52 protein-coding genes, 1 tRNA gene and 2 pseudogenes (2 of these 55 cut by a window edge) are annotated in these 57247 nt (G+C 68.3%); 26 read left to right on the forward strand and 29 right to left on the reverse strand.

All coding sequences use genetic code 11. From position 1 onward, the window contains the following. Positions 1–488, forward strand: the 3' end of a protein-coding gene (locus MTAB308_RS21870; RefSeq protein WP_077102096.1) for an FAD-dependent oxidoreductase. The gene continues 1210 nt to the left of window position 1, outside the view; 488 of the gene's 1698 nt are visible here — the last part of the coding sequence; its start codon lies beyond the left edge, outside the window; the stop codon is at positions 486–488. Here the strand turns inward: MTAB308_RS21870 and MTAB308_RS21875 are convergent. Continuing rightward, positions 485–943, reverse strand: coding sequence for a VOC family protein (locus tag MTAB308_RS21875; RefSeq protein ID WP_077104639.1), 459 nt, complete (start codon positions 941–943; stop codon positions 485–487). The two genes, MTAB308_RS21870 and MTAB308_RS21875, sit on opposite strands and share 4 nt — an antisense overlap. Positions 944–1149: 206 nt before the next feature. Beyond that, positions 1150–2268, reverse strand: coding sequence for a citrate synthase 2 (locus MTAB308_RS21880; RefSeq protein ID WP_077102098.1), 1119 nt, complete (start codon positions 2266–2268; stop codon positions 1150–1152). Positions 2269–2339: 71 nt separating this feature from the next. On the opposite strand from MTAB308_RS21880, the gene pdxH reads away from it, so the two are divergent. Both pdxH and MTAB308_RS21890 read left to right on the forward strand, forming a co-directional pair. Then, positions 2340–3011, forward strand: coding sequence for a pyridoxamine 5'-phosphate oxidase (gene pdxH / locus MTAB308_RS21885; protein ID WP_077102100.1), 672 nt, complete (start codon positions 2340–2342; stop codon positions 3009–3011). Between the two features lie 199 nt (positions 3012–3210). Next, positions 3211–4506 carry a citrate synthase gene (locus tag MTAB308_RS21890; protein WP_077102102.1) on the forward strand — a complete coding sequence of 432 codons (1296 nt, stop codon included), beginning with the start codon at positions 3211–3213 and terminating at the stop codon, positions 4504–4506. Here the strand turns inward: MTAB308_RS21890 and MTAB308_RS21895 are convergent. Together MTAB308_RS21895 and MTAB308_RS21900 are read right to left on the reverse strand one after the other, a co-directional pair. After that, complete coding sequence (locus MTAB308_RS21895; protein WP_281253145.1) at positions 4503–6089, reverse strand: phytoene desaturase family protein; 1587 nt, start codon at positions 6087–6089, stop codon at positions 4503–4505. The genes MTAB308_RS21890 and MTAB308_RS21895 overlap by 4 nt on opposite strands. Next, positions 6086–6349 (reverse strand): DUF2630 family protein, encoded by a 264-nt coding sequence (locus MTAB308_RS21900; RefSeq protein WP_077102106.1) that lies wholly within the window; start codon positions 6347–6349, stop codon positions 6086–6088. The genes MTAB308_RS21895 and MTAB308_RS21900 overlap by 4 nt, the downstream gene beginning before the upstream one ends. 104 nt (positions 6350–6453) lie before the next feature. On the opposite strand from MTAB308_RS21900, the gene arfA reads away from it, so the two are divergent. The 4 genes and pseudogenes from arfA (at position 6454) to arfC (MTAB308_RS30720) (ending at position 9205) form a co-directional block, all read left to right on the forward strand. After that, complete coding sequence (gene arfA, locus MTAB308_RS21905) at positions 6454–7425, forward strand: channel-forming protein ArfA/OmpATb (protein WP_425436297.1); 972 nt, start codon at positions 6454–6456, stop codon at positions 7423–7425. A gap of 11 nt (positions 7426–7436) precedes the next feature. Next, positions 7437–7589: a channel accessory protein ArfB gene (gene arfB, locus MTAB308_RS29365; RefSeq protein WP_173842215.1), complete on the forward strand. Its 153-nt coding sequence runs from the start codon at positions 7437–7439 to the stop codon at positions 7587–7589. Then, positions 7586–7675: pseudogene (gene arfC, locus MTAB308_RS30715) on the forward strand (channel accessory protein ArfC); the annotation flags it as partial. The gene arfB and the pseudogene arfC (MTAB308_RS30715), both read left to right, overlap by 4 nt. Before the next feature lie 351 nt (positions 7676–8026). Continuing rightward, the gene (arfC, locus tag MTAB308_RS30720) at positions 8027–9205 is read left to right on the forward strand and encodes a channel accessory protein ArfC, sunset domain variant (protein ID WP_483869906.1); all 1179 of its coding nucleotides are present in this window, start codon (positions 8027–8029) and stop codon (positions 9203–9205) included. A gap of 30 nt (positions 9206–9235) precedes the next feature. Here arfC (MTAB308_RS30720) and MTAB308_RS21915 read toward each other — a convergent pair whose 3' ends face one another. The 3 genes from MTAB308_RS21915 to MTAB308_RS21925 form a co-directional block, all read right to left on the reverse strand. Next, a complete protein-coding gene (locus MTAB308_RS21915; protein WP_077102112.1) occupies positions 9236–10576 on the reverse strand; it encodes a HAMP domain-containing sensor histidine kinase in 1341 nt (446 codons plus the stop codon). A gap of 26 nt (positions 10577–10602) precedes the next feature. After that, entirely contained in the window at positions 10603–11313 is a 711-nt protein-coding gene (gene prrA, locus MTAB308_RS21920; protein ID WP_096866189.1) for a two-component system response regulator PrrA, read from the reverse strand. A 109-nt stretch (positions 11314–11422) separates the two neighbouring features. Next, complete coding sequence (locus MTAB308_RS21925; protein WP_077102114.1) at positions 11423–12562, reverse strand: FAD-dependent monooxygenase; 1140 nt, start codon at positions 12560–12562, stop codon at positions 11423–11425. Between the two features lie 98 nt (positions 12563–12660). On the opposite strand from MTAB308_RS21925, the gene MTAB308_RS21930 reads away from it, so the two are divergent. Continuing rightward, on the forward strand, positions 12661–13233 hold the full coding sequence (locus tag MTAB308_RS21930) for a TetR/AcrR family transcriptional regulator (protein WP_077102116.1): 573 nt from the start codon (positions 12661–12663) through the stop codon (positions 13231–13233). A gap of 62 nt (positions 13234–13295) precedes the next feature. On the opposite strand, the gene MTAB308_RS21935 is transcribed toward MTAB308_RS21930, so the two are convergent. After that, positions 13296–14780, reverse strand: coding sequence for an acetyl-coenzyme A carboxylase carboxyl transferase subunits beta/alpha (locus MTAB308_RS21935; RefSeq protein ID WP_077102118.1), 1485 nt, complete (start codon positions 14778–14780; stop codon positions 13296–13298). A 26-nt stretch (positions 14781–14806) separates the two neighbouring features. On the opposite strand from MTAB308_RS21935, the gene MTAB308_RS21940 reads away from it, so the two are divergent. From MTAB308_RS21940 to MTAB308_RS21975, 8 genes are all read left to right on the forward strand, one after another. Then, positions 14807–15541: an enoyl-CoA hydratase gene (locus MTAB308_RS21940; protein WP_077102120.1), complete on the forward strand. Its 735-nt coding sequence runs from the start codon at positions 14807–14809 to the stop codon at positions 15539–15541. Positions 15542–15546: 5 nt separating this feature from the next. Beyond that, the gene (locus MTAB308_RS21945) at positions 15547–16665 is read left to right on the forward strand and encodes an MBL fold metallo-hydrolase (protein ID WP_077102122.1); all 1119 of its coding nucleotides are present in this window, start codon (positions 15547–15549) and stop codon (positions 16663–16665) included. Between the two features lie 19 nt (positions 16666–16684). Then, positions 16685–18277: a serine hydrolase gene (locus MTAB308_RS21950; RefSeq protein ID WP_077102124.1), complete on the forward strand. Its 1593-nt coding sequence runs from the start codon at positions 16685–16687 to the stop codon at positions 18275–18277. Further along, positions 18274–20667: a cation-translocating P-type ATPase gene (locus tag MTAB308_RS21955; protein WP_077102126.1), complete on the forward strand. Its 2394-nt coding sequence runs from the start codon at positions 18274–18276 to the stop codon at positions 20665–20667. Before MTAB308_RS21950 ends, MTAB308_RS21955 begins: the two co-directional genes overlap by 4 nt. A gap of 34 nt (positions 20668–20701) precedes the next feature. Further along, on the forward strand, positions 20702–20890 hold the full coding sequence (locus MTAB308_RS21960; protein ID WP_077102128.1) for an antitoxin: 189 nt from the start codon (positions 20702–20704) through the stop codon (positions 20888–20890). A gap of 4 nt (positions 20891–20894) precedes the next feature. Further along, positions 20895–21368 (forward strand): type II toxin-antitoxin system Rv0910 family toxin, encoded by a 474-nt coding sequence (locus MTAB308_RS21965; protein WP_077102130.1) that lies wholly within the window; start codon positions 20895–20897, stop codon positions 21366–21368. Positions 21369–21462: 94 nt separating this feature from the next. After that, on the forward strand, positions 21463–22236 hold the full coding sequence (locus MTAB308_RS21970; protein ID WP_077102132.1) for a VOC family protein: 774 nt from the start codon (positions 21463–21465) through the stop codon (positions 22234–22236). Positions 22237–22288: 52 nt separating this feature from the next. Further along, positions 22289–22723 (forward strand): hypothetical protein, encoded by a 435-nt coding sequence (locus tag MTAB308_RS21975; protein WP_077102134.1) that lies wholly within the window; start codon positions 22289–22291, stop codon positions 22721–22723. 4 nt (positions 22724–22727) lie between these two features. Here MTAB308_RS21975 and MTAB308_RS21980 read toward each other — a convergent pair whose 3' ends face one another. The 4 genes from MTAB308_RS21980 to MTAB308_RS21995 all read right to left on the reverse strand — a co-directional run bounded on the left by MTAB308_RS21980 (position 22728) and on the right by MTAB308_RS21995 (position 27608). After that, a complete protein-coding gene (locus MTAB308_RS21980) occupies positions 22728–23210 on the reverse strand; it encodes a VOC family protein (RefSeq protein WP_077102136.1) in 483 nt (160 codons plus the stop codon). A gap of 2 nt (positions 23211–23212) precedes the next feature. Further along, a complete protein-coding gene (locus MTAB308_RS21985) occupies positions 23213–24727 on the reverse strand; it encodes a carotenoid oxygenase family protein (RefSeq protein WP_077102138.1) in 1515 nt (504 codons plus the stop codon). Between the two features lie 2 nt (positions 24728–24729). Continuing rightward, positions 24730–25956 (reverse strand): acetyl-CoA acetyltransferase, encoded by a 1227-nt coding sequence (locus MTAB308_RS21990; protein ID WP_077102140.1) that lies wholly within the window; start codon positions 25954–25956, stop codon positions 24730–24732. 230 nt (positions 25957–26186) lie between these two features. Then, positions 26187–27608 (reverse strand): MFS transporter, encoded by a 1422-nt coding sequence (locus tag MTAB308_RS21995; RefSeq protein WP_077102142.1) that lies wholly within the window; start codon positions 27606–27608, stop codon positions 26187–26189. Positions 27609–27984: 376 nt separating this feature from the next. On the opposite strand from MTAB308_RS21995, the gene MTAB308_RS22000 reads away from it, so the two are divergent. Continuing rightward, positions 27985–29427: a glycoside hydrolase family 183 protein gene (locus tag MTAB308_RS22000; protein ID WP_245831469.1), complete on the forward strand. Its 1443-nt coding sequence runs from the start codon at positions 27985–27987 to the stop codon at positions 29425–29427. Positions 29428–29525: 98 nt separating this feature from the next. After that, positions 29526–29813, forward strand: coding sequence for a hypothetical protein (locus tag MTAB308_RS22005; protein WP_077102144.1), 288 nt, complete (start codon positions 29526–29528; stop codon positions 29811–29813). A gap of 68 nt (positions 29814–29881) precedes the next feature. Here MTAB308_RS22005 and MTAB308_RS22010 read toward each other — a convergent pair whose 3' ends face one another. The 9 genes from MTAB308_RS22010 to MTAB308_RS22055 form a co-directional block, all read right to left on the reverse strand. Next, positions 29882–30649: a GAF and ANTAR domain-containing protein gene (locus tag MTAB308_RS22010; protein ID WP_077102146.1), complete on the reverse strand. Its 768-nt coding sequence runs from the start codon at positions 30647–30649 to the stop codon at positions 29882–29884. A 352-nt stretch (positions 30650–31001) separates the two neighbouring features. Beyond that, positions 31002–31074, reverse strand: a tRNA-Arg gene (locus tag MTAB308_RS22015). 126 nt (positions 31075–31200) lie between these two features. After that, complete coding sequence (locus tag MTAB308_RS22020) at positions 31201–31515, reverse strand: hypothetical protein (RefSeq protein WP_245831470.1); 315 nt, start codon at positions 31513–31515, stop codon at positions 31201–31203. A 78-nt stretch (positions 31516–31593) separates the two neighbouring features. Next, on the reverse strand, positions 31594–32418 hold the full coding sequence (locus tag MTAB308_RS22025) for an LLM class F420-dependent oxidoreductase (RefSeq protein WP_083746722.1): 825 nt from the start codon (positions 32416–32418) through the stop codon (positions 31594–31596). 21 nt (positions 32419–32439) lie between these two features. Then, positions 32440–33495 (reverse strand): poly-gamma-glutamate hydrolase family protein, encoded by a 1056-nt coding sequence (locus tag MTAB308_RS22030; RefSeq protein WP_077102150.1) that lies wholly within the window; start codon positions 33493–33495, stop codon positions 32440–32442. A gap of 189 nt (positions 33496–33684) precedes the next feature. Then, positions 33685–34935: an RNA polymerase sigma factor gene (locus tag MTAB308_RS29450; protein WP_077102152.1), complete on the reverse strand. Its 1251-nt coding sequence runs from the start codon at positions 34933–34935 to the stop codon at positions 33685–33687. A gap of 1334 nt (positions 34936–36269) precedes the next feature. Further along, a complete protein-coding gene (locus MTAB308_RS22045) occupies positions 36270–37526 on the reverse strand; it encodes an Nramp family divalent metal transporter (RefSeq protein ID WP_245831541.1) in 1257 nt (418 codons plus the stop codon). Between the two features lie 66 nt (positions 37527–37592). Then, complete coding sequence (locus MTAB308_RS22050; RefSeq protein ID WP_077102156.1) at positions 37593–38669, reverse strand: NAD(P)H-dependent amine dehydrogenase family protein; 1077 nt, start codon at positions 38667–38669, stop codon at positions 37593–37595. 25 nt (positions 38670–38694) lie between these two features. Beyond that, positions 38695–39486, reverse strand: a complete 792-nt coding sequence (locus MTAB308_RS22055) for an SDR family oxidoreductase (protein WP_077104645.1) — start codon at positions 39484–39486, stop codon at positions 38695–38697. Positions 39487–39767: 281 nt separating this feature from the next. Here MTAB308_RS22055 and pstS point away from each other — a divergent pair, with 281 nt between their 5' ends. The 4 genes and pseudogenes from pstS (at position 39768) to pstA (ending at position 42893) form a co-directional block, all read left to right on the forward strand. Next, on the forward strand, positions 39768–40892 hold the full coding sequence (pstS, locus tag MTAB308_RS22060; protein ID WP_077102158.1) for a phosphate ABC transporter substrate-binding protein PstS: 1125 nt from the start codon (positions 39768–39770) through the stop codon (positions 40890–40892). An 11-nt stretch (positions 40893–40903) separates the two neighbouring features. Then, positions 40904–41896 (forward strand): phosphate ABC transporter permease subunit PstC, encoded by a 993-nt coding sequence (gene pstC, locus MTAB308_RS22065; protein ID WP_077104648.1) that lies wholly within the window; start codon positions 40904–40906, stop codon positions 41894–41896. Next, positions 41893–41967 (forward strand): annotated as a pseudogene (locus MTAB308_RS30635) (hypothetical protein); the annotation flags it as partial. The gene pstC and the pseudogene MTAB308_RS30635, both read left to right, overlap by 4 nt. A 23-nt stretch (positions 41968–41990) precedes the next feature. After that, positions 41991–42893 (forward strand): phosphate ABC transporter permease PstA, encoded by a 903-nt coding sequence (gene pstA / locus MTAB308_RS22070; RefSeq protein ID WP_077102160.1) that lies wholly within the window; start codon positions 41991–41993, stop codon positions 42891–42893. Positions 42894–42900: 7 nt separating this feature from the next. Here pstA and ku read toward each other — a convergent pair whose 3' ends face one another. The 3 genes from ku to MTAB308_RS22085 form a co-directional block, all read right to left on the reverse strand. Beyond that, the gene (ku, locus tag MTAB308_RS22075; protein ID WP_077102162.1) at positions 42901–43809 is read right to left on the reverse strand and encodes a non-homologous end joining protein Ku; all 909 of its coding nucleotides are present in this window, start codon (positions 43807–43809) and stop codon (positions 42901–42903) included. A 71-nt stretch (positions 43810–43880) separates the two neighbouring features. Then, a complete protein-coding gene (locus tag MTAB308_RS22080) occupies positions 43881–44792 on the reverse strand; it encodes a carbohydrate kinase family protein (RefSeq protein WP_077102164.1) in 912 nt (303 codons plus the stop codon). Beyond that, positions 44789–46204, reverse strand: a complete 1416-nt coding sequence (locus MTAB308_RS22085; RefSeq protein WP_077104649.1) for a mannitol dehydrogenase family protein — start codon at positions 46202–46204, stop codon at positions 44789–44791. The genes MTAB308_RS22080 and MTAB308_RS22085 overlap by 4 nt, the downstream gene beginning before the upstream one ends. Before the next feature lie 148 nt (positions 46205–46352). Between MTAB308_RS22085 and MTAB308_RS22090 the strand changes: the two genes are divergently transcribed. Together MTAB308_RS22090 and MTAB308_RS22095 are read left to right on the forward strand one after the other, a co-directional pair. After that, on the forward strand, positions 46353–48635 hold the full coding sequence (locus MTAB308_RS22090; RefSeq protein ID WP_077102166.1) for an ATP-dependent DNA ligase: 2283 nt from the start codon (positions 46353–46355) through the stop codon (positions 48633–48635). After that, entirely contained in the window at positions 48632–50572 is a 1941-nt protein-coding gene (locus MTAB308_RS22095) for a fumarylacetoacetate hydrolase family protein (protein ID WP_077102168.1), read from the forward strand. The genes MTAB308_RS22090 and MTAB308_RS22095 overlap by 4 nt, the downstream gene beginning before the upstream one ends. A 63-nt stretch (positions 50573–50635) precedes the next feature. Here MTAB308_RS22095 and MTAB308_RS22100 read toward each other — a convergent pair whose 3' ends face one another. Next, entirely contained in the window at positions 50636–51553 is a 918-nt protein-coding gene (locus MTAB308_RS22100) for a class I SAM-dependent methyltransferase (protein ID WP_077102170.1), read from the reverse strand. Positions 51554–51636: 83 nt separating this feature from the next. On the opposite strand from MTAB308_RS22100, the gene MTAB308_RS22105 reads away from it, so the two are divergent. Then, positions 51637–52434, forward strand: a complete 798-nt coding sequence (locus tag MTAB308_RS22105) for an enoyl-CoA hydratase/isomerase family protein (RefSeq protein WP_173842265.1) — start codon at positions 51637–51639, stop codon at positions 52432–52434. Positions 52435–52492: 58 nt separating this feature from the next. Here the strand turns inward: MTAB308_RS22105 and MTAB308_RS22110 are convergent, their stop codons facing one another. The 4 genes from MTAB308_RS22110 to MTAB308_RS22125 form a co-directional block, all read right to left on the reverse strand. Then, complete coding sequence (locus MTAB308_RS22110; protein WP_077102174.1) at positions 52493–53359, reverse strand: LLM class flavin-dependent oxidoreductase; 867 nt, start codon at positions 53357–53359, stop codon at positions 52493–52495. Positions 53360–53433: 74 nt separating this feature from the next. Continuing rightward, entirely contained in the window at positions 53434–54207 is a 774-nt protein-coding gene (locus tag MTAB308_RS22115; protein WP_425436299.1) for an STAS domain-containing protein, read from the reverse strand. 358 nt (positions 54208–54565) lie between these two features. Further along, positions 54566–55534 carry a DUF4873 domain-containing protein gene (locus tag MTAB308_RS22120; protein ID WP_425436352.1) on the reverse strand — a complete coding sequence of 323 codons (969 nt, stop codon included), beginning with the start codon at positions 55532–55534 and terminating at the stop codon, positions 54566–54568. 221 nt (positions 55535–55755) lie between these two features. Then, positions 55756–56661, reverse strand: a complete 906-nt coding sequence (locus MTAB308_RS22125; RefSeq protein ID WP_077102176.1) for an AurF N-oxygenase family protein — start codon at positions 56659–56661, stop codon at positions 55756–55758. Between the two features lie 121 nt (positions 56662–56782). Here MTAB308_RS22125 and cobF point away from each other — a divergent pair, with 121 nt between their 5' ends. Continuing rightward, positions 56783–57247, forward strand: partial view of a precorrin-6A synthase (deacetylating) gene (cobF, locus tag MTAB308_RS22130; protein ID WP_077102178.1) — the 5' portion only. 279 nt of this gene lie beyond the right edge of the window; only the first 465 of its 744 coding nucleotides appear in the window; the start codon lies at positions 56783–56785; the stop codon falls past the right edge of the window.

The raw sequence follows: 57247 nt of genomic DNA on the forward strand, positions 1-57247 counted from the left end.
GCCTGGTGCTGACGTCGATCGGCTATCGCGGCAAGGCGATCCGTGGGCTGCCATTCGACGAATCGGCGGCCGTCGTGCCCAACGACAGCGGCCGCGTTACGGACCCCGGCTCCGGCCGCCCGGTGCCCGGCGCCTACGTCGCGGGATGGATCAAGCGCGGACCGACGGGGTTCATCGGCACGAACAAGTCCTGCTCCCTGCAAACCGTCCATGCGCTGGTGGCCGATTTCAACGCCGGTAGCCTGACCGACCCCGCCGCCCCGCCGGGCGCGCTGGACGACCTGGTGCGCGCGCGCCAGCCCGACGTCGTCGGCTCCGCGGGGTGGCGGGCGATCGACGCCGCGGAGATCGAGCGGGGGAGCCGCGACGGGCGGCCGCGCAACAAATTCACCGACGTCGCCGACATGCTCGCCGTCGCCGTCGCCGTTGCCGCGCCGGCGCCGCCGCGGCGACGCCGGCTGCTGGCCCGGCTGTCTGGTGAGAGCTAGCCGGCCCCCTGCCCGGACATCGCCGCGGTGACCTCTTCCATGCTGACTTCCCGCACCGGCTGACCCATCGACCAGTGGTGGCCGAACGGGTCGGCGACCACGCCATAACGGTCACCCCAGAACTGGTCGTCCAACGGGGCCACCACGGCGGCCCCCGCGTCCAGCGCCCGCTGGAACTTGGCGTCGACGTCGGTGACCGTCAGGTGGATGGTGACCGGGGTGCCGCCCAGGGACGTGGGCGTCATCGACTTGCCGCCACACATCTCCGGAAAGTCGTCGTTGAGCATCACGGTGAAGCCATTGATGCGCAGCGCCGCGTGCACCAGCTTGCCGTCGGGGCGGGGCACCCGGCCCAGCTCCTCGGCGCCAAAGGCCTTGACGTAGAAGTCGATTGCCGCCGCGGCGTCGTCGACGACGAGGTGCGGGGACAGTGCGGGTTCGATGTTGATCGCCATCGTGGTCTCCTTGTTGTCGGTCTCCCGTGCCCACCCGGCGTGGGCCGGCACACGGTTATTGACTCGTCCCGCGACGCAAATTCATCGGAGCCTCGCGGCACGCGCCCATTCAACCGTCGGGCACCGACAACCAACGGACGCGAGCGTGACCACCGCGCGAAATGTTGGGCCGAAATTCGCGGTGTGGTTACCTCGCTCGCCCGATCTCAGGCGTGGGTGAGAACCCGGTCCCAGCCCTCGACGGCTTCCGGGCTGCGCGGTGCCGGGCCCACGTAGATCGCCGACGGGCGGACCAGCTTGCCGAGCCGTTTCTGCTCGAGGATGTGGGCGCACCATCCCGCGGTGCGTCCGCAGGTGAACATGGCCGGCATCATGTTGGCCGGCACCCGGGCGAAGTCCAGGATGACCGCGGCCCAGAACTCGACGTTGGTCTCGATGGCCCGGTCCGGGCGGCGCTCGCGCAGTTCTGCCAGCGCGGCCTGCTCCAGCGCGACGGCGACCTCGTGGCGCGGGGCGCCCAGCCGTTCGGCGGCCGCCCGCAGCACGCGTGCCCGCGGGTCCTCGGCGCGGTAAACGCGGTGGCCGAATCCCATCAGCTTGTCGCCGCGGTCCAGGATCGATTTGACCAGGCCGCGGGCGTCGCCGGTGCGCTCGACCTCTTCGAGCATTGGCAGCACCCGGGCCGGCGCGCCACCGTGCAGCGGGCCGCTCATCGCCCCGATCGCCCCCGACAGCGAGGCGGCGACGTCCGCTCCGGTCGAGGCGATCACCCGCGCGGTGAACGTCGAGGCGTTCATGCCGTGCTCGGCGGCCGACACCCAGTAGGCATCGATGGCCTCGACGTGCCGGGGGTCGGGTTCGCCCTGCCAGCGGGTCATGAACCGCGCTGTGACGGTTTGGCATTCGTCGATGACGCGCTGGGGCACGGCCGGCTGGTAGATGCCGCGGGCCGACTGTGCGACATAGGACAGGGCCATCACCGAGGCCCGGGCCAGCTGGTCGCGGGCGGTGGCGTCGTCGGTGTCCAGCAGCGGCTTGTAGCCCCAGATCGGTGCCAGCATCGCCAGGCCCGCCTGCACGTCGACCCGCACATCGCCGGTGTGGATCGGCAGCGGGAAGGGCTCGGCGGGCGGCAGCCCGTGACCGAACTTGCCGTCGACCAGCAGCGCCCACACGTCGCCGAACGTGACCTGCTGAGCCACCAGGTCCTCGATATCCACGCCGCGGTAGCGCAGCGCGCCGCCGTCTTTATCCGGTTCGGCGATTTCGGTGGTGAATGCCACCACGCCCTCCAGGCCGGGGACAAAGTTTTCCGGGACAGTCATGCGGAAATTCTCGCACCCCCCGGGCGGGCGGATGCTACCGGCCGGTAGCAACCCCCGGTAGCGTGGGCGTAATGGCAGGACCGGGCCCCGGAGCAGGCAAAGAACACCTCGAGAGAATGCGCGTGGAGTACGGATCGGTCGAAAAGGACGGCAGCCCAGACCTGGACGCGGACTGGCTGGCCGACGGGTGGCTCGCGTTGTTCCGCAGGTGGCTCGACGACGCCGAGCGCGCCGGGGTGGCCGAGCCGAACGCCATGGTGCTGGCAACCGTCGCCGGCGGCCGGCCGGTCAGCCGGGCGGTGTTGTGCAAGAGCGCCGATGAGACCGGAATCACTTTCTTCACCAACTACGACTCCGACAAGGGCGCCGAGCTGGCCGCGACGCCGTACGCGTCGGCCACTTTCCCGTGGTTCCTGTTGGGCCGGCAAATCCACGTCCGCGGCCCGGTGAGCAAGGTGGACCCCCAGGTGACGCGGGACTACTGGTCCATGCGGCCGCGCGGCTCCCAACTGGGCGCCTGGGCGTCACACCAATCGCGGCCGATCGCGTCGCGCGCGGCGCTGCTGGACCAGCTCGCCGAGGTCACCACGCGCTTCGCCGACTCCGAATCCGTCCCGGTGCCGCCCAACTGGGGCGGATACCTCCTCGCGCCCGAGGTGGTCGAATTCTGGCAGGGCCGGGAAAACCGGGTGCACAACCGGATTCGGGTGATCGGCGCTCGGGTCGAGCGCCTGCAACCCTGACCCGCGCGGTTCGTCGACGGCCGCGTGTCGACTCGGTATGACACCCGTCACGTCGCAAATTCAGCGCGGCTTAACCGTCCGATGGCCGCGAGACCCGCGGACCCGACCCCGGGCAGGCGCGTCGTGCCGATAACGACTACCTTCAGCTATAAGCACCGAGTCAGGGCAGCCAGACCAGCCAGAGCGCAAAGGGGTTCTCGTGGCCGACACCGACGACACCGCAACTCTGAAGTACCCAGGGGGCGAGATCGACCTTGAGGTCGTGCAAGCCACCGAAGGAGCCGACGGGATTGCGCTCGGCCCCCTGCTCTCCAAGACCGGCTACACGACGTTCGACAACGGCTTCGTCAACACCGCCTCATGCAAGAGCTCCATCACCTACATCGACGGCGACGCCGGCATTCTGCGCTATCGCGGCTACCCGATCGAGCAGCTCGCCGAGAAGTCGACCTTCATCGAGGTGAGCTACCTGCTTATCTACGGCGAGCTGCCGACCAAGGAGCAGCTGGATGAGTTCACCAACCGGATCCAGCGGCACACCATGCTGCACGAGGACCTGAAGAGGTTCTTCGACGGCTTCCCGCCCAACGCCCACCCCATGCCGGTGTTGTCCAGTGTGGTGAATGCGCTGAGCTCCTACTACCCGGACGCGCTCGACCCGATGGACAACGGTCAGGTCGAGCTGTCGACCACCCGCCTGCTGGCGAAGCTGCCCACCATCGCCGCCTACGCCTACAAGAAGTCGATCGGACAGCCCTTCCTCTACCCGGACAACTCGCTGAGCCTGGTGGAGAACTTCCTGCGGATGACCTTCGGGCTCCCGGCCGAGCCGTACCACGCCGACCCCGAAATCGTGCGGGCGCTGGACATGCTGTTCATCCTGCACGCCGACCACGAGCAGAACTGCTCGACGTCGACGGTGCGGTTGGTGGGCTCGTCGCGGGCCAACTTGTTCACGTCCATCTCCGGCGGAATCAACGCGCTGTGGGGACCGCTGCACGGCGGCGCCAACCAGGCGGTGCTGGAGATGCTCGAGCAGATTCGCGAGAGCGGCGACGACGTCGGCGAATTTGTCCGCAAGGTGAAGAACCGCGAAGCCGGCGTCAAGCTGATGGGCTTCGGCCACCGCGTCTACAAGAACTACGACCCGCGGGCGCGCATCGTCAAGGAACAGGCCGACAAGATCCTGGGCAAGCTGGGCGGCGACGACTCGCTGCTGGACATCGCGAAGGAACTCGAAGAGGCGGCGCTTACCGACGACTACTTCGTCGAGCGCAAGCTCTACCCGAACGTCGACTTCTACACCGGCCTGATCTACCGGGCGCTCGGTTTCCCGACCCGGATGTTCACGGTGCTCTTCGCGCTGGGGCGGCTGCCCGGCTGGATCGCGCACTGGCGTGAGATGCACGACGAGGGCGACAGCAAGATCGGCCGCCCGCGCCAGATCTACACCGGGTACACCGAGCGCGACTACGCCACCATCAACGACCGCTAGGGTCTGTTCGCCAGGGAAGCCAGCACCGCCATCGCGGCGTTGTGCCCGCCGATGCCCGACACCGCTCCGCCACGGCGGGCGCCCGCGCCGCACAACAGGATTCGATCGTGCGCGGTGGCGACCCCCCATTGCCGGGCCGGCGTGTCCAGCGGGTCGTCGTCGTCGGCGAAAGGCCACGTCAGGCCGCCGTGGAAGATGTTGCCCGCGGTCATCCCCAGCGTGCGGTGCAAGTCCAGGGTGGTCGTCGTCTCGAGGCACGGTCGGCCCTGCGCATCGCTCATCAGGACATCCTGGACCGGCTCGGCCAGAACGGAATTCAGCGACGCCAGTACCGATTCGGTCAGTCGCTCGCGCAGGGCGCCGGAGCGGTTTTCGTCGAACAGCGAGTGCGGGGTGTGCAGGCCGAACACCGTCATCGTGTGGGCACCCGACCGGGCCAGCTCGGCCGACAAGATGCTCGGGTCGGTCAGCGAATGGCAATAGGCTTCGCAGGGCAGCGGATTCGGAATGTGCCCGTCGGCCGCGCGCGAATACGCGCTGCCCAATTGGGTCCAGGTTTCATTCGCGTGGAACGTCCCGGCGAACGCCTGCTCGGATGTGACGGCGGCGTCACGCAACCGGGGCAGGCGGCGCAGCACCATGTTCACCTTGACCTGCGCGCCCTGGGCCGGGGCGGGGGGCCGCTCGCCGAGCAGGCCGGCCAGGACCGTCGGCGTCACGCCGGCCAGCACGAACCGGCCCCGCACCGCGTGCTCGTTCTCGCCGCAGCGGTAGCGCACCCGGCCGTCGGGATCGACCGCGAAGACGTCTGCACCGGTGATGATTTCGGCGCCATGGCCGGAGGCCGCCGACGCGAGGGCCGCGGTCAGCGAGCCCATCCCGCCGACGGGGACGTCCCAGTCCCCGGTGCCGCCGCCGAGCACGTGGTAGAGGAAGCAGACGTTCTGCCGCAGCGAAGGGTCGTCCAGGGCGGCGAACGTGCCGATCAGCGCGTCGGTCGCGATGACGCCGCGGACCAGGTCGTTGCCCACCGCGTCGGCGATCGCGCGGCCGATGGGCTCGTCGACCATGGCCCGCCATGCGGCCGCCGCGTGGGCATCGCCCCCATCGATGACGTGCCGGCGGGCCTGCTCGCGGGTGCGCATCGGCTCGAGCAGCGTGGGCCAGAGCCGCTCGGTCACCACCCGGCAGCGTTGGTAGAAGGCGGCGAAACGACGCTCGTCGTCGGCGGCGCCGATGGCGCCGAACGTCCCGGGGCGCCCGACCAGCAGCCCGCTGCGGCCCCCGGTGCTGGGATCCGGCGTGTACGACGAGTACGGCCGGCGGACCAGTCGCACCGCGGCGCCCAGATCGTCGACGATGCGGGCCGGCAGCAGGCTGACCAGGTAGGAGTAGCGCGACAACCGAACCCCGACCCCGTCGAAGGCCTGCGCCGAAACCGCGGCCCCGCCGAGGCGGTCCAGCCGCTCCAGCAACCGCACCCGAAGGCCCGCCCGGGCCAGATAGGCCGCCGCGACCAGCCCGTTGTGGCCGCCGCCGACGACGATGACATCTAAGGCATCGGGGGCGTCGACCTCGCTCAGTTCAGGTAGCCCTCGACCTCGTCGGGCGGGCGCACCTGCGCCTCGCGCGGGTCACCACCGGTTTCGCGTAGCGCGCGGCGTTGCCGCAACAGGTCCCAGCACTGGTCGAGCTCCACTTCGACTCGGCGCAGGCGATCCTGCTCCTCCGACGTGCTGATCTCGCCGTGCTGCAACTGCGACCGCAGCGTTTTCTCCTCGTCGACGAGGCTGCGGATGTAAGCCAGGGTCTCGCTGTCGGTCGGTTTTCTGCCGTTTCCCATCGCTCCAGTGTGCCCGACCTGGCAGGCGTCCCCGCGTCGAATCGGTAGGCTGCATATCGCCTGCAAAACGAAAGCGCGGGTGACGAATGACGGAGGGGGCAATAGTGGGGTTAGGGGTGGATTTGCGGCAAGCGCCCGCAGATACCGACTTGGGACCGGATCCGGAATTGCACGGGCGGTCGCTCGGCCTTCCGTGGATGATTGGTGTCGTGGTTATTCCGTTGCTGATTGCGGCAATCGGTTACGGCGCGTTCGAGCGACCCCGATCCGCTCATGGGCCGGCCGTTGCGGCGCCGACGAGCAGGCCCGCCGCGTCGAAGCTGGCCCTGGCGCCGCTCTCAATTACCCGAAACGGCAATAGCTTTACCCTCAGCGGGGATTTTCCCGACGACTCCGCCAAAGCCGCGTTGCTGAGGGCGCTTAATGGGGCGCTGCCGCCGGGCGTCAACATCGTCGACCAAATACGCATCAATCCCAATATCGACGCGCTCGACTTCGCAAAGGCCGGGGCATTTTTCAAAGACATCGCCTCGATTCCCGATTTCAGCCTCACGGTGAGCGGGGACACCATCACTTTCGCCGGCACCGCCGCATCTCAGGACCAGAACAACACCGCCCACCTAGAGGCGGTGCGCATCTGGTCCAATCTCAACGTCGTTGACAAGCTCGTGATCAACGGGCAGGCCCCGCCGCCCGCGGCGCCGGCCGCCGCGCAGTGCAACGACCTGCAGGTGGCGATCACCGCTGAGACGGGCGGGCCGATTGCGTTCGCGACCGACGGGTTCAGCCTGACCCCGGCCGATGAGCCGGTACTGACCCAGGTGTCGGAAAAGCTCAAGGCGTGCCCGACCGCGCACGTGGCGCTCAACGGCTACGCCGACAATTCGGGCGTCGAGGCGATCAACATTCCTTTGAGCACCCAACGGGCCCAGAAAGTCGCCGATTTTCTTGTTGCCCGTGGCGTCGCCGCCCCCCAGCTGGTCGTCAAGGGTCTCGGTTCGGCAAACCCCATCGCGCCGAACGACACGGCGGAGGGCCGCGCCAAGAACCGTCGCGTCGAAATCGTTGTCAGTTAAGGAGATCCGGCATGGATTTCGTGATCCAGTGGTTGTGGTACCTCCTCGCTTTCGTGGCGGGCTCGGCCGTTGCCCGGGTGGTCGCCAACATCATGAACAAACGTGTCGACGTTGACGACGTCCCTGCCGCGCCGGCGGGTGGCGGGATAGGCGGAGAGCGATGAGCCACGTGCACTGGTTGCTCCTCGGGCTCTCTTTTGTGATGGGTTTGGTGTTGACGCTCGCGCTCGCGGTCCGCCCCGTCAAACGTCCGCTGCCAGCGGCGGCGCCGGCGGATGCGTTGGCCGCCGCCGCGGACGTCGAGCCTGAGCCGGCCACGACCAGGATTCCGGCCCCGTACGAGTTCTTCGCGATCGACGTCCCGGCCGACGACGACGCGCTGACTACCACACTCCCCGTCGAGAAGGAGTCGCCGACAAGTGTGATTCCCTTCGAGGAAGAACCGCCGACCACAAAGATTCCGGTCGAGGAACAGATTCCGGTCGAGGAACACCCGACGATCGCGATTCCGGTGGAGCAAGAGTCGCCGGCGCCGGAGCTTGCCGTCGCGGACGAGTCACCGGCGACGGCGACTCCCATCGAGCAAGAACAACCCACGACGATGATCCCGGTCGAGGAACACCCGACGATCGCGATTCCGGTGGAGCAAGAGTCGCCGGCGCCGGCACTTGCCGTCGCGGACGAGTCGCCGGCGACGGAGATTCCCGCCGCCGCAGAGTCGCCGGTTATGGACCTCCTCGCAGAGCGAAAGCCAGCGACGACAATCATTCCCGTCGCGGAGGAGCCACCGGCCACGGAGCTTTCCGTCGCGGAAGAGGCGGCGCCCGTGGAGCTTCCCGTCGCGGAGGAGTCGCCGCCCGTGGAGCTTTCCGTCGCGGAGGAGCCACCGCCCGTGGAGCTTTCCGTCGCGGAGGAGTCGCCGCCCGTGGAGCTTTCCGTCGCGGAAGAGGCGGCGCCCGTGGAGCTTCCCGTCGCGGAGGAGCCACCGCCCGTGGAGCTTTCCGTCGCGGAAGAGGCGGCGCCCGTGGAGCTTCCCGTCGCGGAAGAGGCGGCGCCCGTGGAGCTTTCCGTCGCGGAGGAGTCGCCGCCCGTGGAGCTTTCCGTCGCGGAAGAGGCGGCGCCCGTGGAGCTTCCCGTCGCGGAGGAGTCGCCGGCCGTGGAGCTTCCCGTCGCGGAGGAGTCGCCGGCCGTGGAGCTTCCCGTCGCGGACGAGCCTACGACGGCTCCGGAGGCGAAAAAGACTCCCAAGCTTAGGTTTTCGTTCATCAAGCGGTTCCTGGCCAAGAGGGCCGCGGCTGCCAAAGAGCCCAAGGCCGAGCGCCCCGCACCGAAGAAGGCCCCGGCGAAGAAGGCTCGCCCGCCCGCCAAAGGGGCACCGGCGAAGAGAGTTCCGGGCGCGCGCAAGTCGCCGCCGCGGAAGGTGCCACCCGGCAAGAAGATTCCGCCCGGCAAAAGGCCACCGGGCGCCAAGGGGCGCCCGGTGAAAAAGGCGCCGGCCGGCAAGCAGCCGCCGCCGAGGAAGCCGCCGGTCGCCGCGGAGTCGCCCACCTCGTGGACGCCCGTCCTGCCGTATGAGCCCTACGGCCCCGGCTCGGCCCGCGCCACCCCCGACGGCGGCGGGCCCGCGGGTTGGCTGGTGAAGGGCCGTTCGGACACCCGGCTTTACTACACGCCCGATGACGAGACCTACGATCCGACCGTCGCCCAGGTCTGGTTCAAGGACGAAGAGTGCGCGGCGCGGGCCTGTTTCACGCCGTGGCGCAAGAGTTCGAGGAAGTAACGCCGCAACGGCTCGACGTTCGGTGCAGCGTCAGCTCGGCGCGGGGATGCGCAGCAGCAGCCGGGCGCCGCCCAGGGGGCTGTCCTCCAGCGACGCCGTCCCGCCGTGCAGGTGGGCCTGCTGGGCCACCAAGGCCAGCCCCAGGCCCGAGCCCGAATGCGAGGCGGTCGAACCCCGCGAGAACCGCTCGAACACCACCTGGCGCTCGGACTCCGGAACGCCGCTGCCGTTGTCGTCGACGGCGATTTCCACCCCCGCCCGCGAGCTGACCGCCGACAGCTGAACCCGGGTCGCGCCACCGTGTTTGACGGCGTTGGCGATCGCGTTGTCGACGGCCAGCCGCAACCCGGCCGGCAGCCCCACGATGATGCAGGTTGGCGAAGGCACCAGCGACACTTCGAGTTCCGGGTAGACCCGCATCGCGTCGTGTGCGGCGCGGTCGAGCAACTCGGTGATGTCGACCGGCACCTGATCGTCCGACGTCGACAGCTGGCCCTGGGCCAACCGCTCCAGCGCGCTCAGGGTGGCCTCGATCCGCGACTGGGTGCGGATGACGTCGTTGAGCACTTCTTTGCGCTGGTCGTCGGCCAGGTCCAGGGTGGACAGCACCTCGAGATTGGTGCGCATCGCGGTGAGCGGGGTGCGCAGCTCGTGGGAGGACACCGCCGCGAAGTCACGCGCCGATTCGAGCGCCTCCTTGGTCCGGATCTGCTCGTCCCAGATGCGCTGCAGCATGCCCCGCATCGCCTCGGCGATCTCGACGGCCTCGCTGGCGCCGTGCACTTCGACGCGCGGCGCCTCGTCCCCGGCGTCGATCAATCGGGTCTGCTGGGCGAGCTGCTTGAACGGGCGCACCGCGAACACGGCCAGCAGCCACGCGAACACCGCGGCCGCGCCGATGGCGAATCCGCAGATCAGCATCACCCGGCGATGCAGGTTGTTGGTCTCGGCGACGGTGGCGTCATACGTCGCGCCGACGGCGAGCGAACTGGGCCCGGGCCCGGGAATCTCCACCGTCCGGACCCGGTAACGCACGCCGTTGACGTAGGCGTCGCCATAGTCGACGTCCAGCTTGGGCAGCGTGACATCGGAATTCGACTTCACCAGGTTGCCGCGCCGGATCGTCATGATGGCGTCGCGGTCGTTGGGCGAACGCGGGATTTCGTCGAGGCCGCGCGGCAGGAAGGGGATCGCGAAACCGGCCGCCTCGTCGAGCCGGCGGTCGAGCCGCTCCTTGCGGTCGTTGGTGATTCCGACCCAGACCACGGCGCCGACGATGAGCACCGGGATCGCGGCGCCGATGGCCGTCGCGAGCACCACCCGGGTCCGCAGCGAGGGCGTACGGGCAAAGATCCGGGACAGAAGGTTCATGGCCGCGTCATCTGGTCACTGCATGGCTACTGCATTCGCAGCACGAACCCGACCCCGCGGACGGTGTGCAGCAGCCGGGGTCCGCCGTTGGCCTCCAGCTTGCGGCGCAGGTAGCCGATGAACACGTCGACGACGTTGGTGTCGGCGGCGAAGTCATACCCCCACACCAGCTCCAGCAGCTGGGCGCGGGACAGCACCGCGGTCTTGTGCTCGGCCAGCACCGCGAGCAGGTCGAATTCCCGCTTGGTCAGGTCGACGTCGACGCCGTTCACCCGAGCGCGGCGGCCGGGGATATCCACCTCCAGCGGTCCGACCGTGATGGTTTCGGAGGAAGAGGTCGCGGTGGAGCCGCGGCGGCGCAGCAGCGCCTTCACCCGCGCTACCAGCTCGGCCAGCACGAACGGCTTGACCAGGTAATCGTCGGCGCCGGCCTCCAGCCCCGCCACCCGGTCGTCGACGGAGCTGCGCGCGGACAGAACGCAGACCGGCACGTCGTTGTCCATGGCCCGCAGCGCCGTGACGACACTGACGCCGTCCAGGACGGGCATGTTGATGTCGAGCACGATCGCGTCCGGTCGCGTCTCGGTGGCGCTGCGCAGGGCCTCGGCGCCGTCGACCGCCGTCGATACCTCGAACCCGGACAGGCGCAGGCCGCGTTCCAGCGAGGCGAGCACGTCGGAGTCGTCGTCGACGACCAAGACCCGAGGCGAGGTGGCACCAGTGTCCATGCGGCCCATTGTGCCGGATCGCCGCTTTCGGCGGTGGGAGGCGCGACCTGGCGCGAGCAGACGCAAAAGGCCCCTAAAGAGGTCACGATTAGGGACTTTTGCGTTTCGCCCACCGTCGTCAACGGCGCCCCAGGCCGCTCAGCTGCACCGCCAGCTGTCGGCGCACGGCGGGGACCCGCGCGGCCAGGCGCATTCCCGAATTGCGGATCGGGCGCAGCGGGCGCGGCAGGGTGGAGACGCGGGTCAGCCGCCCGGTCAGTTTCAGCACCTGCTCGGCCCGCCCGCGCTGGGCGGCGGCGTAGGCGTCCAGGGCGGCGTCGGACCCCCCGCGCACGACGTCCGTGAGCGCGCCGCTCAATGAGATCGCGTCGGCGATACCGAGGTTCATGCCCTGACCACCGGCGGGGCTGTGCACGTGGGCGGCGTCGCCGGCAAGCAGCAGCCGGCCGGTCCGGTAGCTGTCGGCGACGCGGTGATGGATGTGGAACCGCGTCCCCCACAGCAACTCGGTGACCTTCAATTCGCCGGGCCCGAAGCCCCGGGTGTCCAGCAACTCCTGGACGAATTCCACCGACGGCTCCTTCGGTGCGTTCGCGACCGGTGCGACGATGCGGAAGGTGTCGCCAGGCAGCGGCGCGAGCACGTTCAGGCCGTCCCGGGCATAGAACAGGATCACCTCGGCGCGGGGCGCCTCGCCGGCCAGCCGGACGTCGGCGAGCGCGAACGATTCGGCGAATTCGCCTCCGGTGAAACCGATTCCGGCGTGTTCGCGGACCGTGCTGTGCATGCCGTCGGCCCCGACGACATAGCCGGCCCGGATGGTCTCGCCGTCGTCGAAGGTCGCGGTGACGCCATCGCGGTCCTGGGCGACGCGGCTCAAGGTCTTCGGCCGAATCACCTCGCCGCCGAGTTCGTGCAGGCGCTCCAACAGCAGCCGTTCGGTGTCGGCCTGCGACAGCATCAAGGTGTACGGATGCTTTGCCGGCAGCGCGCTGAAGTCGACGGGCATGAGGATGCGCCGGCCCTGCCGGATCGTGAATCGCGGCGCGATCAGGCCCGCTTTGACCATTCGCCGGGCCACGTCGAGATCCTCCAGCACCTCCAGGGTGCGGGAGTTCACCGCGGCCGCGCGAGTGGTGTTCTGCCCCTCGGCCAGCCGGTCCACCAGGACCGCCCGCACCCCGCGGGCGATCAGCGCAGTGCCGAGCGCGAGGCCAGTGGGCCCGGCGCCGACCACTAGGACGTCGGTGTCGTTCATCGTTGGCTCCTTTCTGTCAAGTCAACGCTTGTTGGCATACCCCCATGCTGGCGCTCCGATGCGTGGATGTCAACAATTGTTGGCCTACAATTGTTGACATGCGGAGATCGTCGGAAGAAACCAAGGCGGCCATCCTGACGGCGGCTCGCGAGCGGTTCGGCGCGTCCGGGTTCCAGGCCGCCACCATCCGGGCCATCGCCGCCGACGCGGGGGTCGATCCCGCGATGGTGATGCGGTACTACGGCAGCAAGGACAAGCTGTTCGCCGCGGCGGCGGACTTTGACCTGAGGTTTCCGAACTTGGCCTCGGCTGACCGGACGCAGATCGGGCGGTCGGTGGTTCGGCACTTCCTCGAACGCTGGGAGGGCGACGAGGCGCTGGTCATCCTGCTGCGCTCCAGCGCCACCAACGGCGAAGCCGCGCAACGGATGCACGAGATCTTCGGGGCCCAGCTGCAGCCGCTGGTCGCCACCCTGGTGCCCGCCGGGGAATCCGGTGTGCGGGCCGGGCTGATCGCCACGCAGATCCTCGGTATGGCGCTGTGCCGCTTCGTGTTACGGCTGCCTCCGGTCGTCGAGATGACGCGCGACGAGATCGTCGAGTGGCTCGGGCCGACGGTCCAGCGTTACCTCGGGCTGCCCGACGACGACGCCGCCGTCGCCGAGACATAAGCCATTGCGACGTTTTCCGGCGTGTCGTGTGCGTGGTTTACGTGTCGCGGAGGCGTCCGGATTCAACGCAGCCCGATGCGGCGGTAACGGCGCAGGCGCGCGTCCAAGCGCTCCGCCGGCGGCGTCTCGCGCAGCGCCCGCACCTCCGCGGCGATGGCGCGCGACAGTCGTTGGCTGAACTCGACCGGCTCGTCGGCGGCGTCGGGATGCTCGGGCACGATGGCGTCGACAATTCCGGAGGCCAGCAGGTCGGCCGACCGAATCCCTTGTGCGCCGGCAAGTTCGGGAGCGTGGGCGGTGTCGCGGAACACGATCGCGCTGGCCCCCTCAGGCGGCAGCGGCGCCAGCCAGCCGTGCAGCGCGGCCAGCACACGGTCGGCGGGCACCATCGCCAGCGCCGGTCCGCCGCTGCCCTGGCCCAGCAGGACCGACACCGTCGGCGTCTCCAGCGTGACGAGCTCGGCCAGGCATTGGGCGATCTGGCCGGCCAACCCGTCCTCCTCGGCCTCGGCCGACAGCGCCGGTCCGGCCGCGTCGATCAGCAGCACCAGCGGCAGGCGCAGCTCGGCGGCCAGCGCCATGCCGCGACGGGCCTCGCGCAGCGCCGCCGGCCCCACCCCGCCCATTTCCGACCCGCCCGGACCACGCTGCTGGCCGAGGACCACGGTGGGCTGGCCGTTGAAGCGGGCCAGCGCCAGCAGCGTGGTCGCCGCCTCCCCGCCGCCCGTCCCGGACAGCAGCACGCAGTCGGTGGCGCCGTGCCGCAGCAGAACGCCGACACCGGGGCGGTCGGGCCGTCGCGACGCCACGACGGAGTCCCACGCCGGCACCTCGGGCGTCGGCTCGGGCGGCTCGGGATCGGGCAGCGGCTCGGGCGGATCGGCAATCACCCGCAGTGCGCGCTCGACCGTGCGGCGCAGCTCCCCGAGCGGGACGACGCCGTCGATCACGCCGTGGCGCTGCAAGTTTTCCGCGGTCTGGATTCCGGCCGGGAAGGGCTCGCCGTAAAGCAGCTCGTACACCCGGGGCCCGAGGAAGCCGATCAGGGCGCCCGGCTCGGCGACGGTGATGTGGCCCAGCGACCCCCACGAGGCGAACACCCCACCGGTGGTCGGGTGGCGCAGGTAGACCAGGTAGGGCAGGTGCGCGCGCTTGTGCAGCGTGACGGCCGCCGCGATCTTCACCATCTGCAAAAACGCGACCGTGCCCTCCTGCATGCGGGTGCCGCCGGAGCTGGGCGAGGCCAGCAGGGGCAGCCGGTCGGCGGTCGCCCGTTCCACGGCGGCGGTGATTCGTTCGGCCGCGGCCACCCCGATCGAGCCGCCGAGGAAGTCGAACTCGCACACGACCACCGCCACGCGGCGCCCGGATATGCGGCCCTCGCCGGTGAGCACCGCTTCGTCCCGGCCGGTGGCGGCGCGCGCGTCGGCCAGCTCGAGCGCGTAGGAATCCGACACGGGAACCGCCAACGGAGCGCTGTCCCAGCTGACAAACGAGCCCTCGTCGAGCACGGCGTCCAGCAGCTGGCCGGTCGTGGTGCGAGTCACCAGACGAGGCTATATAGGGTGGGTTAATGATCGGCGTGACCCAGACCGAAGCCGTTATGACCATCGAGCTGCAGCGCCCCGAGCGTCGCAATGCCCTGAACTCCCAGCTCGTCGACGAGCTGCGGGAGGCCATCCAGAAGGCCGGCGACGACGGATCGACCCGCGCAATCGTGCTGACCGGCCAGGGCACCGTGTTCTGCGCCGGCGCGGATCTGTCCGGGGACGCCTTCGCCGCCGACTATCCCGCCCGGCTCATCGAGCTGCACAAAGTCATGGACGCCGCTCCGATCGTGGTGATCGGGGCCATCAACGGCCCCGCCATCGGCGCCGGTTTGCAGCTGGCCATGCAATGCGATCTGCGGGTCGCCGCGCCGGACGCGTTCTTTCAGTTTCCGACCGCGAAATACGGCCTGGCCCTGGACAACTGGAGCATCCGGCGGCTGTCGTCGCTGGTCGGCCACGGGCGGGCTCGCGCCATGCTGCTGACCGCGGAGAAGCTCACCACCGAGGTGGCGCTGCAGACCGGAATGGTCAACCGCATCGGGACGCTGGCCGACGCCCAGGCCTGGGCCGCCGAGGTCGCGGGCCTGGCGCCGCTGGCGATAGAGCATGCCAAGCGGGTGCTCAACGACGACGGCGCCATCCAGGAAGCCTGGCCGGAGCACAAGGAGCTCTTCGACCGGGCGTGGGCCAGCCAGGACGTGATCGAGGCGCAGGTCGCACGCGTCGAGAAGCGACCACCGAAGTTTCAAGGAGCCTGACAGTCATGCCGCGGGGGGCGCTACGACTGGCCGCCGGCACGGCCTCGCTGGCGGCCGGCGGTTGGCTGCTGCGCGCGCTGCACGGCGCCCCGTCCGCCCTCGGCGCGTCGCCCGCGGCGATCCGGGCGGTGGCGGAGGCGTCGCCCAACTACTCCGACGGCGAGTTCGTCAACCTCGACCCCGCCTCGATCTACCAGATGGACCGCGAGGAGTTGCGGCTGATCGTGTGGGAGCTGCTGGCCGGGCGCGGCGGCAGCCGGCCGAAAGGGCCGATCCCGTTGGCCGCGCCGGAAATCTTCGACGGCGCCGCCAGCCGGCTGGCCGTCAGCTGGTTCGGCCACTCGACGGCGCTGGTGGAGATCGACGGTTACCGGGTGCTCACCGATCCGGTCTGGAGCGACCGATGCTCGCCGTCGGACATCGTCGGCCCGCAGCGGCTGCATCCGCCGCCCGTGCAACTGGAGGGGCTGCCCGCCGTCGATGCGGTGGTGATCAGCCACGACCACTACGACCACCTCGACATCGACACGGTCATCGCCTTGGCGCACACGCAGCGGGCCCCGTTTTTCGTGCCGCTCGGGGTCGGCGCCCACCTGCGCGCGTGGGGAATCCCCGAGCACCGCATCGTCGAGCTCGACTGGCATCAGGGCGCGAAGCTGGACCAGCTCACCGTGATTTGCATGCCGGCGCGGCACTTTTCGGGTCGCTTCCTGGATCGCAACACCACGCTGTGGGCGTCGTGGGCGTTTCTTGGCCCGAGCCATCGCGCGTATTTCGGCGGCGACACCGGCTACACCAAGAGCTTCGCGCAGATCGGGGCCGACCATGGCCCGTTCGACCTGACCCTGCTGCCCGTCGGGGCGTACAACACGGCATGGCCGGACATCCACATGAACCCCGAGGAGGCGGTACGGGCGCACCTGGACGTTACCGACTCGGGCTCGGGGCTGCTGATCCCCATCCATTGGGGCACCTTCCGGCTGGCCCCGCACCCGTGGGCCGAGCCGGTCGAGCGGGTGTTGAAGGCGGCTGAGCCCGTAGGTGTACAGGTGGCGGTGCCCGTACCGGGCCAGCGCATCGATCCCGCCGCGCCCCGCAGATTCAACCCGTGGTGGCGGCTCTAACCCACGTTAGAGTTCCGCCATGACGAAACGCGCGGCGACGGCCGCTGTGGCGCTGGCCTTGCTCGCGTTGACGGGCTGCCGGCCCGCGCCACCGGCGTCCTCGCCGCCGCCCGCCCCATCTGGGGCGCCGCCCAACGAGGTGTCGGGCGTCGAGATCCCCGCCGGGCGCATCGACGACGCCGTCGCGAAGGTCGACGGCCTGGTCGGTGATCTGATGAAGAGCACCGGCATCCCCGGCATGGCGGTGGCCATCGTCCACGGCGGAAAGACCGTATATGCCAAGGGATTTGGGACCAGAAATACAAGCAAGGGTGACGCAGAAGACAATAAGGTCGACGCCGACACCGTCTTCCAGTTGGCGTCGGTGTCCAAATCGGTCGGCGCGACGGTGGTGGCACACGAAGTCAGCGCCAACGTCGTCGCCTGGGACACGCCCGTGGTGTCCAAGCTGCCGTGGTTCGCGCTGGGCGATCCCTATGTCACCGGCCACGCGACGATCGCCGACCTGTATTCGCACCGTTCCGGGTTGCCCGACCACGCCGGTGACAAACTGGAGGATCTGGGCTACGACCGCCGGCAGGTGCTCGAGCGCCTGAAGTATCTGCCGCTCGCGCCGTTTCGAAACAGCTACGCCTACACCAACTTCGGCGTGACCGCCGCCGCCGACGCGGTGGCGGCCGCGGCGGGCAGGCCGTGGGAGGCCCTCTCCGACGAGGTGCTGTACCGCCCACTGGGCATGGCGGCCACGAGTTCGCGCTTCGCCGATTTCCTCGCCAGGCCAAACCGCGCCGCCAACCACGTCAAGGTCGGCGACAAGTGGGAGCCGCGCTTTCAACGCGATCCGGATCCCCAGTCGGCCGCGGGCGGGGTGAGCTCGTCGGTCAACGACATGGCGCGCTGGCTGATCATGTTGCTGGGCAACGGGACTTATCAAGGTCAGCGCATCGTGTCACCCGAGGCGCTGCTGCCGGCGACCACCGCGCAGGTCGTATCGGTTCCCGCAACCACACCCAAGGCGCGCTCCGGCTTCTACGGGTACGGTTTCAACGTGTCGGTGGCCTCGTCGGGCCGCACGGAATACAGCCATTCCGGCGCTTTCTCGTTGGGGGAGGCGACGAACTTCGTGGTGATGCCGTCCGAGGACCTGGGCATCATCGCGCTCACCAACGCCGCACCCATCGGCGTACCGGAGACGCTGACCGCCGAGTTCATGGATCTGGTGCAGTACGGTCAGATTCGCGAGAACTGGGCTGACCTGTACAGGCAGGCGATCGGCTGGATGAACAACCCCGAAGGCTCACTGTTAGGCAAGCAGCCCCCGGCCAACCCCGCGCCGCCCAGACCGCTCGGCGACTACGCCGGCGTCTACGTCAGCGACTATTGGGGCCCGGCCGTCGTGACAGCACGCGACGGCGCCTTGCAGCTGTCGCTGGGGCCGAAGAACCGGACGTTCACGTTGGCGCACTGGGACGGTGACACGTTCACCTTCCCGGTGACCGACGAAAACGCCCCGCCTGGAACCATTTCCAAGGCCACCTTTTCCGGTTCGCCGGCGCCCACCCTGAACCTGGAGTACTTCGACTCCGACAAGCTGGGAACGTTCACCCGATGATCGCGGGCCTGACCGATGCCGAGGTGGCACAGCGGGTGGCCGCGGGCAAGAGCAACGCCGTCCCGGAACGCGCCACCCGCAGCGTGGCGGCGATCGTTCGGGCCAACGTCTTCACCCGGATCAATGCGATCCTGGGCGTGCTGCTCGCGATCGTGCTGGTGACGGGCTCGGTCATCAACGGGCTGTTCGGCCTGCTCATCGTCGCCAACAGCGTCATCGGCATGGTCCAGGAGATCCGCGCCAAGCAGACGCTGGACAAGCTCGCGATCGTCGGGCAGGCGAAACCGTTGGTGCGCAGGCAATCCGGCACCCGAACGCTGCTGCCGGGCGAGGTCGTGCTCGACGACATCATCGAGCTCGGCCCCGGGGATCAGGTCGTCGTCGACGGCGAGATCGTCGAGGGGGAGAACCTCGAGGTGGACGAGTCGCTGCTGACCGGCGAAGCCGACCCGATCACCAAGGAACCGACCGACGGGGTGATGTCGGGCAGCTTCGTCGTCACCGGCATCGGCGCCTACCGCGCCACCAAGGTCGGCCCGGAGGCCTACGCCGCCAAGCTCGCCGAAGAGGCCCGGAAGTTCAGCTTGGTGAAATCCGAACTGCGCAACGGGATCAACCGCATCCTGCAGTTCGTCACCTACCTGCTGGTGCCGGCCGGTCTGCTGACCATCTACACGCAGTTCTTCACCACGCACGCCGGGTGGCGGCAGTCCGTGCTGCGGACGGTCGGCGCGCTGGTGCCCATGGTGCCCGAGGGGTTGGTCCTGCTGACGTCGGTGGCGTTCGCGGTCGGGGTCATCCGGCTGGGGCAACGCCAATGCCTGGTGCAGGAATTGCCCGCCATCGAGGGCCTGGCGCGGGTCGACGTGGTGTGCGCCGACAAGACCGGCACCCTCACCGAAAGCGGCATGCGGGTGGCCGAGGTCATCGAGGTCGGCGCCGCGCAGTCCGAAGCGGTCGCCGACGCGCTGGCCGCGCTGGCCGCGCAAGACGCCCGCCCCAACGCGAGCATGCGGGCCATCGCCGCGACGTATGACCGGCCGCCCGGGTGGACGCCCACCGCCACCGCCCCGTTCAAGTCGGCCACCAAGTGGAGCGGCGTGTCCTTTCGCGATCGCGGCGACTGGGTGATCGGCGCGCCGGACGTGCTGCTGGATCCGGCGTCGGCCGAAGCGCAACGGGCGGAGGGGATCGGGGCGCGAGGGCTGCGGGTGCTGCTGCTGGGTCGCTCCGAGTCGGGGGTGGATGATCCGGCGGCGCCGGGCCGGGTCACGCCGGTCGCGCTGGTGGTGCTCGAGCAGAAGGTGCGACCCGACGCTCGCGAGACGCTGGACTATTTTGCCGCCCAAGATGTTTCGGTCAAGGTGATCTCCGGCGACAACGCGGTGTCGGTGGGCGCCGTCGCGGGCAAGCTCGGGCTGCGTGGCGACGCGATGGACGCGCGCCGACTGCCCACCGAACCGGCGGAACTGGCCGACGCGCTGGACGATCACACCACTTTCGGCCGGGTGCGGCCCGACCAGAAGCGCGCCATCGTGCGCGCCCTGCAATCGCACGGCCACACCGTCGCGATGACCGGCGACGGCGTCAACGACGTGCTGGCCCTCAAGGACGCCGATATCGGCGTCGCCATGGGCGCCGGCAGCCCGGCCTCGCGCGCGGTGGCCCAGATCGTCTTGCTGGACAACAGGTTTGCCACGCTGCCCTACGTGGTCGGCGAGGGCCGGCGGGTGATCGGCAACATCGAGCGGGTCGCCACCCTGTTCCTGACCAAGACGGTGTACTCGGTGCTGCTGGCGCTGTTGGTGGGCATCGAATGCCTGCTCGCCAAGCCCCTCCACGCCGACCCCCTGCTGTACCCGTTCCAGCCGATCCACGTCACCATCGCGGCGTGGTTCACCATCGGGATCCCGTCGTTCATCCTGTCGCTGGCGCCCAACAACGAACGCGCCTATCCCGGCTTCGTGCGCCGCGTGCTGACCTCCGCCCTGCCGTCGGGGCTGGTGGTCGGCGTCGCGACCTTCGCGTCCTATCTGGTGGCCTACCACGGCCGGCACGCCACGTTCCGGGAGCAGGACCAGGCCTCGACCGCGGCGCTGATCACGTTGCTGGTCAGCGCGCTCTGGGTGCTCGCGGTGGCGGCACGCCCCTACCAGTGGTGGCGGGTGGCGCTGGTCGTGTTCTCCGGCCTGGCGTACGTGGTGATCTTCAGCATCCCGCTGGCCCAGCAGAAGTTTTTGCTCGACCCGTCCAATCTGCTTCTGACTTCGAGCGCCCTGGGGATCGGGGCGCTGGGCGCCGCCGCGATCGAGGCGACGTGGTGGATCCGGGCCAGGATGCTGGGGGTGCAGCCGCGGCTGTGGCGCGAGCCGGTGACGGCCGCCAAGTAAAATCCCGGGCGAATCCTCGGGAAGGGACACGCAGATGGGATTCCTGGACAAGGCCAAGGACCTGTTGGCGCAAAACGCCGACAAGGTCGAGACCGCGATAGACAAGGCCGGCGAATTCGTCGACGGCAGGACGCAGGGAAAGTACTCGGACACCATCCACAAGGTGGCCGAAGAGGCCAAGAAAGCGGCCGATTCCGCCGTCCAGAACGACCCGCAGAACTGAGCGCATGGCGAAACTATCCGGATCCATCGACGTACCGCTGCCTCCCGAGGTGGCCTGGAAGCACGCCTCCGACCTGTCGCGGTACAAGGACTGGCTGACCATCCATCGGGTGTGGCGCAGCACGCTGCCCGACGACATCGACAAGGGGACGGTCGTCGAGTCGATCGTCGAGGTCAAGGGCATGTACAACCGGATCAAGTGGACGGTCGTGCGCTACAAGCCGCCGGAAGGCATGACGCTCAACGGGGATGGCGTCGGCGGGGTCAAGGTCAAGCTGCTGGCCAAGGTTCAACCCGCGGACGAGGGCTCCGTCGTCAGCTTCGACGTGCACCTCGGTGGCCCGGCGCTGTTCGGGCCGATCGGCATGATCGTCGCCGCCGCGTTGCGCAGCGACATCAACCAGTCGCTGCGGAACTTCGTCCGGGTGTTCACCGCCCCCGATCCGCACACGAACGGGGACGGCGGCGTCCGTCGCTGATCGCTCCGGCCGATGAGTTTTAGGGTCCGCGCCAGTCGATACGTGTGAACCCCGATGACGGGGCCAGGACACACGACAGATAAGGAGGGTCATCGTGCCCATCCGTGACGGCGCGCCGCTCGGCGCGCCCTGCTGGATCGACCTGACGACGTCGGACCTCGACCGCGCCCAGGACTTCTACGGCACGGTCTTCGGCTGGACGTTCGAGTCTGCCGGGCCCGAGTACGGCGGATACGTCAACGCCGCCCGCGACGGCCGGGGCGTCGCCGGCCTGATGGCCAACCGGCCCGAGTTCGGGTCGCCGGACCAGTGGGCCACCTACTTTCACACCGCCGACGTCGACGCGACGGTGTCGGCGATAACAGCGGCGGGGGGCGCGCTGTGCATGGGGCCGATGGAAATTCCGGCCAAGGGCCACATGGCTGTGGCGACCGACCCGTCGGGAGCGTTCTTCGGGCTGTGGCAGCCGTTGGAGCACCTCGGGTTCGAGGTGATCGGGGAGGCCGGCTCCCCGGTGTGGCACCAGCTGACCACGCGTGACTTCCGCGCCGCGGTCGACTTCTACCGCGAGGTGTTCGGATGGCGGACCGAGCTGGTTTCCGACACGGACGAATTCCGTTACGCCACTGCCTGGTTCGGCGACCAACAATTGCTCGGCGTGATGGACGGCGCCCGCTGCCTGCCCGAGGGCGTTCCGTCGAACTGGACGATCTTCTTCGGCGCCGAGGACGTCGACAAGACGCTGCGGGTGATCGCCGACAACGGCGGAGCCGTCGTGCAGGGGGCCGAGGACACCCCGTACGGACGCTTGGCCGCGGCGACCGACCCGACCGGGGTCATCTTCAACCTGTCGTCGTTGGAGGGCTAACGGCGGGCGTTGGTCACACCGGTGCGGTGGCGAGTCGGCTAATCTCCCAACCATGACTCGCCGCCTGCGCCCTGGCTGGCTGGTGGCGTTTTTCGCCCTGCTCATCTCGGCCAGCGCCTGGATGCCGTGGCTTACGACGGCGGCGGGCGGCGGCGGCTGGGCCAACGCCATCGGCGGCACGCACGGCAACCTGGAACTGCCGAGGGGCTTTGGTGCGGGACAGCTGATCGTGTTGCTGTCCTCGACGCTGCTTGTGGCCGGGGCGATGGTGGGACGCGGCCTGTCGGTGAAGCTCGCTTCGGTTGCCGCGCTGGTGATTTCACTGCTCATCGTGGCGCTGACGGTGTGGTACTACAAGCTCAACGTCAACCCGCCGGTGTCGGCCGAGTACGGGCTTTACGTCGGCGCCGTCGCTGCTGGCTGCGCCGTGCTGTGCTCGATGACGGCGGTGATCGCGGGGTTGGCCTCCGGGCGGTCGAGCCGGTGAGGCTTCACGCCGACGGGAACTCGTGCTTGCCTGAGGCGGTGCTGTCCTCTGGCTCGTTGACGCCGAATACGAAGGGCGCGAAGACTACTTCGCGGGCGTCGGGGTCGCGGTAGGTGACAGCGCCCGTCGCCTCCCAGTACGGGTGCTGCTCCACGGGTGCCAGACCCGCCGCCTGCAGGCGCGCGATGGCGGCCTGTTGCGCCTCCCGGTCGGGAAAGTACAGGCACAGTTGTTCGTGAGGGTCGACGGCGACGGGGTCGACCGACTCGACGATCTCCATCGTCAGGTTCCAGCTGGGCAGGCCGAAGATGGCGCCGTTGCTGCCGTAGCTGGCCTCGAACGTTTCGTAGAGCGGCAGCCCGACGAGCTCGCGGTAAAACCGCACGGTCTCGGCGAAGTTCGAGGTGCGCCGGGCGAAGCGGATGGCGCCGAGCGGCGCCAAGTGCGGGGGCCAATGGGTGGCCCGATGGCCCGATCCGGGCCACATCGTCACAGCCCCACTCCGCTTGCCGCCGACTCCGCGGTATGCCAGCGCCGCAGCTGATCGCCTGGCGCCCACGTCGAATGCGTGCCGCTGGAAATGCGTTCCGGCAGTTGCAGTTTGCACACCGGTCCGTCGGCGATGCGGGCGGCGTCGAAGACAACGCAGTAGGAGGCGTCGGTGTTCATGTCGGTGGTCAGGGTGACCAGGTAGCCGTCGTCCTCCCCGGTTGCGCCGACCCGCGGCGCCATCGCGGTCTCGCTGCCGTAGACACCGTCACCGAAGGAGATGCCCTCTTGGGTCCCGGTGAGCAGATCGTGTTTGACCAGGCCGTCGAACAGGAACCAGCCCGGTCTGCCCGTGGCAGCGTAGGTGTACCGGTAGTCCCGCGCGGCGTAGCCGGGATTGATGGTGCCGAACTCGGTGATCGATTCCGACAGTTGCTCTTCTTTCACCGCGCCGGTCACCAGGTTGAAGCGCCACCGGTGCAGCCGGGCCTGGAGGCGATCCAGCGCCAAGAAGCGAAAGAGCTTGTCCCACTTGGTTCCGCCGGTGTCAAGCGGTTGCGGATCGCCCTCGAAGAAGCCGTCGAGCACGATCTCGTCGCCGTCCTCGTAAGCGTTGACGAAGTGCAGCACGAAGGTCGGGTCCGCCTCGAACCAGCGGATGTCGCCGGTGGTGCCCCGGCGGGGGAGCACGGCGAAGCGCGACGGGATGTCGGGATAGAACCGCGGCAGGTGCACGTCGTGCTCGAGTAGCCTCGGATCCCAGAACAACGGGAAATCGTTGAGTATCACGTAGTTTTCGGTGAATGCCATGTCGTGCGGCAGCCGCGGGCCGGGCAGCGGGATGTCGGTGTAGTGGACCAGTTCGTCGCTGTCGTCGACCACGCCGTAGCGCATGTACGGCTCTTGCTTGCTGTAGTTGAAGAACAGCAGCTCGCCGGTCTTGCCGTCCACCTTCGGGTGCGCCGACACGCCCCAATCGGTGGGGAAGCGCCCGTTCCAGGTCTCCTTGCCGAGGGTGCTGGCCGAGTACGGGTCGAGCCGGTACAGGTCGCCGCACTGGTAGAAGCTCGTCAGCGCGATACCGCGGTGAACGATCACGTCGGTGCTCGACGCGTCCTTCATCCGGGTGCGAGCCCCCCAGCCGTCCTCCCGTTTGGCCAGTTGCACCGCCTCGGCCAGGCCCGGCCACAGCGGTTCGCCGGCCTCGTTCTCCGCCAGGAATCCCTCCGTTCGGACAAAACGGTTGCGGTAGAAGGCCTTTCCGTCGCGGAAGCCGACTACGTGCAGCATGCCGTCGCCGTCGAAGGGGTGATAGGTCTTGAGCGCCGGGTGCAACGGATTCTCGGTGTTGCGCAGGTAGATGCCGTCCAGGTCGTGGGGGATTTCGCCCGCCACGGCGGTGAGGTCGTCGGCGTCCCACTCCGTCGTCTGCGGACGCCAGGGCCCGGTCCGGTAGGGGTGGTCGTCGTCTTCGGGCAGGGTCGACAGGAACTTGCCAACGATCTCAACATCCATGGTCACGAACCTTCGGTTGCGCTCACGACGAAGCTGACGGTGGTGGCGGTGCTGCCGCCGAAGTTCAGAGTGCCGAACGTGCTGGCGTCCTCGACCTGGTAGTCGCCGGCGGCGCCGCTGACCTGCTTGGCCGCGTCGAGCAGCATCCGCACCCCGGACGCGCCGACGGGGTGGCCGCCGCCGATCAGCCCGCCGCTGGGGTTGATCGGCAGCCGGCCGCCGATCTCGATCTCGCCGTTTTCGATGGCCTTCCACGACTCGCCCGGGCCGGTCAGCCCGATGTGGTCGATGGCGAGGTACTCGCTGGGTGTGAAGCAGTCGTGCACCTCGAACCCGTCGAGGTCGTCGAGGGTCACCCGTGCGCGGCGCAGGGCATCGAGGACCGCCGCCCGCACATGGGGCAGCACGTACGGGTCGTCGGCGGCGCGGTCGAGCTTCTGCCGCAGACCCAACCCGACCGTGCGGTGTCCCCACCCGTCGATGCGGCCGATCGGGCGCGCGCCCGGGTGATCGCGCAGGTATCCGTCGTTGACCAGAACCACCCCCGCCCCTCCGTCGGTCATCTGGCTGCAGTCGAATCGGCGCAGCCGGCCCTCGGTGATCGGGTTGGTCGCGTCGTCGTCGGTGATCGGGTCGGGAACCGTCCAGCCGCGCGTTTGGGCGTTGGGGTTGCGCCGCGCGTTGGCGAAGTTGAGCTGCGCGATGGCGCGCAGGTGCGCGTCGTCCAAGCCGTAGCGCCGGTCGTACTCGTCGGCCACCTCGGCGAACATCGAGGGCCACAGGTAGCGCGCGCCGGCCCCTTCGTGCCCGGTCCAGGCGGCGGCGCCGAGATGCTGGGCGGCCGTGTCACCCGGCACCGTCTTCTCCAGCTCGATACCCACCACCAGCGCGGCGTCGTACGCGCCCGACCGCAAATCGGCCATCGCCGCCAGCGCCGCCACGCTGCCCGACGCGCACGCGGCCTCGTGCCGCGAGGCCGGGGTGTTCCAGAGCTCGTCGCACACCGTGGCCGGCATCGCCCCGAGGTGACCCTGGCTCGCGAACATCTCGCCGAAGGCGTTGCCGACATGGACGACGCCGACGTCGGCGGCGTCGATTTTCGCCGCGGCGAGCGTGCTCCGCACCACCTCGTCGGTCAGCGCGGCGAAGTCGCGGCCCTCCCTGGTGAGGTTGCGAGCGAAATCGCTTTGGTAGCCCCCGAGAATCCACACGTCAGTCGAGCGGTCCATACGCGGAACGCTACTCCGCCGAGCCCGTGAAAGAGGGCGGCCCCGTCGGCTCTCGGGCTGAACCGACGGGACCTAGACGGGCGCGAAGGCCGGCCGACGCGCACGCCTCTTTTGCATCATTACCGCCCGGCGGGGTTGACAAACATTACGAATCGACGCGGCGACCTTTCCGAGAATGGCAGCTGAGCTGGGTGAATTCACCTTTGCGCTGTTCAGGGCGCCGCGAGGGGCTATACAGCGCCCTCGACAAGCTCCGTCGGTTCCGGTCCATCCGCGCGCGGCGCGGGAGTGGTCGTGCGCCCTGCGACTGCCTCGGCGTCGGCGAGGTCGACGTCCGCCAAGTCGATGCCTTTGGTCTCGCGGGCGCACAGGGCGGCCACCGCGCTCACCGCCGCGGTGGCCGCCAGGTACCACGAGATCGGCACCGAGGACTTGTAGGTTTCAAGCAGGCGAACGGCGATGATCGGCGCGAGCGAACCGGCGACGATCGAGGTGACCTGATAACCGAGCGACACCCCGGAGTAGCGCATCCGCGTCGGGAACATCTCCGCCATGGCCGCCGGCTGGACCGCGTACATGAGACCGTGGAACACCAGACCGATGACGATCGCCGCCATGATGACCGCGTTGTGGCGGCTGTCCATCATCGGAAAGGCGAAGAAGCCCCAGGTGCACGCGCACAGCGCGCCGACGAAATAGATTGGGCGCCTGCCGAATCGGTCGCTGAGGCGCCCAACCAGCGGAATGACCACGAAATGGACGGCGTGGGCGGCCAGCAGCCACCACAGGATGACCTTGGTGTTGGCGTGCACCTGCACTTTGAGGTACGTGATGGAGAAGGTGACCACGAGGTAGTACATCGTGTTCTCGCCGAAGCGCAGGCCCATCGCGGTGAAAACGCCACGCGGATAACGCTTTAACACCTCGACCACACCGAGCTGGCTTGTCTTGGAACGCTCGGCCTCCTGCTGAGCCGCCAGGAAGATCGGCGCGTCCGTCACCTTCGTGCGGATGTAGTAGCCGATGACGACAACGACCGCGGACAACCAGAACGCGACGCGCCAGCCCCAGCTCAGAAACGCCGCATCCGGCAGCGTCGAGGTGAGACCCAGCAGGACGACCGTGGCCAGCATGTTGCCGCCGGGCACCGCCGCCTGCGGCCAGCTCGCCCAGAAACCGCGCGTGAGCCTCGGGCTGTGCTCGGCGACGAGCAGAACGGCGCCGCCCCACTCGCCGCCGACGGCGAAGCCCTGGAAGAAGCGCAGCACCACCAACAGCGCGGGCGCCCAGTAGCCGATCTGGGCAAACGTAGGCAGGCAGCCCATGAGAACCGTCACGGCACCCACCAACAGCAGGCTGAACTGCAGCAGCTTCTTGCGGCCATACCGGTCGCCGAAGTGGCCGAAGACAAGGCCGCCGATCGGGCGGGCGGCGAAGCCGACGGCGTAGGTCACGAAGGCGGCCAGGATGGCGTCGAGCTCGTTGCCCCCGCGCGGAAAGAACACCTTGCTGAACACCAGCGTGGCGGCCGTGCCGTAGAGGAAGAACTCATACCACTCGACGACGGTGCCGGCCATGGATGCCGCGACCACCCGGCGGAGGAAAGCGGGCCGCTGGAATGGGTCCGCCCGCAACTGATTAGGGACGCTCACCGGATGCCCTCCTAGGTGGACCGCCCGCCTCGGGCGCCGACCGGGGTCTGCTAGCGGATGGGAGCGTACCGCGGTTCGGGCGTCCTTGCCCCTCGGCCTATCCGGGCGGGCACGGTGATTTCGGGGATGTGGCGCTGTGCCCGCCTCACGGCGACAACGACACTGATCGGTGTCGTTTTCGCGGAGGGTCGGCGGGAAACCGATGAGTTTCGACACGGTCACGGATGGGTACCTATCCGCTGCTCGCTGGTCACACGAGCCCCGTGAATCACTATCGTCACATGAGCCAACTGCGGACGTCAATGCGACGGCCTGCTCCTGGAAGGGTGTGACCTTGACGGCGATTCCTCGAGTCCTATCGCTATCGGTGGCGTCGATGACCGCCATCGGTTTCTTCGTGGCGATAGGCGCGGCGCCGTCGGCGAACGCCACACCCTGTAGTGCGCCGGAAGCCAACGTCGATCCCCCGGCCGCGCCCCCGGCGATGCCCGCGCCCCAGCCGGTTGTGCAACCGCCGACGGGCCGCAGGCCCTCGCACACCAACGACCAGGCGCCATTGCCGAAGTTGGGTCCCCTGATCTCTTCCTTCCTCAAGCCGGGAGCCGGGGGACAGCGGTACTCCGCAACGATCCAGCCTCAAGCCGGGGTCGTCCCGCCGCCCGGGCCCAATCCGCCCGCGCCGGGCGTCCCGCAGCCACCGAACGCCAACCAGCTACAGCCCAACGCGGCCCCGGTTCCGCCGCAGCCGGCGCCGCCCGCGCCGCCCGCGAACATCGGGGGCGCACCGACGTCGCTGGTCGACTGGGTGACCGGAACGGACGGCCCCAACAAGACCCTGCAACGTTTCGGCATCTCCGGGACCGACCTCGGGATCGCTTGGGACAACGGTGATCCCGCCAACCGCCAGGTCCTGATGGCCTTCGGTGACACGTTCGGCTACTGCAAGGTGCACGGTCAACAATGGCGATACAACGTGCTGTTCCGCAGTTCGGACCGCGACCTCTCGCATGGAATTCACATCTCCGACGGCGTGCCGAACGACCGATACTCCGGCTCGCCGGTGTGGACCACCGGCCTCTCCAAGCAGGTCGTCAACACGATCCACAAGGCCCCGCACGAAACGGGCATCATCCCCACCGCCGCGATCTCCCTTGGGCGAACCCAGTACATGAGCTACATGTCCATCAGGCAGTGGGGCCGTGACGGGGAGTGGAGCACGAACTACTCGGCGATCGCGAGATCCGTTGACAATGGCCAGAACTGGGGGATTTTCCCGAGCACCATCCGCACGGCCTCGGCCGACGCGATCCCGGGGATGGGGTTCACGCCCGGGAACGAGAACTTCCAGATGGGCGCCTTCATGAAGGGCACCGACGGCTACCTCTACCAGTTCGGCACCCCGTCGGGGCGCGGCGGTGCGGCGTTCCTGTCGCGGGTTCCCCCGAACCAGCTGCCGGACCTGAGCAAGTACCAGTACTGGAACGGCGACAACGGCGGGCACTGGGTCGCGGCCAATCCGGGGGCGGCGACGCCGCTGTGGCCCGGCCCCGTCGGCGAGATGTCGGCCCAGTACAACAGCTACCTCAAGCAGTACCTGGTGCTGTACACCAACGGTGGCAGCAATGACGTGGTGGCGCGGACCGCGCCGACGCCGACAGGACCGTGGAGCGGGGAGCAACCGCTGGTGTCGGCGTTCTCGATGCCCGGCGGAATCTACGCGCCGATGATCCATCCGTGGTCGTCGGGGCGGGACCTGTACTTCAACCTGTCGCTGTGGTCGGCGTACGACGTGATGCTGATGCACACCGTATTGCCATAGCCGTCCCATGCGCCTCCGCGGCGACCGACGCCGGGCGCGGACGACTGACGTAGTGGACTACTCGTGCCCGCGGGGGGAATCGCGGAAAGGATCTAGCCATGAAACCCAATCTTGCCCCGCCCGCCCGGGCGACCTGCGTCGACGAATGGGACTATCCCGAGGACGGCTTCCGGGCGTTCGACGGCCCCGAGTGGAAAATCAAACACACCACCAACGACGGGCGACGCGCCGATGTCGTGGTATCCGTGATCGGCCTGCAGTACGCGGATGGCCACGCGTTGCGCGAGATCATCATCGACTGCCCCGATACCCCGATTATCACGCCGGCCCAAGCGCGGAAGCTGGCTGGGGCCTTGATCGCGGCGGCCGACTCGGCCGAAGGGTGACGTCCGAGCCGCAGCGAGAACGCCGGCCAGCTCCAGGAGCTCTGAAGCCACCGATGTTAACGAGCGCCTCAAGTACGTTTCTCACCATTTCTCGCCGAGATTTGATGTCCTCGAGGCGGAGACGCTGCCTTGCTGTTCGATTCGCGTTCTGGTCCGCGCGCTACTAGCTCTTCCGCGATTTCGGCGACTCGCCGGTTAGTGTTCTGCGAAAGCTTTGTCAGGAGTTCGAACGCGCGGACGGCGTCGACATCGAACCTTTCCATGATCATTCCTTTGGCCTGACCGATGACGTCCCTGCTTGCCAATGCGGATTTAAATTGCAGGCGCTCGTCGTTCGTGATGAGGGCGACGGCTGCATGCGTCGCGAACATGGCACCCACCGCTTGCGATTGCGCGGTGAAGGCCTGCGGTTCGCTGCCGAAGAGGTTTAGCGCACCCCTGCGTTTGTCGTGGGTATAGAGCTGGAAGGACATTGTGCTGTGGACACCGGCGGCAACTGCGGCCTCGGCGAAGCGTGGCCATCGCCCGTCGTTGCGCAGGTCGTTGCAGAGGACCATCGAATCACCCGCGGCGGCATCCAAGCATGGTCCCTCGCCGAACCGCTCCTGCATACGGTCGATGTCGACGGCAAGCTGCGAAGTTGCGGCCACCGACGAGAAAGGCTCACACGGTGGCGAAATCAGCAGGATGTCCGCGGACGCCACACCGTGAACCAACTCGACGCAACTCGCCGTCACGCCCTGCAAAGTGATACCGATTTCGGTGGGATGGGCGAATTGATTGGTCAATTCTTCCATCGTCAGGCGAAGCACCCCTGCGTATGCGCGGTCATCCATAACGGCGAGCCTCTTTCGCGACTGTGGTGTGCGAAGCGGGCCGAGAAGATCGAAAGGTCGTCGGAACCTTGGGCAACTTAAATGAACCGCGTGCCCTGCCAGAATGTTGGCGGGCGTGGTGCTGACGTTACTCCACTTCGTTGTCAGCGTATACAACCCGCCACCGCCGCGATGACGGGCGCGGGCGAGGTCATCAAAGCGATCTGATACCGCTGCTCCGCCACGCTCAACTCCCTCATCCAGGGAGTGTCAAGGATCAACCGAAACCACTGTCAACCATCAGCCGAAATACTGTCAGCCATCACCCGGAACCAACTGTCAAGCATCAGCCGAGGTCATACATCCTGCTCTGTGCCCCCGGCAGGATTCGAACCTGCGACACCGGCTTTAGGAGAGCCGTGCTCTATCCCCTGAGCTACGAGGGCGAGGGCGTCTGGCCAACGCCTCGCGGGCGGGTTGCCGTTCCTGGCGGGTCGGCCTGGTTGTGCCAGTGCGGCGGATGTGAGTCTAGCGGGCGCGGCAATCGCCGCGCGACGCCTCGCCCGCGCCGCTCACTGCCAACGGAGATCTTCGTCGAGCGGTTGGGCCGGTTCGTCTTGCTCGTCCGCGGGGCGGGTGTCGATCGTGACCTCTTGCCAGTACGCCGGGCTGTAGAGGTGAATATCCTTACCGCTGCTGACCTTTAGCACGCCGCCATCGAGCACTTCATAGGTCGCGCCATCCGAATATTCGTCGTCGTCATCGTGGCCGTCAATTTGGATCCACATTTTCACGCTGAAAGGCCTCCGCATCGGGATCGGATTCTTGAGGCTACCGCTGCGCCGGCGAGTTCGGGCGAGTCGGACGTGCTGGGCATCGGCGGGCATGAGTCCGCCCCACCGGTTATTCTGGATGTGTCGATGCCGATCCGGTTGCCGGGGAAGGGATCTCGCAGCCCGGCCCGGTCAGCGCAGCTCCGCGATGACCTTCGCGAACGTGTCCAGGTTGTTGTCCTGCACGGTGAAGCAGGTCAACCCGTACTTGTCGCGCAGTGCGGTCAGCGTGTCGGCCATCTCGCGCGGCGACCCGGTGAGCACCGACGGCATGGACAGCAGTTGCTCGTCGGACAGGTCCGGCGCGTACTGCCGCGTCATTCTCAAGTCGGGTGCGGACTCGCCCGCGGGCGGCATCGCCGTGATCACCATGTTCAGTTCCAGCGCGTCGAACCGGTCGCCGGCGGCGTTGCGGACGAACTCGATGCGTTCGGCGAGCGGGTCTTCGACGTCTCGCACCCTGGCGCCCGTCAGCCCGATGATGTCGGCATGCCGGGCGGCTATCGTCAGCACCCGATCGCCGTTGCCGGCGATGAGGATCGGCGTCGACGGGTGATGCTCCTTCAGGTAGCTCGTCATGTGTTCGAGGTAGTCCACCCGGGCCCCGGCACTGGGGTAGGGGATCTCGGCCGCCTCGAATTCTTCTTTGACGTAGCCGGTGCCGAGCCCGATCTCGAGGCGGCCGTCGCTGAGCAGGTCGAGGGCCTGCAGGTCCCGGCTGAGCAGGGCGGGCTTGTAGAACCCGGCGTTGAGCACATACATGCTCAGGCGAATCCGGCTGGTCACCATCGCGACCGCGGTCAGCGTCGGCGACGGAGCGGCCGCGCCCAGATGGTCGGGCACGCAGAGGATGTCGTAGCCAAGATCCTCGGCTCGTTTCACCTTGTCGACCAATGCCGCGCGCGACTTGAAGAAGCGCATGCTCAGCCCGAAGCGAAAATCCTTGCCCACCAACAGCCTCCGATCGACAGATAACACTTACCAGGTACGCGCCGCGGCCGCCAGGCCCTGTACCAGCGTGGTGGTGACCGGCGAGAGACCGTCGGCGCCGGGCAGCGCACTGCGTGGACCAAGACCCCTGACCCGGGGCGAAAGCTCCAGCTGCGTCCCGCCGCCGCGCACCCGGTTGACCGGGTTGTCCGGATGCAGGCCCCGCAATTCCGGCGGGATGTCGTCGATGTCGGTGACGATCTGATAACCGGTCAGGCGGACGTGCCGGGCCAGGTGGGCCGCCAGCGCGCGGTTGCGCCCCCCGGCGAGCAGTTGGGTGCCGCGACCGATGCGCCCGTAGCCGTGCAGCGAGACGGCGACGTCGACGTGGTCGAGAAACTCGGCCAGCCGGGCCGACTCGTGCGGGTCATACAGGGCAGACGGGAGGTGGTGCGGGTAGCGGTGGGGATGGCGCAGAAGGTACACCGACGCCTTGGCGGCCTCGGCGGCCCGCTCGGCGATGACGTCGGTCATCTCTTCCAGGCCGCCGCCGTGGATGGCGAGAAAGCCGAAGCGCGATCGCAGCAGGCTCTCCTCGATCACCCCCGGTTCGCTTAGCAGCTCAGAAAGCGACTGCGGCGCAGGGCCTTTCGCGATGAGCGGGCGGGGCCAGCGCGCCGGGTCCCACCGGCGCAGGAACTCGACCCACCGCTGCGGCAATCCGTGGTGGACGGCGCCGTCGATGACCCTGGGCAGATATCCCGGTCGGGGCGGCCCGGGATTCACCCGGTGATCGATGTAGACCCAGGCCGGCGACGGCCCGTCGCCGGTGTGGACGGTCAGCCGGTCGCGCCGATACCGCACCGGGACGCCCTCGGCGCTGTCCAACGCCGCCAGGTCGTCGTCGGAGATCAGCCAAAGCACCCCGTGCACCTGCGCACCGGCGAAAGGCTCGACGGTGGCCACGCCGCGCTGGTTGATCAGCCAGTCGTGGTCCGCCAACACCGCCGGCCGCGGATCGGCCGCGCCGGGACAGCGCAGCGCCATCTGCCTGACGCACAGATTGGACCCGTATGCGAAATAGGGCTGCCGGCGGGCCGGCATCTAGGCAGTCACCGTCTGGGCGCTGAGATGTTGGACCAACCTAACTCCCGCGAGTCTCCACGGACGACGACGTTCCCATCCTGCCGTACCGGGCGTCCCGCGCGCTATGTACCGGTCACCTGAGGATCGGGGCGGGCGCACTCGACGGCGGTGGCGGCGGCGGGACGGGCCGCGGCGGAGGGCGACTTGTCACCGGCGGCCCGGACGGGGGCGGCGCCCCCCGCCGATCGCGCCGGCCCCACCGCCGGCCGCGGGCGGCAATAGGGGCGCGGGCGAATACACTGGCGGCGCAGGGAGATTCGCCGGCGGAGCCGGTGGGATTTGGTTGGCGGCCGGCGGCGACGCCGGCTTCATGGGGGCGGGTGCGGTGCGGCTCAGCTCGGTCGGCGTGATGGCCGTCTTGTGGTGGTACAGGAAGATGTACATCAGGCCCAGCGAAGCCAAGAAGGCGGCGGCGAACAGGGCGATCCACGGGACGACCCGGCGCACCCGGCCTTGCTGGGCGGCCTGGAAGTAGTCTCCGTCCTCGTCGTCCGCGGCGCCCCCCGCCGAGGCCACCGTCGGCGGATAGGCATTGTCGTCGGATCCGGCGTGCCGGCCTCCCGTGCCGTCCGTGCCGAGGTCGCTGTCGGCGGAGGTCAGCTGAATCCGGCCCAGCGTTTGATCCCGTAGCCAGGCGGGCGCGGGAATGATCACTGGCGCCGCACCCAGCAGGGCGACCGGGTTGACCAGGCGGCGCCGCTCTTCATCGCATACCGAGCACGATTCGATGTGGCGGGTGATGCGTTTGCGCATCAGCACGCTGAAACGCCCGTCCCAGCCCGCCAGGATCGTGCCCAGCTCGGCGCACTTGTCGGCCGTGTGTTGCGCGCGGCGGGCGACCAGCAGCGCGCCCAGTGAAGTCTCGATGGTGCCCCGCAGCCGCGACACCATCTTGTTGGCGGTGCCGGGGCTGACCTCCAAGGCGTTGGCCAGCTCGGGTCCGTCCAAGCCGTGCCGATAGGCCAGCTCTAGAACCATGCGGTCGCGGTCGCCGAGCCCACCGGCGGCCTCGGCAATGAGGTTGGCCAGCTCGTTGCGCGCGGCCAGCGTCTCCGGCCCCGCATCGTGCGACGCCGCCTCCGGGAGTTCGTCGGAGACCTGCTCGCGACGGCGGTTTTTGATGCAACGCAGCGCCTCGTTGCGGGCGATGGCATACAACCACGGGCGCAGCCGGTCGGGCTCGCGCAGCTTGGGCAGCTGTGTCGCGGCGACGCAGAAGACGTCCTGTACGCAGTCGGCGGCGGAGTCGCGATCGCGCACCATGCCGATGCAGAAGTCGTGCAGGCGGTCGGCGTAACGGTCGTAGATCATGGCAAACGCGTGTCGGTCGCCCGTCGCGGCCGCGCGGGCCAACTCCGCGTCGCTGACGATGTCCCAGTTGGATAGTGCGCTCGTCACGTCGCTTTCCCAGCCGATGAGGCGTCGGTGCCCCTCGCAGAACCGGCGCTGCGAATAATTGTGCGCGCACAGCGGTCAAATAGCACGAGGAATTCCAGCTCCGTGGTGGATGCATGGGAGGACAGCATCGAAACCAGCCTCATCCAAGCCTGCGACCTCATTTGCAGACTCCCTGCACGAGGTGGTGCGGCGGCAGGCACAGCGACGGCGGTGGCGGTGGCGGCGGCAGCTTCGGGGGCGACGGCAGCGGCGGCAGCTTCGGGGGTAAGCGACAGGTGCGGGCACCGGGACCCAGACGGCGGGTGGCGGCGGGACGTTCACCACGACGACCGGGCCCTGAGGGGCGGCGGCCGGCGGCGTCCCCGGGTCGGCCGGAGGCGCTGGGTTGTCGGGCGGAGGCGCGACCACCGCGACGGGGGCCGGGCCTTGAGGCGCAGGGTCGGGCAGCGCCACGACTGGGGCCGGCAAGTTATCGGGCGGAGGTGCCGCCGGCGTCGCAACGGCGGCGGCCGGAACCGGCGCCAGTGCCGTGAAGGTGGAAGCGCCGGCCGGCGCGGCGGCGGAGCCGGGGGCCACGGCCACGGACCGCGGTTGAGGCGAGCTGGAGAAAAGGGCGATGCCGAGCGCGGTCCCGGCGCCGATCACACCGATCAGGCCCGCGGCCACCATCACCTTGTCGATCGACCTCGCCCTGGCCGCCGGGGTGATGGGGTCGGGGGGAAACTCGTGGCCGTGTGGAAGGTCCCCGGATTCATCGGTCGGATCACCGAGCATGCTCGAAGCCCAGGCGTACGCCGAGGTGGGGTCCTCGCCGAGCGGCGCCAGGGCCGTCCGGTCCATGTCGTTCGGGCTGTTCATCAGGTGCTCCTTTGGCGCTGGTCGCGGCCCGGGCTGGGTCGCTGTCATAGGTAGGAGGACCTACCGGGCCGGAGTCGGACATCTTTTTGAAAGTTTTTTGGCAGAGCGGTCGTGGTGGGCACGTTTAGGTTCGCGCGCGCCGCTTGTCAGGTCTTCGCGAAGTTCTTGCGAGTTTCTTGCGGTCGCTCAACAGCGATCAATCCGTCGGTTTCGGCGTCGAGCCGTGCCTCCCAAGCGAGCACCCCCATGCAAGTGGGACGTGCCATGGGCATGGCGGCGTGCAGCGGTACTTGTAACACGCCCCGCTCGGTGCGGCGTGGTGCCGCCGAGAGTCGCGAGGCGCCGTCCCCCAACGTGCGCTCAGTGCGAAATATCCCGCGATGCGTCGCTGCACGTGCACGCTTGCCGCGGCGGGAGCTCTCCGGCGGCCCCGGGTCAACACCCGTTGGCCGCAAGGATTTAGGGACTCGGGAAAACTAACCGGCGACGGTCAGCCAGATCAGCACCAGGTTGAGCAGGCTGACCGTTACGGCGACCGCCCAGCCGATCACGGTGGTGACGGGATGGTTGGCGTCGCTACCCATCAAATCGCGATTGCTGGTCAGCCTGACCAGCGGAAGCACCGCGAACGGAATGCCGAAGGACAGCACGACCTGGGACAACACGAGCGCGCGGGTCGGGTCGAAACCGAGAGCCAGGATCGCCACGGCGGGGCACAGCGTGAGCAGTCGGCGCACCAGCATAGGGATCGACCGATGGAGTAGCCCCTGCATGATCATGGCGCCGGCGTAGGCGCCCACCGACGACGACGCCAGGCCGGAGGCCAGCAGTCCGATCGCAAACAACACCGCGATCAGCGGCCCCAGGGTGTCGTGGACCGCGGTGTAGGCGCCCTCGATGGATGCCGTTTCGTGGTGGCCCTGCAGGTTGAGCGCGGCGACCAGCAGCATGGCCGCGTTCACCGTGCCGGCGATCGCCATCGCCAGCACTACGTCCACGCGGGTGACGCGCAGCAGCCAGTGTCGGTCGCGGCCGGCCTCGGGATGTCCGTGCCGATCCAGGACGAGGCCGGAGTGCAGGTAGACGGCATGCGGCATCACGGTGGCGCCCAAAATGGCGGCGGCCAGCAGCACGCTTTCGCTGCCACGGAAGCGCGGCACCAGCCCGTCAAGCACGGCATCCGGCGGCGGGGTCGAGACGAAGAAACTGGCCGCGAAGCCCACGGCGATGACGAGCAACAGGCCGGTGATCACCCGCTCAAAAAGAATCTGGCCGCGACGGTCCCTGATGGCGAGGAGCAGCAGCGAGATGACCCCGGTGATGATCCCGCCGAGCGGCAGCGGCAGACCGAACAGGATGCGCAGGGCGATCGCCCCGCCGATCACTTCCGCGACATCGGTTGCCATGGCCGTGATTTCGGCCTGCCCCCAGAAGGTCAGGCGCACGGGACGGCTCATCCCCCTGCCGATCGCCGCGGGCAGCGACCGCCCCGTCACGAGCCCGAGCTTCGCGGACAGGTACTGCACCAGGCCCGCCACCACGTTGGCGGCGACGATGACCCAGAGCAGCAAGTAACCGAGCTGGGTGCCGGCGCTGACGTTGGCGGCGACGTTGCCCGGGTCGACATATGCGATCGCGGCGACGAACGCCGGACCGAGCAGGTACCAGCTCGATCTGAGCGATGCCTGGGTGCCTTCCGCCAACCTGTCGACCCTCGATCCACATCCCCGAATAAAAAAGTGAGGTTATCCGAACAGGTCGCCCGCAAGCCATTCGCGGGTCAGTTGAACGCGGCGCGCTCACCCCGGGACGTAGAGTCCCTTTCCGGTGACCAGGGGCAGGTCGAGCGTGGTCACGATGCCCGGCGGGGCGGCCACCACGGCGGGAATCGCGTTGACGACCCGCATCGCGGTCGCGACCAGCCCGGCATGGTTGTGGTCGCCCAGGCGGCTGCTCAGGCAGACGTCCATGGCGTATGACGGTTCGCCGGTGATTTCGATGCGATAAGAACCGCCGGGCTGGGCGGGCTGCGGCCATTCGGGGCAGAGATCCTCGCGCAACCGGGTGACGTGCTCCAGGACGACGACCGGGTCGCCGTTGACCATCCCGAACACCTCGAACCGCAGCGCCGCGGCGGTGCCCTTGGCGATATGGCCCGACGAGATGTCGAAGTCCTCGGGCGCCGGCACGCGCACGTACTCCTCGGCGACCGAGTCGAGCGTGATGCCCAGGCCGGCCGCCAGTTGCCGCACCACGGATCCCCACGCCAGGCTGAGGACCCCGGTCTGCAGCAGCATCGGGATCTCGTCGAGCGGCTTGCCGAACCCCATCACGTCGAACATGACGACGGCGCTGTCGTAGGTGGCGTAGTCGACGATCTCCATGCATCGGATCTGCTGGATGTTCTGGCAGGTGCCGGCCAACGCCAGCGGCAGCAGATCGTTGGCGAATCCCGGGTCGATGCCGTTGACGTACAGGCTTGAATTGCCTTCTCGCGCCGCGTCTTCCAGGGGGGATATGAGCTCTTCGGGGATCACATTCCATGGGTACTGAAGAAAGACCGGGCCGCTTCCGACGATGTTGATCCCGGCGGCGAGCACGCGCCGGTAGTCCTCGAGCGCCTCGGGTAGGCGGTTGTCGGCCAGCGCGTTGTAGACGGCGCACCGGGGGCCGGTCGCAAGCACGGCGTCCAGGTCCTTGCTGGCGATCACCCCGGTCGAATCAGGAAGCCCGGCAAGCTCCGCCGCGTCCTTGCCGGCCTTGGCGTCCGAGGAGACCCACACGCCGGTGAGTTCGAACTCCGGGTTGGTGATAAGCGCTTTGAGCGCGTGGACACCGACATTGCCGGTGCCCAACTGAACGACGGGGATGGCCATGACGGGCTCCTTCAGCGGTCGGGGTTCACAGGTCCGGGACGGGGATGTCGAGGTTGGGGTAGGTGAGACCGCCGTCGACCTCCAGGGTCTTGCCGGTCAAAAAGCTGCCTGCCGGTGACGCCAAATACACTGCGGCGGCGGCGATGTCGACGGGGTCACCGAGGCGGCGCATCGGCGTCACCTTCTCCATCGGGGCGCGCAGCTCCTCGTTGGAGGCCACCACGTCCAGCGCCGACGTCAGAATCGAACCCGGCGCGATGGCGTTGACCCGGATGCGCGGGCACAGGTCCAACGCCGCGAGCCGGGTGTAGTGCGATAGCGCGGCTTTGGCGGTGCCGTAGGCGGCGAAACCGCGCCCGGCCAGGCGGCCCATGGTGGAGGTGATGTTGATGATGCTGCCGCCGCCGGAGTGCTCCAGCATCAATGGCACCGCCGCGACGGTGAGCGCGTGGGCGGTTGCCACGTTGAAGGTGAACGCCTCCTTGAGGTCCTTCGTCGAGGTGGTCAGCAAGGTGTTGGGCATGGTGCCACCGACGTTGTTGACGACGATGTCTAGTTTTCCAAAGGCCTCGACGGCCTGGGCGGCCAGCTGCGCGGTGGACTCCGGGTGGGCCAGGTCGGCGGCGACGGCGTGGGCGCGGCGACCGGTGGCGCGGACCTCTTCGGCGACGGCGTCTAGTTGGGACTGGGTGCGCGACGCGATGAGCACATCGGCGCCTGCCTCGGCGAAAGCCAACGCGATGGCCGCACCGAGGCCACGCCCGCCACCGGTGATGACGGCGACTTTGTCGTCCAGACGGAACCTGTCAAGGATCATTGCGGCCTCTCTGTTCGAGTCGTCGGCGACACCGTAACAAAACCCGCCGACTCCCATTCCGGCATTTCTGAAACAGGTTCTAGTTTGTCATACGGGCGTCGGGATGCAATGGCCCCGACGGCGGCAATTGCATGCTTGTTCACCCGGTGCGGAACGCCGGGCAGAATTCTCCGAACGTTAACCTTGTTACTGTTAGCTACATGGCTGCGTGTGAAGGCTGGTTGCCGAGCCGCGGCCTCCCGGCGGCGGCGACGTTTCATCCCTACTGTTAAGGAAGCGAATTGAAACCGAACCGATTTGGCGCCGCGCTGGGTGTGCTGGGATGCGCCGCACTGGTGATATCCGGGTGTGGCAATGACAACAACAATGCGAGCGGTGGAGGTGCCTCCACGGGTGCGTCGGGTGCATCGACGGGCAGCGTGAATTGCGGGGGGAAGAAGACCCTGAAGGCCAGCGGCTCCACGGCCCAGGCCAACGCGATGACCCGCTTCGTCAATGCGTTCGAACAGGCCTGCCCCGGTCAGACCCTGAACTACACCGCCAACGGTTCAGGTGCCGGAATCAGCGAATTCAACGGTAACCAAACCGATTTCGGTGGGTCCGACTCGCCGTTGGCCCCCAACGAATACACCGCGGCCCAGCAGCGCTGCGGCTCGCCGGCGTGGAACCTGCCTGTGGTGTTCGGCCCGATCGCGATCACCTACAACGTCAAGGGCGTCAGTTCGCTGAATCTGGACGGCCAGACCGCGGCCAAGATCTTCAACGGCGCCATCACCACCTGGAACGATCCGGCGATCGCGGGCCTCAACGGCGGCACCACCTTGCCGGCCGAACCGATTCACGTCGTCTTCCGTAACGACCAATCCGGGACCACGGACAACTTCCAGCACTACCTTGATGCGGCCTCCAACGGTGCGTGGGGCAAGGGCGCGGGCAAGACGTTCAACGGCGGTGTCGGTGAGGGCGCCAAGGGCAACGACGGCACCTCGGCCGCGATCAAGGCCACCGAGGGATCGATCACCTACAACGAATGGTCGTTCGCCAAGGCCCAGAACCTGAACATGGCCAAGATCGTCACCCCGGCCGGCCCCGACGCGGTCGCCATCAGCGCCGACTCCGTCGGCAAGACGATCTCCGGTGCCACCGTCAAGGGCCAGGGCAACGACCTGGTGCTCGACACCAACTCGTTCTACAAGCCGACGCAGCCGGGCTCCTACCCGATCGTGCTGGCGACCTACGAGATCGTCTGCTCGAAGTACCCCGACTCGCAGGTCGGCACGGCGGTGAAGGCGTTCCTGCAGAGCACCATCGGGGCGGGCCAAAACGGCTTGGCGGACAACGGATACATCCCGATTCCGGACTCCTTCAACTCCAAGTTGTCGACCGCGGTCAACGCAATCGCGTGATCCGGGATGTCATGACTCGCGGAGCGATCGCCACCTCCTCGACGGGGGCTCAGCCTGCGCTGAAGGTGACCGACCCGCACAAGGCGCACCGCGGCGACCGACTGTTCAAGTTGGTCGCCGCGGCGGCCGGGTCAACGATCGTCATCGCGATCGGGCTGATCGCGATATTCCTGTTGGTGCGCGCCATCCCGGCGTTGCGCGCGAACCACGCGAATTTCTTCACGAGCGCCGAATTCAACACCACCAAGGCCGACCATCTGGCGTTCGGTATCCGTGACTTGTTCATGGTCACGGTGCTGAGTTCGTTGAGCGCACTGCTGGTGGCGGTGCCGATCGCGGTCGGCATCGCGATATTTCTCACCCAGTACGCGCCCAAACGGCTCGCACGACCTTTCGGCGCGATGGTTGACCTGCTCGCCGCGGTGCCGTCGATCATTTTCGGGTTGTGGGGAATCTTCGTGCTGGCGCCCAAACTCGAACCCATCGCGGTATTCCTCAACCGCAACCTGGGCTGGTTCTTTTTGTTCAAGCAGGGCAACGTTTCCCTGGCCGGCGGTGGCACCATATTCACCGCCGGCATCGTGCTGTCGGTGATGATCCTGCCGATCATCACCTCGGTATCGCGGGAAGTGTTCCGGCAGACCCCACCCATTCAGATGGAAGCGGCGCAGGCATTGGGCGCCACGAAGTGGGAGGTAGTGCGGATGACCGTGCTGCCGTTCGGCCGCAGCGGTGTCATCGCGGCGTCCATGCTGGGGTTGGGCCGCGCCCTGGGTGAGACCGTGGCCGTGCTGATCATCCTGCGGTCGGCCGCCCGGGCCGGCAACTGGTCGCTGTTCGACGGCGGCTACACGTTCGCCTCCAAGATCGCTTCCGCGGCAGCAGAATTCAGTGAACCGCTGCCCACCGGGGCCTACATCTCCGCCGGCTTCGCGCTGTTCGTTCTGACGTTCATCGTCAACGCGACGGCTCGTGCGATCGCGGGGGGGAAGGTCAACGGATGATCCGCGCCGGCGACGATGCAGTGGGGGCACCGCCCGCTTGCGGGGGACGTAGCGACGAGGTGGGGGCACCTCCCACCTGTGAGGGACGGCGCGCATGACGATCGACGCGCTCGACCTGCCGGTCAAACCCGATGTCTTCAGCCCGCTGAGCCTGCGGCGGCGGATCACCAACAACGCCGCGACGACGTTCTTCGTCGCCTCGTTCATCGCGGCCCTGGTGCCGCTGGTCTGGGTGCTGGGAGTGGTGATCGCGCGAGGTTGGTACGCCGTCACCCGCTCGGGCTGGTGGACCCACTCACTGCGCGGCGTGCTGCCGGAGCAGTTTGCCGGCGGCGTGTACCACGCGCTGTACGGGACGGTGGTGCAGGCGGGGGTGGCCGGGCTGCTGTCGGTGCCGCTGGGGTTGATGACCGCGGTGTTCTTGGTGGAATACGGCTCCGGCCGGCTGGTGCGGGTGACGACCTTCATGGTCGACGTGCTCGCCGGGGTGCCCTCGATCGTGGCGGCGCTGTTCATCTTCAGCCTGTGGATCGCCACCCTGGGCTTCCAGCAGAGCGCCTTCGCCGTGTCGCTGGCGTTGGTATTGCTGATGTTGCCGGTGGTGGTGCGGTCCACCGAGGAGATGCTCAGGTTGGTGCCCGACGACCTGCGGGAAGCCAGTTACGCGCTGGGCGTTCCGAAATGGAAGACCATCGTGCGGATCGTCATTCCGATCGCGATGCCGGGCATCGTGTCCGGTGTCCTGTTGTCCGTCGCGCGCGTCATCGGCGAAACCGCGCCGGTGCTGGTGCTGGTCGGCTACAGCCGTTCCATCAACATGGACATGTTCCACGGCAACATGGCGTCGCTGCCGCTGCTGATCTACACCGAGCTCACCAACCCGGAGCACGCCGGTTTCCTGCGGATCTGGGGCGCGGCGCTGAGCCTGATCATCATCGTGGCGGTGATCAACCTGCTGGCCGGGGCGTTTCGCTTCCTGTCGAACCGGCGGCGCTGAGGCCCAGTCAGGACCTCGAGGCGGTCTTCTTCGCGGGCGTCTTCTTCGCGGTGCTCTTCTTGGCTGCCGCCTTCTTCGGCGGCGCCTTTTTCGCCGCCGCCTTCTTGGCGGGCGCCTTGCCGTCGCCGGAGCGCGCCTTGACGCTGGCCTCGAGCTTGGCCAGCAGGTCGGCAACGTCTTCCGTCTCGTCCAGTTGCTTGGGCTGGTCCTCGACGGTAAACGCTTCGCCGCCTTCGAGTTTCGCCTCGATCAGCTCCTGCAGCTGTTCCTGGTAGGTGTCGTGGTAGCGGTCGGGATTGAAGTCTTCGGCCATCGACTCCACCACCTGGCCGGCCATCTTGAGTTCCGCGGGCTTGATGTCGACCTTCTTGTCCAGCACGGGGAAGTCGGGATCGCGGATCTCGTCGGGCCACAGCAAGGTGTGCACCACCATGACGTCGCGCTTGCCGAAGTCCTTGACGCGCAAGGCGGCCAGCCTGGTCTTGTTGCGCAGGGTGAAATGAACGATCGCCATCCGATCGGTCTCGGCGAGCGTCTTAGCCAGCAGTACATAGGATTTGGACGACTTCGAATCCGGCTCGAGAAAGTAGCTGCGGTCGAACAGCATCGGGTCGACGTCGCTGGCCGGGACGAACTCGAGCACCTCGATTTCGCGGCTCCGTTCTTCGGGCAGCGTGGCGATGTCGTCGTCGGTGATGATTACCGATTGACCGTCGTCGGACTCGAAGGCCCGGGCGATATCACGGTATTCGACGACCTCGCCGTCCTTCTCGCAGATGCGTTGGTAGCGGATGCGGCCGTTGTCCTTGGCGTGGACCTGATGGAACTTGATGTCGTGGTCCTCGGTGGCGCTGTACACCTTGACCGGCACGTTCACCAGCCCGAACGCGATCGAACCCTTCCAGATGGAGCGCATGCACTCAGTATGCCCATACCGTCTTCAGCAAAACAGCGCGGTGGGCCGCGCGCCGGGATAGTCGGGCACAGCTAATTTCCCGCCCGGGTGGAATGAGCGCGCAGGGCGGCACGGTCGGGGATGTCGGCCCCGGCGCGGCCGACGGTCAACGCGGACAACAGGCTGGCGGATTCGAGCGCCGCCGTCAGCACATCGAGCCCGATCCGGCCCAAGGCGGCTCGCCGGTCGGCCCCCAGAAAGCCCCAGAGCGCGTCGAGCAGGCCGACCATGAACGCGTCGCCGGCGCCGACGGTGTCCACCACCGCGACCGGCCTGGCGGCCACCCGGGCCCGCCCGGCCGAGCAGAACGCCGTGGCGCCCCGGTCGCCCATCGTCACGACGACGAGCGCGGGCCCCGACGCCAGCCACGCCCGGGCGGTCCACTCGGGCTCGCGGTCGGGATCGATCCACCTCAGGTCCTCGTCGCTGGCCTTGACGATGTCGCTGCGTTCGACGAGGCGGGCGATGCGGTCGCGTGCCACATCCCGGTCACCGATGAGCGAGGGGCGCACGTTGGGGTCGAAACTGACGGTGGCCGACGCGCGGTACGCGTCGAGCAGCGCCGCGACCGCCAGGCAGCCCGGCTCGCGCACCGCGGCAAGCGATCCGGTGTGGGCGAACAACGGCGGCGGGACTTCCGGAGTGCCGGAAAGCCGCCAATCCAGGTCGAACGTATATGCCGCCGAGCCGTCATCCGCGATGGTTGCGACCGCGGTCGGCGTCTGGTGCGCCGAGGTGCTGCCCGGAACCAGTTGTGCACCAGAGGCTTTGACGTAGCCGGCGATGCGGCGGCCGCGTTGGTCGTCGCCGATGTGGGTCAAAAAGTCGACATCGCGACCCAGCCGGGCGAGTCCGGCGGCGACGTTGAGCGGGCTTCCGCCGACGTGCTCGACATGATCGACAATGTCGATCAATGCCTCGCCGATCACCAGCCCCCGGGTCACGGGCTCGCACCTTTCAACAACAAGTCCAGGGTGGCCCGCGCCCCGCGGGCGTGCAACGAATCCAGCGCGTGGCGGTAGGCCTCGACGAAGCGGGGCTGCTGCGCGAGATCGCCGAACAGGTCCGCGTTCTCGATGAAGGCGGTCGGGTGCTGTCGCTGCGCCCGAGCCGCGGCCATCAGCGAGTCCGCCATGTTGTCGACGACCTCGATCGTGCCGCCCCGCTCGTCGACCCCCTCGGCGTAGCGCGCCCAACTCGCGACGGTCGCCGCCGCCAGCCCGACGGGACCCCCGGTGCGCAGGTTGTCGCGGATCACCGGAAGCAGCCATGTCGGGATGCGGTCGGAGGAGTAGGCGCACAACCGGGCAACGGTGTCACGCACCCCGGGGTTGGCGAAGCGCTCGATGAGCCCGCGGGTGTAGGCCCGCAGGTCGATGCCGGGGACGGCGCGCAGCGTCGGCACGGCCTCGGAATCGAAGTAGGCCAACAGGAATTCGGCCAGCAGCGGGTCGCGCGCCGCGTCGTGCACCATGCGGTAGCCACACAGCGCCGCGAAGTAGCACAGGCACTGGTGTCCGGCGTTGAGCAGGCGCAGCTTCATCGCCTCGTACGGGGCCACGTCGTCGACCAACAGCACGCCCGCCTCGTCCAGCGGCGGTCGGCCGTCGGCGAAATCGTCCTCGAGCACCCACGCGGCGAACGCCTCGGCCAGCACCGGCCACTCGTCGGCGACGCCGAAGTCGCGCTCCACGGCGGCCACGATGTCGGGCGTGGTGACCGGCGTGATGCGGTCCACCATCGAGCACGGGAACCGCGCGTTCTCGGCGACCCAGTCGGCCAGACCGGGGCGGAGCAGCTCGGCGTGCGCAAGGACGGCGCGGCGCGCGACGTCGCCGTTGTGTTCGATGTTGTCGCACGAGACGATCGTCGGGGCCGCGATGCCACGGTCCCGACGGCGGGCCAGGGCCTCGGCGAGCAGGCCGAAAACCGAGCCCGGGTCTCTGATCCGGTAGCCGCCCTCGGTGATGGTCATCGAGACGATGCGGGTCGTGGGCGCGGCCAGCCGCTCGATAGTCGCCGCGGGATCGTCGGGCGCGTAGCGGTAGTCCACGATCGAGCCGATCACCCGCGCCTGGCGGTTGCCGCCGGGATCCTCCAAGATCAGCGTGTACAGATTGTCCTGGGCACACAGCACGTCGCGCATCCGGCGGTCGGCCGGCAGCACGCCGATGCCGCAGATGCCCCATTCCCGCGCCATACCCCGCTCGAGCAGGCTGTCGAGGTAGGCGGCCTGATGGGCGCGGTGAAACCCCCCGACCCCGACGTGGGCGATGCCGACCACGACGCCGTCGCGGTCATAGCTCGGTGCCGCGATCGGCAGCCGCCCCAGGGTGGCGCTGCTCAGCCGGACCACGGTGACACCGTACTTCCTGGTGCCGGCGCCCGGGCCCCAAGCGCGCGGACCATGCACCGCGCCCGGATTTGATAGCGCATGCGCTACCGCTTTCGGGATTCACTCACTCCCCGCCCAACGAGGCCCGCCCACGACGTACGTTGACATCATGGCTGCAACGGCACCGGCCCGGGTCAAGCTGACCAACGCCGACAAGGTGCTGTATCCGGCGACGGAGGACGGCCAAAGGGCCGTCACAAAAGGGGACGTCTTCGACTACTACACCCGCATCGCCGGCGTGATGCTGCCGCACATCGCCGGACGCGCGGCCACCCGCAAGCGCTGGCCCAACGGCGTCGAGCAGGAGTCGTTCTTCGAAAAGCAGCTGGCGTCCTCGGCGCCGGAGTGGTTGCCGCGGGCCAGCGTCACCCATCGCTCCGGGACGACGACCTATCCGATCATCGACAGCCCCGACGGGCTGGCCTGGATCGCGCAGCAGGCCGCGCTGGAGGTGCACGTGCCGCAGTGGCGGTTCGTCGCCGAGTGGACCCGAAGCAAGGCCGAGCAGCTCAAGCCCGGCCCGGCAACCCGTTTGGTGTTCGACCTCGACCCCGGCGAGGGTGTGACGATGCCCCAGCTGTGCGAGGTGGCCCATGCCGTGCGGGAGCTGATGAGCGATATCGGCCTCACCCTTTTCCCGCTCACCAGCGGAAGCAAGGGTTTGCACCTCTATGCGCCGCTGGACAACCCGGTCAGCAGCAAGGGTGCCACGGTGTTGGCCAAACGCGTTGCCCAGCAACTGGAGCAGTCGATGCCCAAGCTGGTCACCTCGACCATGACCAAGAGCCTGCGGGCCGGCAAGGTGTTTCTCGACTGGAGCCAGAACAACGGCTCCAAGACCACCATCGCGCCGTACTCGCTGCGCGGGCGCGAACAGCCGACGGTCGCGGCGCCGCGCACCTGGGAGGAGCTCGAGGATCCGGAGCTGCGGCAGCTGCGGTACGCCGAGGTGCTCGACCGCGTGGCGCGCGACGGCGACTTCTTGGCTCCGCTGGATGTGGGCGCCCCCGTCAGCGACCGGCTCAGCAAGTACCGCAGCATGCGAGACGCGTCGAAGACTCCCGAGCCGGTGCCCGCCGGGAAACCCGTTACCGGTCAGGGGAATACGTTCGTCATCCAGGAACACCACGCCCGCCGGCTGCATTACGACTTCCGGCTGGAGCGCGACGGTGTGCTGGTGTCATGGGCGGTGCCGAAGAACCTGCCCGAGACCACGTCGGTCAACCACCTGGCGGTGCACACCGAGGATCATCCGCTGGAATACGGCGCATTCGAGGGAAACATCCCCAAGGGCGAGTACGGCGCCGGCAAGGTCGTGATCTGGGATTCCGGCACCTACGAGGCCGAGAAGTTCAACGACGACGAGGTCATCGTCAACCTGCACGGCAACCGGATCTCCGGGCGCTACGCGCTGATTCAGACCAACGGCGAGCAGTGGCTGGCGCACCGGATGAAGGATCAGAAGGTCTTCGACTTCGACTCCATCACCCCGATGCTCGCCTCGGAGGGCTCGGTGGTCGCCCTCAAGTCCGGTCAGTGGGCATTCGAAGGCAAGTGGGACGGCTACCGGATCTTGGTGGAGGCCGATCACGGCGACTTGCGGATCCGGTCCCGCCGCGGCCGCGAAGTCACCAAGGAATATCCCCAATTGCGTTCGCTTGCGGCCGATTTGGCCGACCATCACGTCGTGCTGGATGGCGAGGCGGTCATATTGGACGACAACGGGGTGCCCAGCTTCCACGAAATGCAGAACCGGGGTCGCGGTGCCCGCATCGAATACTGGGCATTCGACCTGCTCTACCTGGACGGCCGCTCGCTGCTGCGGGCGCGCTACCGAGATCGGCGCAAGCTGCTGGAAACCCTTGCCGGCGCTGGCAATCTGATCGTTCCCGACCTGCTGCCCGGTGATGGCGCGCAGGCTCTGGCGCACTCACAGAAGCATGGCTGGGAGGGCGTGGTCGCCAAGAAGCGCGACGCCACGTATCAGCCGGGACGGCGTTCGGCGTCGTGGATCAAGGACAAGAACTGGAACACCCAGGAGGTCGTCATCGGCGGCTGGAAGGCCGGGGAAGGCGGGCGCACCAGCGGCATCGGTTCGCTGCTGATGGGCATCCCGACGCCCGGCGGGCTGCACTTCGCCGGGCGCGTCGGCACCGGCTTCACCGAGCGGGACCTGGCGAAGCTGAAGAAGACGCTGGCGCCGCTGCAGACCGACCAGTCGCCCTTCGACCCGCCGCTCCCCAGGAGCGAGGCGCGCGGGGTGACGTACGTCGAGCCGGTCCTGGTCGGCGAGGTGCGCTACAGCGAGTGGACCCCGGATAACCGGTTGCGCCAATCGAGTTGGCGCGGGCTGCGGCCGGACAAGAAACCAAGTGAGGTGGTGCGCGAGTGAAGTGGGTGACCTTCCACGGGGACGACGGCGAACGCGTCGGCGTCCTGTCCGGTGCGGACATTTACGCGACGCCATCCGGGGTGACGCTGCTCGAGCTGATCGGGCGCGGCGTCGACGGGCTGCGCGAGGCCGGCGAGGACGCGTTGCGGTCCCCGTCCGCGGTGGCGCGGCTCGACCGGGTGAGATTGCTGGCGCCGATCCCGCGCCCGCCGTCGATCCGGGACTCCTTGTGCTTCCTGGACCACATGCGCAACTGCCAGGCGGCGCTGGGCGCCGGGCGGGCTCTCGCCGACACCTGGTACCGCATTCCCGCCTTCTATTTTGCCTGTCCGGCAACCGTTTTGGGCCCCTACGACGACGCCCCCATGGCGCCCGGGAGCGCTTGGCAGGACTTCGAATTGGAGATCGCCGCGGTCATCGGCACCGCCGGCAGCGATCTGACCGTCGAGGAAGCCGAACGCGCCATCGTCGGCTACACCATCTTCAACGACTGGTCAGCGCGCGATCTGCAGCAGCTGGAGGGCCAACTCGCGATCGGGCAGGGCAAGGGCAAGGACAGCGGGGTCACGCTGGGCCCGTACCTGGTCACGCCCGACGAGCTGGAGCCGCACCGCCGTGACGGCAAGCTCGACTTGCAGGTGACGGCACTGGTCAACGACACCGTGATCGGTTCGGGGTCGACCGCCCAGATGGACTGGACCTTCGGTGAAATCATCTCCTACGTCTCGCGCGGCGTGATGCTCACTCCCGGCGACGTCATCGGCTCGGGGACCGTGCCGACCTGCACGCTCGTCGAGCACCTCAATCCCGCTGCGCTGGAATCGTTTCCCGGCTGGCTGCGGCACGGCGACGTCGTCACGCTGCGCGTCGAGGGCCTGGGGGAGACGCGGCAGACCGTGCGCTCCAGGCGCGCGCCGCACCCGCTGCCCGCCCGGCCGAACCCGGACGCCGCACCCGCCCCCGCGCGGGTCAACCACGCTCCCGCGAAGGTCCCGTACACCCGTGGCCTGCACAAGGTCGCCGACCGGGTGTGGGCATGGACGCTGCCCGACGGGGGCTACGGGTGGAGCAACGCCGGGCTGGTGGCCGGCGACGGCGCGTCGCTGCTCGTCGACACGCTGTTCGACTTGGCGCTGACCCGCGAGATGCTCGACGCGATGAGGCCCATCACCGAGGCCGCGCCCATCACCGACGCTTTGATCACCCACTCCAACGGCGACCACACCCACGGCAACCAACTGCTCGACGCGTCGGTGCGCATCCTCGCCGCCCGGGGCACCGCCGAGGAGATCGCGCACGGGATGGCGCCCGAGATGCTGGCCATGGTGCAGACCGCCAACCTCGGTCCGGTCGCGACCCCGTACGCGCGGGATCGGTTCGGGCACTTCGAATTCGGCGGCATCACGCTGCGCAACGCCGACCAGACGTTCGACTACGAGCTCACGATCGACGTCGGCGGCCGGCGGGTCGACATGCTCAACCTGGGTCCGGCGCACACCGCCGCGGACTCGGTGGTGCACGTGCCCGACGCGGGGGTGTTGTTCGGCGGCGACCTGCTCTTCATCGGCTGCACCCCGATCGTGTGGGCCGGGCCGATCGCCAACTGGATCAGGGCCTGCGACGTGATGATCGCTCTGGACGCGCCGATCGTGGTGCCAGGCCACGGCCCCGTCACCGATCCCGATGGGATCCGCGCCGTCCGTGGCTACCTCGCCCATGTCGCCGCGCACGCCGAGGACGCTCACCGCAGGGGGCTGTCGTGGGCCGAGGCCGCGGACACCATCGAGCTCGGCGAGTACGCGACGTGGCTGGACGCCGAGCGGGTCGTCGTCAACGTCTACCAGCGCTACCGCGAACTCGACCCCGGCACACCACCATTGGAGGTCATGGCGCTGCTGGTCATGCAGGCGGAGTGGCTCGCCAGGCGGTCCGGGTGACCGCGAGAGTGCAACCGGCAACACGTTTCCCGAGAACCGCCGTCGGCGCTTGCACTTTCGCGGCTAGGCCCGGATCGCCCGCACGAAACTGATCGTCGCCGCCGGGCCCTGCTGCTCGGTCTCGTCGAGTCCCGGCAGGCCGGCCGCGGCGAACAGGTCGGTGAGCACGAATGTGGTGGTGTCCCAGCCGTCGGCGCGCAGATGAGCGGCGACGTCGGTGTGCTCGCCCGGGTAGGTCAGGGCGGCGATGTCCATGTCGAGGCCGTGCCGTCGCCAGCCCTCGGCCGTCCGCCGCGCCTGCTCCTGCGATTGCTCCGAACCGTCGTTGAGCGACCCGAAGTCGGCGGCGAATCGGCTGCCCTCCGCGGACAGCGGGGTGATCGCGTCCAGCAAGCGAATTTCTGCCTCCGGCGGGAGAAAACCGATGAGCACGCCCTCGGCCAACCACGCCGTGGGCCGCGCAGGGTCGAAGCCGGCCTCCTGCAGCGCCGCGGGCCAATCGTCCCGCAGATCGATGCCGATCGTGCGGAGCTCGGCGGTCGGGGCGGCGCCGACCTCCGCGAGCGTCGCGGTCTTGAACGCGATCACCTCGGGCTGATCGATCTCATACACCGTCGTCCCGGCCGGCCACGCGAGTCGATACGGGCGGGCGTCCAACCCGGACGCCACGATCACGATCTGGCGCACCCCCTCCTTGCCGGCGGCGGCGAAGTAGTCGTCATAGAAGCGGGCGCGGGCGGCGAATGTGTCGACGATGCGGGGAAATCCGACGCCCGTCTCGAGCTCGTCCGAATCGAGCTCGCCGCTGGCCAACTTGGTGAACACGTCCAGCCCGACGGCGCGGACCAGCGGCTCGGCGTACTCGTCGGTGATCACCGGCTGCGGCCTCCGGGTCGCGGCCGCTCGCGCGGCGGCGACCATGGTGGCCGTGGCCCCGACGCTGTTGGCCAGGTCCCAGGTGTCACCCTCGGTTCGTGCCATGGCTTCTCCTTCGTTAGGCGGCGAAACCACGGTATGCCTCCTCGGTAAAAACCCATGTCCCCTACGGTTTGGTTATGCCCGCAGTGGAATTCGAAACTTTCGAGGACAACATCGCCCGCATCACGCTGAACCGGCCCGAGCGGCTGAACGCGATCGACGGAGCGCTGATCGACGGCGTGGACGACGCCCTGGATGAGCTCGGCGGGGGCGACTACCGGGTCGCGATCCTGACCGGTGCCGGCCGGGGCTTTTGCGCCGGGGCCGACCTGAGCGGCACGGGCGAAGCCTGGACCAAGCCCAAACCCACCACCCCGGGGTTCAAGGTCAACTACGATAGCCAGGTTCGCCTGGCCGACTTATTCACCCGGATCTATGAGCTGCCCATCCCGGTGATCGCGGCGGTCAACGGCGTCGCGGTCGGTGGCGGGCTGGCCTTCACGCTCGTCAGCGACATCCGCGTCGCATCCGAACAGGCCCGGTTCGGGTCGGTGTTCATCAAGGCGGGCTTCTCGTCGATGGACATGGGCACCAGTTACCTGCTGCCCAAGATCGTCGGGGCGGGCGTCGCGCGCGAGCTCATGCTCACCGGCCGCATCATCGACGCCGCCGAGGCCTATCGCATCAAGCTGGTGCACGAGGTGGTGGCGGCCGACGAGCTGATGCCGGCGGCGCTGCGCAAAGCCCGCGAGATCGCCGAGAACAACGCGTATGGCGTGTGGCAGACCAAGATTGGGCTCAACGCGGCTCTGGACGCGCCGAGCCTGCGCCACGCCATCGAGCTGGAGAACCGCACCCAGATCCTCACCGGTTTCACCAACAATCCGGCCGAGGCGGCCAGTGCGCATATGGAAAAGCGGCAGCCCAAGTGGGATCCACTGTGACGGCGGTTGATGGCGGAGGCCCGCTTCGCCCGGCTTCGCCGCGCTTGCGACCGCCGCGTTAGACTTTCGCGATCACGTTCTCGGCGAACATCTCCAGATTGCGGATCTTGTTGTCCAGCGGTTCGTCGTCCTTGCCCATGATGTAAGGAATGCGGAAGCCGACGATCACGTCGGTGACGCCCTTGTCCTCGAGGCGCTTGACGCCGTCCACCTTGAAGCCGTCCACCGAGATGACGTGAATCTCGAACGGCCCGGTTTTGCCCTCTTCCTCGCGGAACCGCTTGAGCTTGGCGATCAGCCCGTCGAGCTCCGCCGGGTCACCCCCGCCGTGCATCCAGCCGTCCAAACGGGCCGCGCGGCGCAGCGCGGCGTCGGCGTGCCCACCGATCAGGATGGGGATGGGCTTGGTCGGAGCCGGGGTCATCTTGGTCTTCGGGATGTCATAGAACTCGCCGTGAAATTCGAAGTAGTCGCCCGTGGTGAGGCCCTGGATGATTTCGATGCATTCGTCCATCCGCTTGCCGCGCTTGGCAAATGGGACTCCGAGCAGCTCGTAGTCTTCGGGCCACGGGCTGGTCCCCACGCCGAATCCGACTCGGTTGTCGGTCATCGCGGCCAGGGAACCGATCTGCTTGGCCACCAGCGCCGGGGGCCGGATCGGCAGCTTGAGGACGAAGAAGTTGAACCGCAGCGTCGAGGTCACCGCACCCAACGCGGATGTCAGCACGAAGGTTTCGATGAACTCCTTGCCGTCCAGGAACTCGCGATTTCCGTCGGGCGTGTACGGGTACTTCGAATCGGACTCGAAGGGGTAGGCGATGCTGTCGGCGATCGTCATGGCGTGGTAGCCGGCCGCCTCGGCCGCCTTGGCCAGCGGAATGTAATAGCGAAAGTCAGTCATCGCCTCTGCGTAGGTGAACCGCACGTCATCTGCCTTCCTCGAGGGACCGTCACACCAGATTAGAACGTGTTCTAGTTTGGTCCGCAGCGGGGGCCACGTCAGAGCTGATTCTCGGGCCCGATGACCGCCCACACCGTCTTCCCGGACGACGTGGGCGTGCTGCCCCAGGCGCGTGACAAGGCGTCGACGATCGCCAGCCCGGAGACGTCGATGCCCTTGTCCGGCGACGGCAGCCGCAGCGCGGGCGTGCTGCTGGAGTCGGACACCGCGATGGTCGCGGTCGTGCCGTCGGCCTCGAGCCGCATCATCGGGACGCTTCCGGTGTGTTCCAGCACGTTCTCGACGAACACGTTGACGACCACCAAGGCGACCGGGATGAGCGCGGACTGCGACCAGGCGGTAAGCCACTCGCGGACCAGCCGGCGCGATTCGCGCAGACTGGTCAGGTTGGCGGGCAACTCGGCGTCGGCATGGTGCACGGTGCGGCTGGTGAGCCGGTCGAGCGCCTTCATCGCGGACTTTTCGGTCGCGTACACCGGCATGAAGCGGGCCACGCCGCTGCGGGTGATCGCCTCGCGGGCGGCGCGATCGGCGCAGATGAGCACGATCGGAACCTCGGGCCGGGTGTGAACCTGCCAGCGCACACCGATGAAGCTCGACCACGTCGATTCCGCGGGCACCTGAAGTTTGGAGACATTGACGATGACGGCCGACGGCTCGTCGAGCGTGGTCTTCATGATCATGTCGCGAAGCGCCGCGGAGCTGCTGGCGTCGAGCTGACCCTCGACGGTGAGGATGACGACTGACTCGTCGGTTCGCGTCGCCACGGCGAGCGAACTCGGGGACTCAGCTAGCGCGCCCAACGCAGCCACCCCTTTCCGTTCAGGGCTTCATCCTCGCCAATCTCGACCTGCGAGACAGTTTCACGCCGGTGTGCGTGTCTGCATAGCAATTTAGGCGCACGGAATCCGAACTGAAAAGAAGACGGACGCAATGTCGCAATTGGGCCTCGCCCTGCCATATCCCCGCTCCTCGAATTCCCGGCTAGCTGCTGGAGAACTCGCCCCCCTCGACGGCACACACGCCCACGCACCGGACCAAGCCGCTCCACCCGCGTGGCCAGCCCCCCATTGAGACGAAAATTAGACTAGGAGGGTTACCCGTACGCCGCCGTCGGCAAACCCCTTGGTGGCGCGAGGGCGCAGCAAACGGTGCCGGCTCCCTTGGGTGCTAGCTGAGGGCGTACGGCGGGGCGCCGACACCGGCGACCGTATGCGTGCCCCACGGCGTTTGCTCGACGATGCGCGCGGCCGCGCTGCGCTCGCCGACCGTCAGCGTCGCGGTCCTTGTCTCGTTGAGCGCCGCGGCGCCGAAAACCGTGCCTTGCCAGTGGTAATGGCCGTCGATCGGGTCCAGATGGCCCGTGAGCCGCACGCGTACCGGCTGCTCGGCGCCGGCGATCGTCAGCGTCGCCGCGCCTTCATAGCTCGCATCGCCGGCGCCGGCGCCGGCGGTCAGGTCGAAGGCCGACGCCACGGGTTGGGGCTGGGCGGGGCGCAGGTAGGCGCGCTCGTTGAATACCTGGTAGCTACTGCGCCGCACTTCGATGCGGGTGGCCTCGGTGTGTTGCAGGAGGCCGACGCACTCGGCGATGTAGCGCGCTTGTGCGTCGACGTCGGGGCCGTCGATGAAGAAGTAGTTGGGCAGCCCGTGAACGGCGACCCCGAAATAGGGCTCCGCGCCGTCGGCCCAGAGCTCGGCGGCGCTCACGCCGCCCGCGCCGAGCAGCTTCGTCTGTTCCGCGCGATCGGGGACGGCGAACCCGGTGCCGTAGACGATGGCGTCGACGCCGTGTTCGACCCCGTCGGCGGTGTGGATGCCCGATGCGGTGACGGCGCTGATGGTCGATCTCACCAGCGCGGGCCGCGGCTGTGCCGTGGCCGCCGGCCGGACGCGGCGGCTCAGCCACCGCTTGACGCGGGTGGCAGGGAGCGGCAACTCGTCGACGATCCGGCGCGGCGGGTGCGCAAAGACGGTGACGGCGGCGGCCGACGCGGTCAGCCGCGGCAGGTAGTGGCCGGCGGTGCCGTCGGCGCCGACGACCGCGACGCGCTTACCGGCCGGGTCGAAGCCGGGTGGCCACTGCGCCGCGTGGAACGATTCGCCGAGGAAGCCGTCGCGCCCCGGAATGTCGGGCAACCACGGGACCTGCACCGGTCGGTCCGCGGCGATGACGATGCCGGCCCGCGTCGTCTCCCCCTCGGATGTCGCGAGCAGCCAGGTGTCGGTGCCGTCGTCGAATCGTGCGCCGAGGACCTCGCGGTCGAGCGGCACGACGTCGGCGACGCCCGCCGCCCGCAGCGCCTCACGCGCGGCGCGGCCGCCGTCGCCCGCGCCGAGGACGACGACCGGCGGCCGGGTCACAGGAACCTGCTGCGCTTCCAGCCGCGACGCGCGATGGGACCCAGCAGGCCCACCTCGGTGAGGAACGCCGCCAGCGGAGCGAAGCCGCCAACCTGCATCTCGCGGCGGTGCGGGCTGGTGCGGGCGGTCCGTCGGGCCCGCTTCGCGTCCAGACCCACCCGCGCGTAGGGGATCGGATTGCTGAACAGGTAGTTGAAGAAGTAGCCGCCCAGCCCGTTGATATTGGCCATGAACCATCGGTTGAGCCGGGGCATTTCGGTGACGCGCTTGCGGGCCCCGTCCCGGGCGAACTGAATGTGGCGCGCCTCCTCGGTGACGTGAATCCGCATGAGGCGCTGGATGATTGGCTGCAATTCCGGGTCGTCCATCATCTGCCGCTGCAGCGAGTCGAAGATCTCCTCACCGATGAGCGCGGCCATCCACAGCATCGAGCCGCGCTGGAACGCGAGCGGCAGGGCATTGATGATCCAACGGTGAAAAAGCCGCGGGCGCACCGGCTTGGCGCCGATGCGCTCGATCGCCTTGCCGAACATGACCATGTGGCGGGTCTCGTCGCCCAGCTCGGTCAGCTTGTAATGCGTCGAGGAGCTGGTGGGGTCCTCGTGCAGGATGGTCCGCAACAACGACTGGTTGAGCATGTTCTCGAACCAGATCCCTGCGGACAGCGTGTTGACCAGTTCCTGGCGCGACAGATCGATCTGTTGTTCGCGGGTCATCTCGTCCCACATCGGCGTGTTGTACAACGACACCAGCCGCGGCGGCAGATAGAACTTGTCCGGATCCAGCGGCGCGTCCCAATCGATGTCGACGACGGGCTCGTAGGACTTCTTGACCGAGCCTTTCAGCAAACGGTCCGAGAACTCCTCACGACTTGGGCCACTTGGCTTCACCACCGTGGTCATGGCGCTGGCGTCCCTTCATTGGGTGCTTCAGACGGTACCCATGGTACTGGGTACTTGGAGTCCCGGCTAGGCCCTCGAGGTCTCGATTCGGCACTCTGATTTAACCAATAAGGAGGGTTTCTTGGGTCGGCATATTCACGTGATCGGCATCGGTGCGGGCGATCCCGACTACGTGACGGTCCAGGCGATCGAGGCCCTGAATGACACCCAGGTCTTCTTTGCGATGGACAAGGGGGAAGCCAAAAGCGACCTGGTGGCCCTGCGGCGAGAGGTCTGCGCGCGGTTCATCCGGGAGCCCGGGTACCGCTTCGTGGAGTTGCCGGACCCGAAACGCTCGACCGGGCCCGACTACCGCGAGGGGGTCTCGGACTGGCACGCCGCGCGGGCACGGGTGTGGGCGTCGGCCATCGCCACCGAGCTCGGCGCCGACGGCGTGGGTGCCTTCCTGGCCTGGGGCGACCCGTCGCTCTACGACAGCACCCTGCGGATCCTGGATGCCGTCGCGGCCGAGGTCGAATTCACCCTCGATGTCATTCCCGGTATCACCGCGGTGCAGGCGCTCACGGCCCGGCACCGCATCCCGCTC

This window comes from Mycobacterium terramassiliense (genome assembly GCF_900157385.1).
GTDB lineage: Bacteria > Actinomycetota > Actinomycetes > Mycobacteriales > Mycobacteriaceae > Mycobacterium > Mycobacterium terramassiliense.

Excerpts from the sequence above, each read along its gene's own strand:
- MTAB308_RS21965 (WP_077102130.1), top strand. The coding sequence starts at position 20,895 with ATGGCGAAACTATCCGGATCCATCGACGTACCGCTGCCTCCCGAGGTG.
- ku (WP_077102162.1), bottom strand. The coding sequence starts at position 43,809 with ATGCGCTCCATCTGGAAGGGTTCGATCGCGTTCGGGCTGGTGAACGTG.
- MTAB308_RS21875 (WP_077104639.1), bottom strand. The coding sequence starts at position 943 with ATGGCGATCAACATCGAACCCGCACTGTCCCCGCACCTCGTCGTCGAC.
- MTAB308_RS22005 (WP_077102144.1), top strand. The coding sequence starts at position 29,526 with ATGAAACCCAATCTTGCCCCGCCCGCCCGGGCGACCTGCGTCGACGAA.
- pstA (WP_077102160.1), top strand. The coding sequence starts at position 41,991 with ATGACGATCGACGCGCTCGACCTGCCGGTCAAACCCGATGTCTTCAGC.
- MTAB308_RS21930 (WP_077102116.1), top strand. The coding sequence starts at position 12,661 with ATGCGGAGATCGTCGGAAGAAACCAAGGCGGCCATCCTGACGGCGGCT.
- MTAB308_RS21925 (WP_077102114.1), bottom strand. The coding sequence starts at position 12,562 with ATGAACGACACCGACGTCCTAGTGGTCGGCGCCGGGCCCACTGGCCTC.
- MTAB308_RS22010 (WP_077102146.1), bottom strand. The coding sequence starts at position 30,649 with ATGGATGACCGCGCATACGCAGGGGTGCTTCGCCTGACGATGGAAGAA.
- MTAB308_RS21980 (WP_077102136.1), bottom strand. The coding sequence starts at position 23,210 with ATGTGGCCCGGATCGGGCCATCGGGCCACCCATTGGCCCCCGCACTTG.
- MTAB308_RS21975 (WP_077102134.1), top strand. The coding sequence starts at position 22,289 with ATGACTCGCCGCCTGCGCCCTGGCTGGCTGGTGGCGTTTTTCGCCCTG.
- MTAB308_RS21940 (WP_077102120.1), top strand. The coding sequence starts at position 14,807 with ATGATCGGCGTGACCCAGACCGAAGCCGTTATGACCATCGAGCTGCAG.
- MTAB308_RS21915 (WP_077102112.1), bottom strand. The coding sequence starts at position 10,576 with ATGAACCTTCTGTCCCGGATCTTTGCCCGTACGCCCTCGCTGCGGACC.
- MTAB308_RS22020 (WP_245831470.1), bottom strand. The coding sequence starts at position 31,515 with ATGCCCGCCGATGCCCAGCACGTCCGACTCGCCCGAACTCGCCGGCGC.
- MTAB308_RS21950 (WP_077102124.1), top strand. The coding sequence starts at position 16,685 with ATGACGAAACGCGCGGCGACGGCCGCTGTGGCGCTGGCCTTGCTCGCG.
- MTAB308_RS22055 (WP_077104645.1), bottom strand. The coding sequence starts at position 39,486 with ATGATCCTTGACAGGTTCCGTCTGGACGACAAAGTCGCCGTCATCACC.
- MTAB308_RS21945 (WP_077102122.1), top strand. The coding sequence starts at position 15,547 with ATGCCGCGGGGGGCGCTACGACTGGCCGCCGGCACGGCCTCGCTGGCG.
- MTAB308_RS22125 (WP_077102176.1), bottom strand. The coding sequence starts at position 56,661 with ATGACCACGGTGGTGAAGCCAAGTGGCCCAAGTCGTGAGGAGTTCTCG.
- pstC (WP_077104648.1), top strand. The coding sequence starts at position 40,904 with ATGACTCGCGGAGCGATCGCCACCTCCTCGACGGGGGCTCAGCCTGCG.
- MTAB308_RS22050 (WP_077102156.1), bottom strand. The coding sequence starts at position 38,669 with ATGGCCATCCCCGTCGTTCAGTTGGGCACCGGCAATGTCGGTGTCCAC.
- arfC (WP_483869906.1), top strand. The coding sequence starts at position 8,027 with ATGATCCCGGTCGAGGAACACCCGACGATCGCGATTCCGGTGGAGCAA.
- MTAB308_RS21880 (WP_077102098.1), bottom strand. The coding sequence starts at position 2,268 with ATGACTGTCCCGGAAAACTTTGTCCCCGGCCTGGAGGGCGTGGTGGCA.
- prrA (WP_096866189.1), bottom strand. The coding sequence starts at position 11,313 with ATGGGCCGCATGGACACTGGTGCCACCTCGCCTCGGGTCTTGGTCGTC.
- MTAB308_RS21985 (WP_077102138.1), bottom strand. The coding sequence starts at position 24,727 with ATGGATGTTGAGATCGTTGGCAAGTTCCTGTCGACCCTGCCCGAAGAC.
- arfB (WP_173842215.1), top strand. The coding sequence starts at position 7,437 with ATGGATTTCGTGATCCAGTGGTTGTGGTACCTCCTCGCTTTCGTGGCG.
- MTAB308_RS21960 (WP_077102128.1), top strand. The coding sequence starts at position 20,702 with ATGGGATTCCTGGACAAGGCCAAGGACCTGTTGGCGCAAAACGCCGAC.
- MTAB308_RS22000 (WP_245831469.1), top strand. The coding sequence starts at position 27,985 with ATGACCGCCATCGGTTTCTTCGTGGCGATAGGCGCGGCGCCGTCGGCG.
- MTAB308_RS21900 (WP_077102106.1), bottom strand. The coding sequence starts at position 6,349 with ATGGGAAACGGCAGAAAACCGACCGACAGCGAGACCCTGGCTTACATC.
- MTAB308_RS21990 (WP_077102140.1), bottom strand. The coding sequence starts at position 25,956 with ATGGACCGCTCGACTGACGTGTGGATTCTCGGGGGCTACCAAAGCGAT.
- pdxH (WP_077102100.1), top strand. The coding sequence starts at position 2,340 with ATGGCAGGACCGGGCCCCGGAGCAGGCAAAGAACACCTCGAGAGAATG.
- MTAB308_RS21955 (WP_077102126.1), top strand. The coding sequence starts at position 18,274 with ATGATCGCGGGCCTGACCGATGCCGAGGTGGCACAGCGGGTGGCCGCG.
- MTAB308_RS22090 (WP_077102166.1), top strand. The coding sequence starts at position 46,353 with ATGGCTGCAACGGCACCGGCCCGGGTCAAGCTGACCAACGCCGACAAG.
- MTAB308_RS22100 (WP_077102170.1), bottom strand. The coding sequence starts at position 51,553 with ATGGCACGAACCGAGGGTGACACCTGGGACCTGGCCAACAGCGTCGGG.
- MTAB308_RS22030 (WP_077102150.1), bottom strand. The coding sequence starts at position 33,495 with ATGCCGGCCCGCCGGCAGCCCTATTTCGCATACGGGTCCAATCTGTGC.